The sequence below is a fragment of the Gluconacetobacter johannae genome (assembly GCF_014174305.1).
GTDB classification, from domain to species: Bacteria; Pseudomonadota; Alphaproteobacteria; order Acetobacterales; family Acetobacteraceae; genus Gluconacetobacter; species Gluconacetobacter johannae.
Genome location: NZ_JABEQH010000011.1, coordinates 1 through 56,612 on the forward strand (window position 1 = coordinate 1; position 56,612 = coordinate 56,612).

Genomic DNA, 56,612 nt, shown 5'->3' on the forward strand with positions numbered 1-56,612 from the left:
CCCGCGCGCGCCCGGCCTCGTCGGTCGCGGCGCGCAGCCACGCCAGCCCCAGCCCCAGGTGCCCCTGCGCGCAGCCCGCCGCCGCCGCGCGGGCGAACCAGTCCTCGGCCGCCGCCACATCGCGCAGCTCGTCGGGGCCGTTGGCCAGGATGTAGCCGTACAAGGCCTGGGCGTCGGGCGACCCGGCCTCGGCCGCCAGCCGCGCCCAGTGCGCGGCGGCGGTGGGGTCGGGCGTGCTGTCGCCCGGCGTTTCGGCCGTCAGGCGCAGGCCCTGCGCCGCGCCGGCCTCGTGCGGCAGGCCGAACAGATACAGCGTGCCCAGCACCAGCCGCGCCTCGACCCATCCGGCCTCGGCCGCGCGGCGCATCCAGCGCGCGCCCTCGACCAGGCTGGGGGGCACGCCGGTCCCGTCCAGATAGGCGCGGCCGACGCGAAACTGCGCCTCGGGCATGCCGGCCCCGGCCAGGATGCTGAGATGGCCGAACCCCTCGACCGCCTCGCCCTCGGCCAGCAGGGCCAGCGCATGGGCCAGCCGCGCCCGCTGCGAAAACCGCGCCCCGACACGGGAGAGGACGCGCTTCATGGGCTGGGGGTCCTCAGGGCTCTGCCCTGAACCCGCCAAAGGGCATCGCCCTTTGGAAACCCAGTCGTTTGGAACTCAACCGTCTTGACCGTCGTGAGCCTCGTAAAGGTTGGGCTGACATGTGGCCTGTTGAGCGAGAGTGCCGCGCAGCGGCACGCCCGACGTGATTTTTCGAGCATCGGAGCGGAGCGGCCTTGATGGCCGTGAGCACCGAAGCACAGAAAAAGCGCGTCGGATCGCCAACAGGGCGCATGCCAGCCCAACCTTTCAAGGTTCGCGCATGCCGTCGGTGAGCGTGGGCACGAGGCGGTTGAGCAGGTACTGCATCATGGTCCGCCGCCCGACATGGATGTCGGCCTCGACCGGCATGCCGGGCTGGGGGTGGAAGAAGGGCGGCACGTCGTGCAGCGTGTAGCGATCGACCCGCACCCGCACGCGGTAGAACGCATCCATCCCGCCCGCATTGGCGTGCACCCCCTGCGCCCCGGCCCCGGCGCCGGTCTGCGCGCCGTCGGCGGGGGCGAAGGAATCGGCGCTGATGACGCGTACCGTGCCCTCGGCCCCGCCATACTGGGTGTAGGGGAAGGTCGCGAATTTCAGCAGCACATGGTCGCCGGGGCGGATGAAGCCGACATCGGAACCGCGCACCGCCGTATCGACCTCCAGCCCGCTGTCGGCCGGCACCAGCGTCATCAACTGGTTGCCCGACTGCATCACCGAACCCACCGACAGGCCGGCGATGCTCAGCACCACCGCGTCGCGGTCGGCGCGCATGACCACCAGGCTGCGCCGCAGCCCGGCCTTGCGGGAATCGTCCTGGGCGTCGGCCAGGCGGTGCTGCGCGGTGCTGAGGTCCTGGTAGACCGTGGCCTTCCAGTTCTGGATGAAGCCGTCGCGCTCGGCCGTCGTGGCCTCCAGCCGGGCGCGGGCGCCGCCGGCGGCCTGCTGGGCGGCGATCTGGGCGCGTTCGACCTCCATCAGGTCGTTCTGCGCCGACAGGGTGGACAGGCGGCTGCCCACCTGGTCGCGTTGCAGGCGCAGGCGCATGGCGTGCACGTCGGACGCCACCCGCGCGCGGGCCGCATACATCGCCGCGTCGGCCAGATTGCCCTGCATCTCGGCCCGCGCGCCGGCCATCTGCTTGTCGTAATTCTCGAGCTTGGCGGTGAATTCGGCGCGCCGCCGCAGGAAGGCCGCCGCCTCCTGCACCGAGGCCGGGACCGTGGCGTCGGGGGTGTAGTCGCGGCCGTCGGCCTCGGCGGTCAGGCGATCGACCTGCGCGCCATAGGCCTGCACCTGGACGCGCATGTTTTGCACATCGGCGTCGGTGACGGTGGGGTCCAGATGCGCCAGCACCTGGCCCTTGCGGACGAAGTCGCCTTCATGCACGTCGATCGAGCGGATGATCGAGGTTTCCAGCGGCTGGACCACCAGGGTGGCGTCGGTCGAGGCCATGCGCCCCTGGGACGTCACGACCTGGTCCAGCGGAAAGACCGACATCACCACCAGGCTTGCGATCATCAGGCCGGAAATCAGCCAGGTGATGTACCGGGCCGACGCCGTGGGCGGCAGGGTCGTCAGCGCCGCGCTGGGCGAATGGAATTCCAGCAGGGCGGCCGGCATGTCGGCGGGGGTGGCGGGGTCGTCCGCGTCGGGCAGCACGTAGCCGTCCATCGCGTCGTCACCGGCCGGGACCATCCTGCGCTCGGTCATGGCTCCATCCCCCCTTCGGCCAGCATCGCGGCGGGGCTGGCGCGCCCGGCCGGCGCGGCCTGGTGGCGGTTCTGCTGCAACCACAGGGTGCGATAGATGGCGCAGCGTTCCAGCAGCACCGCATGCGGGGCGATATCCACCACCCTGCCCTGGTCCATCACGCAGATCTGGTCGCAATCGACCAGCGACGACAGCCGGTGCGACACGATGACCATGGTGCGGCCCCGGCCGATCCGTTGCAGGTTGGCGTTCACCAGCGCCTCGCTCTCGGGGTCGAGGGCCGAGGTCGCCTCGTCCAGGATCATCAGCCGGGGGTCGCAGATCAGGGCGCGGGCGATGGCCAGGCGCTGGCGCTGGCCGCCCGAAATGTTGGTCGAGCCTTCCTCGATCCAGGTTTCGTAGCCGGCGGGCATGCGTTCGATGAATTCCTCGGCGCCGGCCAGGCGGGCGGCGCGCACCACGTCGTCCAGCGTCAGGCCGGGGCGGCCGGCGGTGATGTTGTCGCGCACCGTCCCGCGAAAGAGGAAATTGTCCTGCAACACCACGCCCAGCGACCGGCGCAGATGCGTCAGGTTGATCTCGCGCAGGTCCACCCCGTCCAGCTTCAGATACCCGCTGTACGACCGGCTGACGCCCTGCAGCAGGCGGGTGATGGTGGATTTGCCCGACCCGCTGCGCCCGACCAGCCCCAGCATGGTGCCGGCCGGGATGTCGAAATTGACGTCGTCCAGCGCGCGCGTGGCCGCGCCGGGGTAGGTGAAGTTCACGTCGGTGAAGGACAGCGCGCCCCGGATGTCGGGCCGCAGGCCGCTGGTCAGCGCGCGGCTTTCGGTGGGCTGGTTCAGCACCAGCCCGGCTTCGCCCAGGGCGGTCCGGACCTCGTTCAGGTCGTCCAGCAGGCGCGCCAGGCCGATCAGCGGCGCGGCCACGCGGCCGCCCAGCATCATGAACGCCATCAGCGCGCCGCCGCCCATCTGGCCCCCGCCGGTCAGGATCAGGTACGCCCCCACCAGGATGATGCCGCGATTGATGAACAGTTCGAACGGCATCACCACGGTCGAGGCCACGTTGGTCATGCGCCCGACCGCCAGCGACCACAGCGCCGATTCGGCCGACCGTTCGTCCCACAACTGCCGGCGGGGGCGTTCCAGCGCCAGCGTCTTGATGGTGCGGATGCCGGCGACGGTTTCGTACATCACCGACCCGCGCGCCATGTCGGCATGGACCTTCCGGCCGATCAGCGCGCCCACCGGCCCCATGAAGACGACGACCACCAGCCCGATCGCCCCCGCCGCCGCGATGGTCATCCACGCCAGCGTGGCGCTGAGGTAGAACAGGAAGGGCAGGACGACGATCAGGGTGAACAGGTCCAGGAAGGTGTTCAGCAGCTTCCCGGTCATGAAATCCTTGACCTTGTAGATCGCCGACACGCGCCCGATGACGTGCCCCGCCTGCTGGCGTTCGAAGAATTCCAGCGGCAGCGCCAGCAGCCGGTTGAAGACATGCAGCGAAATCCGCGTGTCCAGCCGGGTGGTCAGCACCAGGGTCAGTTCCCGCCGCGCGTAGGTCAGCAGGATTTCATAGAAGCTGAGCACGCAGACGATGGCGGTGATGGACACCAGCGTCGCCATCGACCGGAAATTCACCACCCGGTCGACCACCTGCATGACGATCAGCGGCGGGAAGATCGCCAGCACGCTCAGCACCATCGACGCCAGCACGATGTCGCGCAGGGCGCGGCGTTCGCGCAGGACCGTCCGCGCCAGCCACGCGAAGTCGATCGGCGCGTCGGCCTCGGCCAGGTCGCGGCGGCGCTTCACCAGCAGCACGTCGCCGGTCCAGACCTGCGACAGCCGCAGTTCGTCCACCGCCACGGGCGTCGATCCCGCGTCGCCCAGCGGGTCGCGCAGCCAGACGATGCCGCGTTCGGCGTCGGCGGCGACCATCAGCCCCGCCGACCCGTCGCGGAACATCAGCACGACCGGCGGCGTGTTGTGCATCCGCACCAGGTAGCGCCATTTCAGGCGCATCCCCTTCGCCACCGCCCCCTGGTCGTTCAGCCAGCGCGCCAGGGCGGCCGGCGACGGCGCGACCTCGCCCGGTTCGGCCACGAAATCGCGGATATCCACATCGACGCCGTGATGGCGCGCCGCCGCCGCCGTGGCATGCAGGCGGATCGTCGTCGGGGCCGGCCGCGCGTGCGCGGTGGCCGAATCGGCGGCACCTGGCGGGGGGTCTGACTGCGCCACGGCTCATCCTTCGCTGGGTCCGGGCCAGCCTGGCCCCGAAAGACGAAGGGAGGGTTAATGCGGCGCGTCGGGGGGCCGCCCTTTGGACGCCCCGGACTTCAGGCCCCCAGGCCGGGCCGGTAGCGCGCCGCCACCATGCGGTGGCCCGTCACGTCGCGCCGCACATCGTCAAGCTGCCCGGCGGGCATGACGATCACCACGCGGTCGAACCACGGGCGCTGGCCGGTCACGCGGGCGCGGAACAGGTCCGACAGCGCCGAGGTAAACCCGCCGGACGGCACGCAGCACACGCAGGCCACCCCATGGCCGAACGGCGAGAGCGTGGCGCGCAGCGCGATCACGTCCTGCCACCCCATGCGCGCCGGGTCGGCGACGGCGTCATCCAGCACGCCCTGGCCGGTCAGGACCAGCGCGCCGGCATCGCCCGCCATCCCGGCGAAGGCGGCGGCGTCCACCAGATCCAGCACGATCCGCCCGTCATCGTCCCCGTTGCCTGCCATCGGTCCCCCCTTGCCGCCCCCTGGAAACCCAGGACGTCATAAACGAACGGGATGCAAGGGCCGAGGCCCTTGCCGGGTTCGGGCAGCGCCCGACCGTCCTTCCGCTCTCGCCTCGCGGCGGGATGCACATTATACCCGAATGCGCGCGCGGGCCGCCGCGCTGGACAGCCGCCGCGCCTTGCGGGAATAACGATCGCGCCCCTTCCGTGGAAAACCAGGACCATCATGACCACCCGACCCCATCTTCTCGACGCCCTTCGCGACCAGGTCCTGCTGTGTGACGGCGGCATGGGGTCGCGCGTGCAGGTGCTGGACCTCGATGTCGAGCGGGATTACTGGGGGCAGGAGAACTGCACCGAGATCCTGAACCTGTCGCGCCCCGAGCTGGTGCGCGAGATCCATCGCGGCTATTTCGAGGCCGGGGCGGACATGGTGGAGACCAACAGCTTCGGCGGGTCGCCGATCACCCTGGGCGAATTCGGGCTGGCCGACCGCGCGCGCGAGATCAACCGCACCGCCGCCCATCTGGCGCGCGAGGCCGCCGAGAGCTTTTCCGACGGCCGCCACCGCTATGTCGTGGGCTCGGTCGGGCCGGGAACCAAGCTGCCGTCGCTGGGCAACATCGACTACGACACGCTGGAGGCCGGGCTGGCCGAGCAGTGCCGGGGGCTGATCGAAGGCGGGGTGGACGCCCTGCTGGTCGAAACCTGCCAGGACACGTTGCAGATCAAGGCCGCGGTGAACGGGGCGAAGATCGCCCGGGCCGAACTGGGCGCCGACACGCCGATCTTCGTGCAGGTGACGGTGGAAACCACCGGCACGCTGCTGGTCGGCCCCGACATCGCCGCCGCCGCCACGGCGATCCATGCGCTGGACGTGCCGCTGATGGGGCTGAACTGCGCCACCGGCCCGCAGGAAATGTCCGAACATGTCCGCTGGCTGGCCGAGAACTGGCCGGGGCTGATTTCGATCCAGCCCAATGCCGGCCTGCCGGAACTGGTGGACGGGCAGACCCATTACCCGCTGTCGCCGGCCGACATGGCCACCTGGGTGGACCGCTTCGTGAGTGAGGACGGGCTGAACCTGGTGGGCGGGTGCTGCGGCACCTCTACCCCGCACATCGCAGCCCTGGACGCCATGCTGCGCCGCCGCGCCGAGGGCACCGGCCGCCACCGCCCCGCCCCTGTCGTGCGCCGTCCGGTCTGGGTGCCGTCGGTGTCCAGCCTGTACACGCAGGTGCCGCTGCGTCAGGAGAACAGCTATTTCTCGATCGGCGAGCGCTGCAACGCCAACGGGTCGAAGAAATGGCGCGCCTTGCAGGAAGAAGGCGACTGGGACGGCTGCGTGGCCGTGGGGCGCGAGCAGGTGGGCGAAGGGTCGAACGCGCTGGACATCTGCACCGCCTTCGTCGGGCGGGACGAAATGCGTGAGATGAACGAGGTCGTCACCCGTTTCACCGCCTCGGTCAACGCGCCGCTGGTCATCGATTCGACCGAGACGCCGGTGATCGAGGCCGCGCTGAAGCTGTATGGCGGCAAGGCGATCATCAACTCGATCAATTTCGAGGACGGCGAGGGCCACGCCACCGACCGCATGCTGCTGGCCCGCAAGTTCGGCGCGGCCGTGGTGGCGCTGACGATCGACGAGGTCGGCATGGCCAAGACGGCCGAGGACAAGCTGCGGATCGCGACAAGGCTGGTCGAATTCGCCTGCGACCGCCACGGCCTGCCGCAATCGGACCTGATGATCGACCCGCTGACCTTCACCATCGGCACGGGTGTCGAGGACGACCGCAAGCTGGGGGCGTGGACGCTGGAGGGCATCCGCCTGATCCGCGCGCGCTTCCCCGACATCCAGATCGTGCTGGGGCTGTCGAACATCTCGTTCGGGTTGAACCCGGCGGCGCGTGCGGTGCTGAATTCGGTTTTCCTGGACCATGCGGTGCGCGCGGGCATGACGGCGGCGATCGTCCATGTGTCCAAGATCCGACCGCTGCACCTGATCCCCGAGGAGGAAGTCCGCGTCGCCGAGGACCTGATCTTCGACCGCCGGTCCGAGGGGTATGACCCGCTGCAGCGCCTGCTGGCGCTGTTCGCCGACCGCAAGGCCGCCGACGCGGTGAAGAAGACCCGCGCCGAGACGGTCGAGGGCCGCCTGAAGGACCGCATCGTCGATGGCGACCGCAAGGGGCTGGAAGCCGAGCTGGACGAGGCGATGCGGACCATCCCGCCGCTGGACATCATAAACACCATCCTGCTGGACGGCATGAAGGTGGTGGGCGAGCTGTTCGGCGCGGGCAAGATGCAACTGCCCTTCGTGCTGCAATCGGCCGAGACGATGAAGGCCGCCGTCGCCCATCTGGAACCGCACATGGAACGCGCCGAGGGCCAGGCGCGCGGCACCATCGTGCTGGCGACCGTCAAGGGCGACGTGCACGACATCGGCAAGAACCTGGTCGACATCATCCTGACCAACAACGGCTATCGCGTCGTCAACCTGGGCATCAAGGTGCCGGTGGCCGACATGATCGCCGCCACCCGCGAACATGACGCCGACGCCGTGGGCATGTCCGGCCTGCTGGTGAAATCGACCGTCATCATGCGCGAGAACCTCGAGGAAATGGCGCGCCAGGGGCTGGACGTGCCCGTGCTGCTGGGCGGCGCCGCCCTGACCCGCAATTATGTCGAGGAAGACTGCACCGCCGCCTACGGCGCCGAGGGCCGCGTGGCCTATGCCCGCGACGCGTTCGACGGGCTGTCGCTGATGGACCAGGTGACGCGCGGCGAATTCGACGCATACCTGGCCGCCATCCGCGCGCGCCGCGCGGGCAAGGCCACGCGCGCCCGGCCCCGCGACATGGAACAGGCGGAAAATCGCGGCTTCGGCCCCGTGGATGTCGCCGCCGCCCATGCCCGCCGCCTGCGCCTGACGCGCGACGAGCCGGTGACGCAGCCGCCGTTCTGGGGCGCGCGGGTGCTGGAGGCGACGCCCGACGCGGTGCTGCCGTTCCTGAACGAGCGGTCGCTGTACCAGTTCCAGTGGGGCTTCCGGAAGCAGGGGCGCTCGCTGGACGAATTCATGGGCTGGGCGCGGCAGGAACTGCGCCCCGTGCTGCGCCGGATGCTGGCGCTGACGGCGGCCGAGGACATCCTGCGGCCCCAGGCCGCCTATGGCTACTGGAAGGCCGCCGGCCAGGGCAACGACCTGATCCTGTTCGCCGAGGACGGCACGACCGAGGTCGCGCGCTTCACCCTGCCGCGCCAGCCGCGCGACGATGGCGAATGCATCGCCGATTTCGTGCGCGACGTCGATGACGCCCGGCGCGATGTCGTCGGGTTGCAGGTCGTCACCGTGGGGCAGAAGGCGTCGGACATCGCGCGCGCGTGGTTCGAGGGCAATCGCTACAAGGACTACCTGTATCTGCACGGCCTGTCGGTGGAGATGGCCGAGGCCATGGCCGAATACACCCACAAGCGCATCCGCGCCGAACTGGGCTTCGCCGCCGACGACGACCGCGACATGGCGAAGATGCTGCAGCAGGGCTATCGGGGCTCGCGCTATTCGTTCGGCTACCCGGCCTGCCCGCGCCTGGAGGACCAGGAGCCGATCCTGCGCCTGCTGGACGCCGAACGCATCGGCGTGTCGCTGGCCGAGGGCTACCAGCTCCACCCCGAGCAATCGACCTCGGCGCTGGTGGTGCTGAACCCGCGGGCGAAATATTTCTCGGTGTGAGAGGCGGGCCTGAAGGCCGCCTCGCGCCAACGCCGGAAATGGACGCCCCTGTCAGGCGATGCGTCCTGCCCGGCGCAGACCTTCTGCTTTCACGAGAATTTCGCAAAGGTGCTTTTTATGAATAATGAAAAATATCTTCCATCCGGACACCTGAAAAAGAGATTTTGCATTTTCACAAGCGCGGGCGACAACAATAACATTGCAAAACTCATGGAAGACAAGGAAAGCAGAAACTGGGACCTTGTCGTTGCGTTTTATGGGAACTCCGAGATTGCTTATCGCAATATTGCGGAAAAATCTGATTTTACCTTTATTATCAAGGGCGCAAAATTCCAGAATCTGAAATCCATCGTCGTCTCGCAGCCGGCCATTCTTTCCGGATATGATTACATCTGGGTTGTGGATGACGACATAGAATTCACTCTTGGAAATGCCAGTATTCTTTTTGATGTCGCTTCTTTTTTTGACTTTGATGTATCTCAGCCTGCTTTCAGTTCAAATGGGAAAATTTCTCACGAAATAACGCGAATGGTAGAAAAGGAAAAACTTGTTGCAAGAATAGTAAATTTCATCGAAGTCACATGCCCGCTGTTTAAAGCGGAAGCTCTATTTGATTTTCTTAATATATATGATGGAAAAATGGCCGGTTGGGGGGTAGACTGGTGGTTCTGCAACTATCTGGGATCAAATAAAAAGGCAAAGTTTGCGATTTTTGACAAAATAGTCGTCAAAAATATGCACGATTCGGAAAAAACCCCGGATGGAAAAAGAGAAATTTCCCAATATATGAGCGATAACGATCGGATCATGCAGTGGGAAATACTTAAAAACAACTTTCATTACAAAGAATTCGACCACACAGTTTTCTTCGAACTTTCCTTGCCTTAAAGCGTGAATCCGAACGTATCGGTGACAGCCCCTGCTGGGGCCGTTTTCAAAGACGCTCCGTCCAGCTACCTGTTTCGGGCAGAAAGAACGCGCTCGGCCAGTCCTGTAGAGTCCAGACGATAGGTTCGTCGCAGGTCCTCCTGTCCCCCGTTGCGCGACGGCTGGGCAGGATCCATTCCCGCCCTCAGGACCTGGGCGCGGGGACCGGGCAATTCGGCGACGGCTTCAGCAACGGCTCCGCCCAGGCCGCCTGAAAGGACATGTTCTTCCACAGTGACCAGAAGAGGCAGGTCTTTTGCCAGACGGGTCAGGGTTTCCCTGTCCAGGGGCTGGATAACCGGTACGCTCCATACGCCCATATCAATACCCTGGCCGGCAAGGAGCGAGGCGGCGGCCAGCGCCTCACCCGTTACGGGGCCGGTTGCAAGAAACGCGCCGTCCCGGCCAGGGCGCAGGCAGAGCATGGGGCCGAAGGGAACAGCGTCCAGAGATGTTTCATGCAGGGTCGGTTCGCCACCCTTGTTGAGGCGCAGATATGCGGGCCCCCCTTGCCGTCCCAGGGCGGCCAGAACCCAGGCGGCCTCCGCAGGGTCGGCGGGAACGGCCACCGTGATGCCTGGCAGGACCCGGGTCATGGCCAGATCTTCCACGCCGTGATGCGTGTAGCCATGGCTGCCATAGGCAAAACCACCGCCGATGCCGATAACGGTCACGTCGGCCCCGTGGGCGACGATATCGTTGCGGATCTGCTCGAGGCAGCGGATAACCGCGAAGTTGACAATGGACCAGCAGAAGACCTTGCGCCCGGTCATGGCCAGGCCGGCGGCTATTCCGGCCATGTTCTGCTCGGCAATGCCCACGTTTATGAAACGGTCTGGGAAGCGGGCTGCGAAGGGCTCCATGACTGAAAAACCCAGGTCTCCGGTCAGCAGCCAGACCCGCTCGTCGGCTTCGGCCAGGGCGACCAGCCCTTCGGCGACAACACTTCTCATGCGCCCAGTTCCGCCAGGGCTTTGGCAAATTCGTCGTCCCGTGGCGAGCGATAGTGCCAGAGCAGGTCATTTTCCATGAAACTCACACCTTTGCCCTTCACCGTATGCGCGATGATGACGGTGGGGCGGTCGCCTTCCGGCGGAGCGAGGAGGGACCGGCTGATGGCGTCGTGGTCGTGGCCGTCGATGGCACGCACGGTCCAGCGGCATGCGGCCAGTTTGTCCCGCAGGGGTTCCAGATCCAGAACCTCCGACGTCCGTCCGAAGCTCTGGATCTTGTTGTAGTCGATGATGGCGGTCAGGCCCGAGAGCTTGTGATGCCCTGCAAAGAGAAAGGCTTCCCAGTTGGAGCCTTCGTCCAACTCTCCATCACTGAGCACGGCGATCACCCGCCTGGGATCGGGCCGGCCCTTGTCTTCGGCGCGCAGCCCCAGGGCCATGCCGCAGGCGATGGGAAGACCATGGCCCAGCGAGCCGGTGGACGCCTCCACCCCCGGCACGCCCTTGCTGGTCACATGCCCGGCCAGAACGGCGCCATCGCGGCAATAGCTTTCCAGCCAGTCCAGTGGAAAAAACCCTCTTTCCGCAAGGGCGGCGTAATAAATGGCGGCAGCGTGTCCCTTGCTCAGAAGAAACCGGTCCCGCCCGTTCCAGGCCGGATCGGCGGGATCGACCCGCAGCAGCCCGCCGTAGAGCACAGCCAGCAGATCCGCCATGCTGAGACAGCTTCCGATATGGGAGGCCTTGGCCCTATGGACCATCCGCAAGGCATGAATTCGCAGTTGTCGGGCGAAATTCACGGTATCCAGCGTCATGGACGGTTGTCTTCCGGCAGCGTACGCAACGCGGTGCTGACCGCGGCGGCGACGGCACTGTGGCGGTCGGGCACGAGAAACAGGAAATTGGTCGCTACGGTCTCATCCGTAATTCTGGAAATCTCCTCCAGACCGTTCGCTGTCAGCGCGTGGGCCACATACCCCAGGGGGGCGAGCAGATCGAGAATATCGTTGGGATGATAGTCGTATACTGCCGCCCATTTGCGTAGCAGCTCCATCATCAGCACCGGCCGGTGGCGCTCCAGAGTGGCGCCAGCGCCGCGCAGCACGAAAATTTCCGCTCCCTCCACGTCGATCTTGACCAGGCCGACAGCGCTGCCATTCGTGCTCTCGGTCAGCAGGCTGTCCAGGGTGCGCTGCGGGACTGTGACGCGCCTGTTCGGCTGGTCCGGGAAAAGGGGACGCCGGGAAGCTGCGACGCTGCCCGTAAACTCGGGCACATGAAGGGTAATGGTGTCCGACGCCTCGCCCAGCGCACAACCCGCTACTTTTACCACCGTTTCCAGGCCGTTGCGCGCGAGATTGGCGCAGAGCAGCATACGCGTGTCCGGCACGGGCTCCACGGCCAGAATGCCCGCGGTGCGGGTTTCAGCGTGCAGACTGGCGTGCAGGCTGTACCAGCCCACATTGGCGCCGATGTCTACAAAGCGCCCCCGGGTCGTCGCCAGCGTGGCCTGAAATGCGGCCAGTTCGGTAGGTTCGTAGTGACCGTGGTTCAGCACATGCGCGGCTGCTCCACGGATGTCGCCGGCATTCAACCCCAGCCTGAGGCCGTTGGTGAGGGTGATCGTGGCGCCCTCGCCGGTGACCGTCATCCCGGCCACGGCGTCCCTCACCAGGATATGGGTGTCGTCCAGACCCTGGTGATGGCGGGCCATGCTTTTCCAGAAACTGTCGCGCGGCATACGGCCATGCGCGTAGGCTTCCATCAGGTCGGGAATGGCGGGTACCGCCTGCGGAAGCGGAGGAATGCGTTGCCAGCGCTCCGGTCCATGGCCGACGGCCGGCGCCTCGGCGGCTACGGCCCGGTTCCAGGCGATGGTGCGGGCCAGCCCTTCAGACAGGCCGACTTCCGCGATGCAGCCCAGTTCCGTGCGTATCCGGTCAAGGTTCGGACGCACCCGCGATGGTGATCCCGCCTGCGGGCGTGCGGACGCTGTCCGGACAGGTTCGGTAACGCCGAATAACCGGGCGATCTCGGTCGCGAGGTCCAGAATGGATGTTTCCGGACCGTCAGCACCAATGCCGTAGAGTCCTCCGTCCGCACCCGAGAGCAGAATCTTCAGGAAGGCGGTGGTCGCGTCCGTGACGTAACCGTAGGTGCGTGTGGCCTGGCCGTCGCTTTCCAGAACGAAGGGCCTGCCGTCCAGACCCAGGCGCACCATGGCGCCGACGATGCGTCCGTCGTCGATATCCTGGCCGGGACCGTGAACGTGGAAGGGACGGACGATACGCACGGGCACGTTATGCTGGCGCCACCAGGCCAGGGAGATGGCTTCCCCCGCGCGTTTGGCCTCGGCGTAGGCTGTCCGCGCCTGACGCCAGTCCAGCAGACCTATGGCGTCCTCGGACGTGGGGAACTGCTCTGGTGGAAGGGTTCCGTAAACCTCGCTTGAGGATACGTAGAGCAACGCTGCCGCCCGGTCCTGGCGGGCGCGGGCCAGCAGGTGCATGAGGCCGGTCGTATTGGCGGCCATCAGGCCGGCCGGGTCAGCCATAAAGCTGCGTGGGGCCGCCGGCGACGCGGCGTGGATGATGTAATCCACCGGAGCCAGGGGGGGAAGCGGGAGGCTGACATCCTGGATCAGGGCCGTAACGCCGGGGTCTTCCGCCGCCCAGGGATGACGGCGGCGCAACGCCTCGGCAGAGCGGCCCAGAAGGGTCAGGCGGACAGGCTTCTCCACCAGTCCATGGGTATTCAGATAGGCGATGGTATCGACGATGGCGCCGGGCAGGAAGCCCGCCGCGCCGGTAATCAGCACATGGCGGCCGGACAGACGGGCGAGCTGATCCGCTGTCAGGCGGGCGGCAACCCGGCCCGCGTCCTCATTCAGGATGTCCCGGGCCGAAGACGGAAGAGCGGTCATTGCCGACAGAAATCCGTGATGGTTTCCGCCATGAAATCGATCATGGGATCGGTAAGGGCCGGGTGAACGCCAATCCAGAAGACATTGTTCATGACAAAATCCGACATGTGCAGATCACCGACCTGGCGTCTGGGAACGTCGCGGTAGGCCGGTTGGCGCAGCAGGTTGCCGCCAAACAGAAGGCGGGTGCCGATGCGCCGGTCTTCAAGATGGCGAACCATGGCATTGCGGGTGAAAGGCGCGTCCTCGCGTACGGCAATGGGGAAGCCGAACCAGCTCGGATCCGAACCCGGCGTTGCCTCCGGCAGGATCAGCAGATGCTGGAGAGGAGCGAGCGCCTTCCACAGCCTGTCGAAATTGGCGCGGCGGGCAGCAATGAATCCCGGCAGTTTTGTCAGCTGGGATACGCCTACCGCGGCCTGCATGTCGGTCGCCTTCAGGTTGTAGCCGATGTGGGTATAGATGTATTTGTGATCGAACCCTTCCGGCAGATCGCCCAGTTTCCAGGAAAAGCGGCGGCCGCAGGAATTGTCCTGACCCGGCTCGCAGAAACAGTCCCGGCCCCAGTCACGAAACGACTCGGCCGCCCGCATGACCAGTGGCTTGTCCATGAGGACTGCACCGCCTTCACCCATGGTAATGTGATGGGCGGGATAGAAGCTGACCGTGGCCGCGATCCCGAAGGTTCCGACCCCCTGCCCCCGCCAGCTCGCGCCCAGCGCGTCACAACAATCTTCGATGACCAGCAGATCGTGGGCGCGCGCCAGTTCCATGACCCGGTCAAGGTTGAAGGGATTGCCCAGCGTGTGGGCCAGCATGATGGCCCGGGTACGGGGGCCTATGGCCTCGGCCAGGGCCTCGACATCGACGTTGTAGGTGGGGACCTCCACGTCGACAAAAACGGGGACCAGACCGAGTTGCAGGATTGGATTGACCGTCGTCGGGAAGCCCGAAGCAACTGTAATCACCTCGTCTCCGGGCAGCAGACGCTTCTCTTTCATCAGAGGCGAGGTCAGACTGGCCAGGGCGACCAGATTTGCCGAGGATCCGGAATTGACCAGTCGGGCGTAGCGCCGGCCGAAAACCGTGGCGAATTCGCTCTCGAAACGTCTGGCGTAGCGTCCGGCGGTGAGCCAGAAATCGAGAGAGGCATCAACCAGCGAAGCCACATCCTCGGCGTCCCACACCCGGCGGGTGACGGGTACCGGGGTTTCCCCGGGCACGAATGCAGTCTGAGCGTTGGCCGCAGCGTGATGGGCCCGGGTCAAGGCCAGGATCTGATCGCGCAGATCCCGCTCCGCCGAAGCGGTCATGCATTATACTCCAGATGATTTTTGTACCAGGGAATGGTGAGCCCCAACCCTTCGTCCAACGTATAGAGAGGCTTCCAGTCCAGCTCGTTCCGGGCCCTGGCCGCGGAAAGATACTGCTGGCGGATCTCGCCGAAAGGCTTGTTGAGAATCCGGGGCTCCAGGTCGCTGTCCATGGCCGTGAGAATACGCTGTACCAGGTCGAGAACGGTCACCTGTATCTCGTTGGAGAAATTATAGGCATTTCCGGCGATTTCGGGGTGACGGGCCAGATGCGCGGCCAGGGTCATGTAAGCCGCAGCCCCGTCCTCCACGAAGAAATAGTCGCGGATGAAATGTCCGTCCGAACGGATCAGGGGACGTTCGCCACGAAGGACCGAGCGGATGGTGCCAGGTATGATGCGGTTCCAGTTCAGGTCCCCGGGGCCGTAGAAATTGCCGCAGCGCGTGACGACCACAGGCAGGCCGTAGGTATGGGCATAGGCCTGGGCGATGAGATCCGCGCAGGATTTTGAGACATCGTACGGCTGGCGTCCGATGAGCGGCATCTGCTCGTCATAGGGGAGGATCGCCTGCTCCCCATAAGCCTTGTCGGAGGAGGCCAGAATGATCTGCCGCACGGTCGGCGCGTGGCGGCAGGCTTCCAGCACATTCCATGTGCCCTTGATATTCGCCTCGAAGGTGGAAAGCGGGTTGCGATTGGCAATGCCGACGATCGTCTGCGCCGCGAGGTGAAAAACCACCTGGATCTCGTATTCCCCGAGTATCCGTTCCATCAGGGCATAGTCGCAGATATCCCCGCGCACGACCGTGACCCTGGAGAGCAGACCCTCCGTCATCAGTTCGCAGGACGGCACCCAGTCCCGCACCAAAGCGACCACATCGGCCCCTGCCTCAACCAGACGCCGGGTCAGCGCGCCGCCGACAAGACCACTGGCTCCGGTGACGAGAACCGGCCGGTCGCGCCATTCAAAACTGTCGGCGTTTGTCACCATATCCTCCAGGGAGCCTTGCCCGAGTGCCATAATTCATTCAGTACTAGAAATTCCCGATAGGTGTCCATGGCGAAGAAAAAGCCGTCGTGCCGGTAGGCCATGAGCTCGCCCGCCGCCGAAAGGCGCTCCAGCGGTTCCCGCTCCAGGATGCAGTCCGGCCTGACGGACAGCCAATCCAGAACCCGGCGGTCGAAAACAAAGAAGCCGGCGGAAGACCAGCCGTCCAGACGCGGTTTTTCCACAAAAGCCTGTACCGCATCCCCTTCCAGGTTCAGGACACCGAAGCGGGATACAGGCTGTACTGTGGTGACTGTCGCCAGTCGCCCATGAGATCGGTGGAAGGCAATCAGCTTTGCGATATCCACATCGGCCAGGCCGTCGCCATACGTGACCAGAAACAGATCGTCCGTATCTGGAATATACCGCTCCACCCGCTTGATTCTGGCACCCGTCATGGAGTCATCGCCGGTGTCGGCCAGGGTGACCTCGAAGTCATCTTCATCGTCGGGGGACGTGGGGAAGGAAATACTCTCCCTTGAACCAAGGCGCATGGTAAAGTCATTCATCATGGCGCGGTAGTTCAGGAAATACTCCTTAATCATCGTGCCTTTGTATCCCAGGCACAGGACGAAGGAATTCAGGTCGTAGGCCTGAAAGATCTTCATGATATGCCACAGGATCGGTCTTCCGCCGACTTCCACCAACGGTTTTGGCCGATGTTCCGTCTCTTCCCGCAGTCTGGTGCCCTGACCGCCGCAGAGGATAACAACTTTCATCAGCCGATTCCCCGCGCAGCGTCAATAATGGCCTTCATTTCAAGGCGTGTCGCCATGTCATAGCATTCCAGGGCCATGGCCTGATTGCCCAACGCCTCGGGGAAGCCATTCATTGCTGCAAAGTCGGGAATATCCATCAGGGCTGCGATGTACCGTTTTACCGCGTCCGCGCTGCTGCGCGTGTCGGCCTCGCGCTCCTGAATGAAGTTCACCCGGTTGATCGCGCGCTGGGCCGTCATGACGAGCATGGTCTGGATACTGGCCGGGTCGTCGGCAAGCAATTCCTTCAACATGGCGACAAGGCCACCGTGCATGTGATCGTCAGGGTATTCCCAGTAAATCTTGTTCAAGATCCGGTGGATTGTGATGTACTGGTTGAGGAAAACCGTTTTCGCGGCCAGCATGGCCGTGCCGGTGATCCACATGGGTGAATAAAGATGGCGCCCGATTTCGCGCTTGTAGCCTTCCAGGTCGACAATGTCCCTGCGGATGACCCAGCGCGTCAACACATGGCCATGCCAGAACAGATCAATGAAGGTCTGTTTTCCCGGCGGAAAGACCTTGATACTGGGCAGGTCGCTTCGCCGTTCGATGCCGTCGATCCATAGATGATCGCCCGCCAGGTTGCGTTGGCCGTCGATCTGTCGCATGGGGGTGAAAATGAGGCCGGTATCGGGCTCCTGACGCAGAACCATGCGGATCATGGTAATGGCATAAGGCATCAGCAGGTCATCATCCGTCAGCATGATGATGTATTTGCCCCGCGCCTCCTGCAGGACAAAAGCGACATTCTGTTCCGGTCCGATGTTTTCTTTCTGGTGGAAGACACGCAGTCGGGGGTCGTCGAAGCGATCAAGGACATCACGCGTATGGTCGGGCGAGGCGTTATTGCTGACAATGACCTCATAGTCCTCCCAGTCCTGGGCCAACGCACTATGCAGGCAACGTTGCAAGTCATCCGCCCGGTTGTAGCTTGGAATAACAATGGAAAAGAGGGGCGAGCTACTATCCGGTTGAGCAAGAGTCATGATTCAACGCCTGTCTTCTGCAATGGAAAGCCAATGTTGAGCGACTATATACACCGGTTGGACGGGGCCCGTAAGGCGCTTTGTGCGGCCCCGCAACGTGCTCGCCCTGCGAGATTTTCCAGGCGACAAAGCTTTCCAATCATGGAACAATATCTGGTCGATACGAGTATTTTTTGACCATATATACCCTGAGGAACAGATGAATTTCTGCACCATTTGCGCCACGGCAAATAAATTTCAGGAATTTCGTGGCAGGTCGGCCGAGCAGTGTACCCGCTGCGGCAGTCTTGAACGTCAGCGCGCGATTTTCCTCTTTCTGACCATGAAAAATTGCCTGAAAAATATTGGCACGGATGACTTTGACAAGCGGATTCTTCACTTCGCTCCGGAGCCAATGCTGTTCAACGCCTTTTCAAATAACGGAAAGAACAGGAATTATAGATGCTTCGATTATTCTCCAGGTTCATATGGTTTTACCGGAAATTTTATCGGACGGCATGATCTGGCCGACATGGAAGGCACAAAAAAATTGCCGCCTGCCGATATCATCATTCATAATCATGTGCTTGAGCATATTCCCGCGGATTTTGCCGAAACGATTCAGGCGCTGAACTCCCTTCTCGTGCCCGGCGGCATCCAGGCTTTCACCATCCCGATCAGACCGGGCAAATTTGACGAGGATCTGTCCCCTTCACTGAGTGACGATGAGCGCAGGCAAAGATTTTATCAGGAAGATCATGTACGCATCTTCGGTACGGACGATGCGGTCCCGATGATGCAGTCGATCATGAAAACGGACAAGGTTGTCTTTCGCCTTAATGAGCATATCAGCCCCGAACTTGCGGCCGCATATGGGTTGACCACGACCTACAAGGCGGACCGCATTGATTCGGTTTGCAGCAATACCGTATTTTACTATATCAAGCCCCTTTGACAGGGGCGATGAGCGTTACGGAGCCTGTCATCGCCGCAACCCCATCGGCAAAGTCAGCCTCCGGCGGTCTGCACGGTGCTATTCGGCAGATCGTGCTTTGAAACAACGATCGGCGGCACGCAGACGCAAGCCTTCACGCTGTCGTAGACCGACGCCATCATGTCGTCGATGCCGGTGTTGATCTTGTTGCGGTTCAACCCTGGATAAAACACGTCCATGGGGCGGAGAGGCACGACATGCGACAGGAGGCGCTCCGCCCCTAGCGGTGAAATCGAATAACAGATCGTTCCGTGCGCGCGAACAAGCGGGAACAATTCGGACCTGTATTTCGCTTCCTTGAAAGAAGACAGGTTGCCCATGACGTCCGCATGATACAGATGCCCCGTGAATTTCGAGACTCCGGGCATCAGATCGAAGGTGACGTAGGCATCGGTATTAAAGCCCCACAGAATGATGTCCCAGTCGTGGGGGGCCGCCGAAAGAAGACGCTCCTGCTCCGAGCGGAAATCCGCTCTCATGACCGCATCATCTTCGGCGACGGTCGCCGGCTCCCGACTGTTGATGACCTCGGTCCAGATCGCCATATGCGACAAGGCACACCCGATGGCCCCGTCGGTGTACTCAAGACCGGGGTTCATCAGGTGTTTATCCGCGAGAATTTGCCTCTCGACCCCTTTTCCGTCGATGGCCTGCGTTTTTGTGAAATATGCACACTCCGGATTGTCGTTCCGGAAGGCGGCAAGTCGTTCAGGACAGCGCTCGAGATTCAGGAGATGATATCGCATTTTTATGTGGCCCATGACTTATACGAACGAATCGGCAAATCCAGCTTTTGTGGATTTGATTGGCATCTGAACCCTGCGCCGACATGTCGGATACCAACTGTTATTGCATGCTCGGTACGTAATGCGCGTATCCCGTCCGGATGGCAACACCCCGACCCGGAAGGACGCCCACGCCAGGCCAAGTGCCGCGTTGACCGCGCGGCGGCCCACCCGCATCATGCACAAATGCCCCAGTCCGCGCCCCCTTCGCAGACAGACCCGGACGACGCCGCGCGGGCCGGGGAACGCATGTCCGGCGCGGATGGCGCGGCCGACGTGCTGGGCCGGCTGTGGGCCGGGTTGGCTGTCGGGGCCGACCCCGAGGGCGCGTCCGACCTGCATATCCGCCGCACCGCCCGGGCGTTCGGCGTGCATGCCGAACATTGCCTGGCGGCGCTGATCGTCGACGATCGGGCGACCCTGGTCCGCGAAAGCGCCGACGTCGTGCACATGCTGATGCGCCTGTGGGCGGCCCGGAACGTCGCGCCCGAGGCGGTGTGGACCGAACTGGACCGCCGGACGCAGGTCGGCAACCTGCTGCTGTCGCTGAACGCGCCGGCGCGCGGCACCGGCCGGGCCATCACCCGCCCGTGGCGAATCCGCTCGACCAAGCTGCCCTGACCCATGCGCCCCGGCGGGAGGGGAGGCCCGATCTTTCCCCTGTCGTCGCCGCGCGGACAATGGCATAAGCTGCCCCTCCGGACGGCCGCCGCCGTCCGCGCACCGAAAACGGAAGGAACGCGACGGCCCCATGCACCGGGTCCCTGCCCCCCTTGCGCCTCGTCCCGCGTCTGCCCGGGCGGGCGGGCGATGACGTGGAACTGGGCCGACCTGCTGTGCGGCGGCGTCGTCCTGGTCTCGGCCCTGCTGGGCTGCGGACGCGGGCTGGTGCGTGAAACCCTGGGGCTGGGCGGCTGGGTCGGCGCGGTGGCGCTGGCCGCGCACTGGACCGGATCGCTGCAGCCGGTCGCCGCGCGTTGGGTCGCCAATCCGCTGGCGGCCGACACCGCGGCCTTCGTCGTGCCGTTCGTCGGCCTGCTGGTCGTCTTCACCCTGGTGGCGCAGATCTGCGGCCGGCGCATCCGCGGGTCGGCGCTGGGCGGGCTGGACGGCACGCTGGGCCTGCTGTTCGGCGGGGTGCGCGGCTATGGCGTGCTGGTGGCGCTGTACCTGACCGCCGGGCTGGTCGCCCCGCCCGCATCGTGGCCGGACGAGGTGCGCGACGCCCAGGCCCTGCCGCTGGTGGCGCGAGGGGCCTTCTATCTGGCCCCCTTCCTTCCCATTTCCATGCAGCCACGCCTTGCACAACCGGGGCAGACGCGCCATGACGCCCCGATCTGAACCCTTACGAGGCCGCCCCCCGGGCCTGTCGAGGAAAGACCGCTGATGTCCACCCGTTCCCCCGCCCCCGACGGCCCCGTCTTCCTGCATGACCCTGCCTTTGTGCGGGACGTGGCGCCGCAATGGCAGCACGACGACAAGCCGCATGAGGAATGCGGGGTCTTCGGCGTCTGGAACGTCAAGGACGCATCGGCGCTGACGGCGCTGGGCCTGCACGCCCTGCAGCATCGCGGGCAGGAAGCGACGGGAATCGTTTCGTACGACGGCGCGCGGTTCCACACCCACAAGGGGCTGGGCCTGGTCGGCGACGTGTTCGGCGACGCGCGGGTGATGGCCACCCTGCCGGGCCATCGCGCGGTGGGCCACAACCGCTACGCCACCACCGGGGCGACGCTGATCCGCAACGTCCAGCCCCTGTTCGCCGATTTCGAATTCGGCGGCCTGGCGGTGGCGCACAACGGCAACCTGACCAACGCCGAGACCCTGAAGCGCGCGCTGGTGCGCCGGGGCTGCATCTTCCAGTCCACGACGGACAGCGAGGTGTTCATCCACCTGATCGCCATTTCGCTGTACGCCAATGTGGTGGACCGGCTGATCGACGCGCTGAAGCAGGTGCTGGGCGCCTATTCGCTGGTCGCGCTGTCGCGCGACGCGCTGATCGGCGTGCGCGACCCGCTGGGCGTGCGGCCGCTGATCCTGGGCCGCATCGACGACGAGGACGGCGGCGCGCCGTCCTGGGTGCTGGCCAGCGAGACCTGCGCGCTGGATATCGTCGGCGCCGAATTCGTCCGCGATGTCGAACCGGGCGAAATCGTCATCATCGACAACGACGGCGTGCGCTCGATCAAGCCGTTCGGCGAACAGAAGTCGCGCTTCTGCGTGTTCGAATACATCTATTTCGCCCGCCCCGACTCGGTCCTCGACGGCCAGCCGGTCTATGAGGCGCGCAAGCGCATCGGCGTGGAGCTGGCGCGCGAAAGCGCGGTCGAGGCCGACGTCATCGTCCCGGTGCCCGATTCCGGCGTGCCCTCGGCCATGGGCTATGCGGCGGCCAGCGGCATTCCCTTCGAACTGGGGATCATCCGCAACCATTACGTCGGCCGGACCTTCATCGAGCCCACCGACCAGATCCGCCATCTGGGCGTGAAGCTGAAACATTCGACCAACCGGCCGGTGCTGGACGGCAAGCGGGTGATCCTGGTCGATGATTCGATCGTGCGCGGCACCACGTCGCGCAAGATCGTGGACATGGTCCGCGCCGCCGGCGCGCGCGAGGTGCATATGCGTATCTCCTCGCCGCCGACGACGCATTCGTGCTTCTACGGCATCGACACGCCCGAACGCGGCAAGCTGCTGGCGGCCCAGCACGACCTGAAGGAAATGGCCGAGCTGATCGGCGTCGACAGCCTGGCCTTCATCTCGTTCGACGGGCTGTACCGCGCGCTGGGCCATGCCGACCGGGCGGCGGCGCAGGGCCGGTATTGCGACGCCTGCTTCACCGGCGACTATCCGATCCCGCTGGTCGATCACGAAGCCGAAGGCGGTGACACCGCATTCATCCCCGCCGCATGACCGCGGGACCCGACGGGGGGACGGACGGGCAGCAGCCGCTGGCCGGCCAGGTCGCGCTGGTCACCGGGGCCAGCCGGGGCATCGGCCGGGCCAGCGCGCGCGCCCTGGCGGCCGCCGGCGCGCATTGCATCCTGACCGCCCGCAGCCAGGGCGGGCTGGAGGAAACCGACGACCTGATCCGCCGCGCGACCGGGCGGGCCTCCACCCTGCTGCCGCTGGACCTGCTGGATGGCGCCGCGATCGACGCGCTCGGCCCCTCGATCGCCGGCCGGTTCGGGGGGCTGGACGTGATGGTGCATTGCGCCGCCACGCTGGGGGTGCTGACCCCCGTCACCCACATGCGCGACACCGACTGGACGGCCGCGCTGGCCGTCAACGCCACCGCCGCCTGGCGCCTGATCCGCACCGCCGCCCCGCTGCTGGACCGCGCGCCGGCCGGCCGGGTGGTGGTGCTGACCGACGGCCACGCCGCCCGCCCGGCCAGTTTCTGGGGCATGATGGCGGCGTCCAAGGCGGCGATGGAGGCCATGGTCCTGACCTGGGCCGAGGAAATCGCGCCCGGATCGGGCCTGCGGATCAATCTGTACGATCCCGGCCCCGTCGCCACGCGCCTGCGGGTGCAGGCCATGCCCGCCGCCGACCTGTCGTCCCTGCCCGACCCCGAGGTGGCCGGGGCGGCCGTGGCGGCGCTGTGCCTGCCCACCGAAACCCGGCACGGGCAGCGGATCGCCGCCGCCGGCTGAACCCGGCCTTGCCGGGGATGCGCCCGCTGCTATAACGGCGCGATGGGCAAGAATACTCCGGCAACGGTGGCGCTGGGCCGGGCGGGAATCGCGTTTTCCCCGGTGGAATACAGCTACGACCCGTCGGCCGACCGGCTGGGCGTGCAGGCCGCCGAGGCGATCGGCGAGCCGCCGTCGCGCGTCTACAAGACCCTGATGGCCGACATCGACGGCCGTCCGGTCTGCGTCGTCGTCCCGTCGGACCACGAGGTCAGCATGAAGAAGCTGGCCGCCGCCTTCGACGGCAAGTCGGCGAAGATGATGAAACCCGCCGATGCCGAGCGGATCACCGGTTTCAGGGTCGGCGGCATCAGCCCCTTCGGGCAGAAGCGCAAGGTGCCCACGGCCTTCGCCCGGCAGGCGGCCGACCTGCCCTACCTTTATACCAACGGAGGGCAGCGGGGATTGCAGGTGCGCCTGACCCCCGACGACGCGTTGCGCGCCTGCGACGGCCGCCTGGCGGACCTGACCGCCTAGGGGCTGGCCCCACCAGAGGGCCTAGCCCCTTGGAAACCCAGGACTTCATAAAACGAATGGGATGCAAGGGCCGAGGCCCTTGCCGGGTTCGGGCAGAGCCCGACCTTCCTGGCGATCAGCCCTGCTGGTCCTGCGGGCCGGGCTCGGGCATCTGCACCGGGGCCGTGGGGAAGCGGCCCGATTTCGCGATCACTTCCGGGTCCTCGTTCTCGGCCGGCAGGTAGACGTGCGGCAGCAGGGCGTTGAGGCGGGTGACGACCTGCTGGCTGATATCGACCTCCGGCCCATGCAGCACGGCCAGGCCCGACTGCACGACCATCGTCAGGCCACGCGACTTGCCGATGGAATTGACGACCTGGGCCACCTCGCGCTGGACCTGGTTCATCGCGACCTGGATATCTTCCTGCAGGATGCGGTTGCGTTCGCCGAATTTCTGCTGGTCGGACGCCACCCGCTGCTGCAGGGCCCGCTGCTGGATTTCGGCCTGGTCGCGCGGGGCGTTCAGCATCCGCTGGCGCAGGGCCTGGATCTGGGCTTCCTCGGCACGGACCTCGCGGATCAGCTTCTCGCGCCGGGCCCCCATTTCCTGCTCCACCTGCTGGACGGCGACGGACTGGCGCATGATCTCGCCGGTATCGAACACGCCGATCACCGGCTGGGGCGGACGCACGCCGGCCGGCAGGGCGCCGAAGGTCGGCACGGCGGGTTCGGGCAGCACCGGCTGCGGGGGGGCGCCGTCCGGCCCGGCCGCCTCGGCCGCGGGGGCAGGCGCCGGGGCCGCGGCCCGCGGCGCGGCCATGGCGGGCGCGATGCCCGACATCGCGATCAGGCCGGCCAGGATCCACCGTCGCGCCGGGGGCGTCCCGGTCCGGCCGTGTCCGGCACTGAAGGCTTCCGTCATGATCCTGATCCGTGGCTGTTGCAGGCGATGCATGTTTCGTTGCCTAGCGGATCGGCGGGGACGTGACCAGTCCCGCGACCGCAAACAGGCAAGATCGCCGATGAACGGCGCGCCCGCCTGTGCCATACTCGCCCGCGCCCCGGCGGAGATGGAATCGGCCGGGTGACCCGGGACGCCCATCCGGAAAGGCAGAACCATGACACCAGAACACAGGATGACGGGGCGCGGGACGATGGTCCTGGCCCTTCTGGCCGCCCTGCCCCTGCTGGCCCACATTCCGCCGGCCTGCGCGCAGGCGCCGGCTCCGCCGCACTCGGCCTATCCCGACGGCACCGGCGATTCGCTGATCGACCGGCTGAACGCGGCGCAATTGTCGCCGAACTATCGGGGGCAGGTCTATTATCCCGGCCAGCCGATCCCGCCGGCGCAGCCGCTGGACCTCGGGCACCTGCCGCCCGACGTGCCGCAGATCGTGCCGCCGCCCCCGGTGGGCGAACGCGCGCCCCAGCCGTCGATGCGCCCGCCCGGCGTTCCGTCCGCCCTGCCGCCGCCGGCGCCGGCCTGCGCCGCCACGTCCTCCTGCTGAAAATCTGTCCGGGCACGCGGTTTTCCGGCGGTTCGTCATAGTTTGGTTACATTTCAAACCTATGGTCGCGATGTGGCGTCGGTGCGTGATGCAAACTGTTCCCGGCGTCACGCCTCCTTGCCTGTCGCCCCTACAGCCGCCACAGCAGCGGCGTGTGCGACAGGAAGATCAGCCCCAGCCCTGACACAAACAGCATTTTCAGCGCCAGCGGCCCCCCGGCCGACACCAGCGCGTCCAGCGTCAGCATCTGCATGCACGGATCGACCGGCCCCTGTCGTCCGCCCGTGGCGGCCGCCCCCGGTGCTGCGATGCGCGTGCGCCAGTCCTGGCGTTGCCGCGTCTGTTCGCCCAGTGAAATCCTGGCCCGGCTGTAGAGAAGGCCGACAAAGCGATCCAGGTCCTCGACCCGGTACATCAGGTCGCGCCCATGCCGCACCGCCGGGCGAGGGCCGGCGCCCAGCAGGCCCAGCACCCGCAGCCGCCTGGCCGGCACACCCAGATAAGCCGCGGCCTCGCGCAGAGGCAGCATGCGCCGCAAGGGGAAAGCATGGACAGTCGCCGCACTGTCGCTGGCGCCGTCCAGGGGCGACCGGCCGTTCATTTCCCGAATGGTGTTGTGGATGGGCTTTTGCTGTCAATCACAACCTGCACCCCTCGCCCCGAGGATTTTCCATACCCCCTATGTGGGCGTCCGGGGGGCGGCAGGTTCAGCGGCAGACGTGGCGATGGCCGTCGGCGCCGATATAGGTGCCGGTCAACGGATCGAAGCACGCACCGGCGACGCAGCTGTTCCCCGACGTCAGCGGGGCGGGGTTCAGCCTGGCCCCGGCGGCGACGGCCTCGCGCGCCGCGGCGCCGCAGAGCGGGGTGTTCAGCGGGGCGGACGGATCGTTGACCAGTTGCGCCTCGTTCGCCGGGGGCGGCGCCTCGACCACCGTTCCGGGCGCGAATTGCAGCGGCGGGCGACGGGCGGCGGGGGCCTGGGCCACCGGCCGCGTCGCCGGTTGCGGCGCGCAGGCCGCCAGCCCCGAAAGCATCATCGCCGCGACCGCGAGGCGCGCGACGGAGGGCCGGGGACGATCGTTCATGACATCTTCCTGTCAAAGCTGTGCACAAGACATGTCCGCCGGCACCCCGACGCGACGATGCCGCATCCCTGCACTGTCGCCCGACATTCCGCATTTGCAAACAGCCCTTTCGCGTCGCCCCGCACACGGCCCCGGCATGGGGGGTATCAGATGGGCTTCGGATAATAGTTTCTGTAGGTGCGTCCTATGCTGGGAATAGCCTCCTTGACGATGCTCCCGATCCCCAGGGCCTTGCCGTTCCGGCGGAAGTTGAAATTCTCGATCAGGCGCCGCATGACATCGTCCGGATAGGTCGCCGCGAAATACCCCAGCGCATCGCACGCGGCGATGCGTTCGTGAAGGAACGACCCCTTCGGGGGCGCCACGTTCTTCCAGTACCCCATCCGGACCAGGATATTATTGATGAGATGAAGCGTGATGGCGTTCGTGCATGTTTCCGCACATTCATCCCGGAATTCGGGCAGCAGCAGCTTATGGATATCGCCATGCGAAATCGGGCAGAACATCCCCCGCGGTGAAAGGCGCGACCGGTTTTTTCCGTCACCCAGCAACCGCGTCAGCAGCAATGGGCCGGTTTCCCCCCATTTCAGATTCTTCCCGATGCGCCGCACCGCTTCGTCCGTCAGGCATTTCAGCAATGCTGCGTCGTCGGTGTAGAAAACGGCGCCGTTGACGCCGGATTCGTCGAGGGGAAAAATCTCATGCTTCCGCAATGGCGTGCTGTCCGACAGCAGCAGAACATCCAGATCGATCCAGACCAGATCGCGCATCGCAACCATGCGATAGCGAAAGAGATCCGAAAAGCGGCCGAGATCGGGCTTGCCGTTGTACAGAAAGCGGGATTCCAGGTCGCGCGAAACGATGGCGTGCGCGTCGTCCACCCGCACGCCGTTGGGAACCTTTGAAATCTTTTCAAAGGAGAAAAGTGTTATGTCATATCCCCTGGAAGAAAACGACGCGAGGCAGGCCTGTTCCATGGCCGAAAGCGTCGCACCATGCCAGAACGCTCCAAAGCCGCGCCCTGGAAAGCGAGTTCGATCCATTCCAGAGCCTCTTTGCGTTTCCCCGCGATAGAACGTTCTCCCGTCAAGGCGGTTCCCCGGAGGTGGCATGACGGACGGGCACTGCCCGAACCCGCCCGTTATCCAGGCTCGGGGGCCTGAGGCCCTGGACCCCGATCGGGGATGAAGCGACTGGGTTTTCAAAGGGCGATGCCCTTTGGTTTCAGGGCAGCGCCCTGAAGTCAGATATCCAGCAGCCCCTGGGCGGCCTCGGCCGGCTTTTCGATCTTCGCCATCGCCTCGCCGTCGGCGAAGGTCAGCACGACGCGGTTGCCGGGCCGCAGATCGGCCGCCCGCGTCACCGGCACGCCCGCCGGATTGCGTACCAGGACGTAGCCGCGTTCCAGCACCGCCATCGGCGACAGCGAGTCCATATGGCCCGACAGCCCGGCCAGGCGGGTGGCGCGTTCGCGCAGCAGGGCGGCCAGCGGCGCGGGGGACAGGCGGGCGCGATCGGCCCGCGCGCGCCCGTCGCGCAGCACATGCCGCAACCCGGACTGCAGATGGCTGGCGGCCAGCATCAGCCGCGTCCGCCGCCCGCCGATCAACTCCGCCGGGGGGGGCATGCGGCGTTCCACCGCCACCAGCGCCGCCCGCCGGCGATCGACCAGCGCCGGCAGCGCCAGGTCCAGCCGGTAGCCCCGGTCGTCCAGCCGCATCCGTGCGGTGCCCAGCAGCGACGGCAGGTCCGGCAGCCGGCCCGCCGCGCGGTCCAGCCGCAGGCGCAGCATCTGCGTGCAGCGCGCCAGCCCGCTGGTCAGCCGCGCGGCGCGATGCGCCAGGTCGGCCACCAGTTCGGTCCGGGCCGGCGCGGCCAGTTCCGCCGCCGCCGTGGGCGTGGGGGCGCGCCGGTCGGACACGAAGTCGATCAGCGTGGTGTCGGTCTCGTGCCCCACGGCGGAAATCAGCGGGATGGTGCAGGCCGCTGCCGCGCGCAGCACGGCCTCGTCGTTGAAGGCCATCAGGTCTTCCAGCGACCCGCCGCCGCGCGCCACGATCAGCACGTCGGGGCGGGGGATGCCGCCACGCCCGTCGATGGCGTCGAACCCCGCGATCGCCGCCGCGACCTGCGCCGCCGCCGCCTCGCCCTGCACTGCCACCGGCCAGACCAGCAGCCGGCGCGGAAAGCGCCGCGCGATGGTGGTGCGGATGTCGTGCAGCACCGCCCCCTGGGCCGAGGTCACGACACCGATGACATCGGGCAGGAACGGCAGCGGCCGCTTGCGCGCGGCGTCGAACAGCCCTTCCTCGGCCAGCTTCAGGCGCAGCCGTTCGATCCGCGCCAGCAGCGCGCCCTCGCCCGCGTACTCCAGCCGGTCGATGATGAGCTGGTAGGACGAGCGCTCGCCGTACGATGAGATCTTGCCGGTGGCGATGACCTCGACCCCGTTTTCCGGCTTCAGCCCCAGGCGCGACACCGACCCGCGCCAGACGACGGACGAGATCTTCCCGCCCTCGTCCTTCAGCGAGAAATAGAGATGCCCGGACGGGTAGCGCTTGAATTCCGTGATTTCGCCCCGCACGCGGATGCGGCCGAACGCGCCTTCCAGCGTGCGGCGGATGGCCCCCGAAATCTCGGAGACCGAATATTCGGGCACGTTGCCCGCCCCGGCGCTGCCGGAATCGCGAAGTGGTTCGTCCATCGCCGCAGGGTATGATAGAGACGGCCCGCCCGGAAGGCCGGGCGTGCAGATGGAACAGGGAAACGGATTGATGCGGGTGCTGCTGGTCGGATCGGGTGGACGGGAACATGCGATGGCGGCCGCGATCGCGCGCTCACCGCTGCTGGAGGCCCTGTTCATCGCCCCCGGCAACCCCGGCACGGCGGCCCTGGGCACCAACGTCGCCATTGCCGCCGACGACGTCGCCGGGCTGGTCGCCCTGGCGCAGGCCGAGCGCATCGACCTGGTGGTGCCCGGCCCCGAGGCCCCGCTGGTCGCCGGCCTGGCCGACGCCTGCGACGCAGCCGGTATCGCCTGCGCCGGCCCGACCCGCGCCGCGGCCGAGCTGGAAGGCAGCAAGAGCTTCACCAAGGAAGTCTGCGACGCCGCGCGCATCCCCACCGCGCGGTGGGAGCGGTTCGACAGCGTGGCCCCGGCGCTGGAGTTCGTGCGCCGGCGCGGCGCGCCGATCGTCATCAAGGCCGATGGGCTGGCCGCCGGCAAGGGCGTGGTCGTCGCCATGACCGAGGCCGAGGCCGAGGACGCGATCCGCGCGATGATGGACGACGCCAGCCTGGGCGACGCCGGCCGGTCGGTGGTGATCGAGGAACGCCTGGTGGGCGACGAGGTGTCGCTGTTCGCGTTCTGCGCCGGGGAAACCGCCGTGCTGATCGGCGCGGCACAGGACCACAAGCGCATCGGCGAGGGCGACACCGGCCCCAACACCGGCGGCATGGGCGCGGTCTCGCCCCCCACCGGCTTCGACCGCGCGCGGCAGGAAGCGGCGCTGGATGTGCTGGTCCGCCCCATGCTGGACGAGATGGTCCGGCGCGGCACCCCCTTTCGCGGCGTGATCTTCGCCGGCCTGATGCTGACCGACGAGGGGCCGAAGCTGATCGAATATAACGTGCGTTTCGGCGACCCCGAGGCCCAGGCCCTGCTGATCCGCCTGCAATCCGACCTGCTGCCCGCCCTGGCCTCGGTCGCCGATGGCACGCTGGATACGACGGACATCCGCTTTTCCGACGACCATTCCATCAGCATCGTGCTGGCCGCGCGCGGCTACCCCGGCAAGCCCGTCGCCGGCGGCGTCATCGACGGCATCGCCGAGGCCGGCCACCTGCCCGGCGTTCACGTCTTCCACGCCGGCACCCGGCAGGACGCCGAAGGCCGCATCGTCGCCGCCGGCGGCCGGGTGCTGACGGTCTGCGCCACCGGCGCCACGCTGGCCGAGGCCCGCAGCCGGGCCTACCACGGCGTGGCCGCCATCCGCTGGGACGACGCGACCTGGCGCCGCGACATCGGCGAGCGGGCGCTGCGGGCTGAAGGCCAGGCCGGTTGATGCGACGGCAAGGGCGTTGCCCTTGACCCACCAAAGGTCCTAGCCCTTTGGAAACCCAGGACTTTATGAAACGAATGGAATGCAAGGGCCTCGGCCCTTGCCGGGTTCGGGCGGTGGCTGGTTTACCGGTGTCCATATATCGACTAACGTCGATATATGGACACCGAATCGGCCTTGCTTGCTCTCAGCGCCCTGTCCCAGTCCACGCGGCTGGACATCTTCCGTCTGCTGGTACGCCATGAACCGGAAGGGCTTGCGGCTGGGGATGTCGCGCGCAGGCTCGACGTTCCACAGAATACGATCTCGGTTCATCTCGCGACGCTGACGCGGGCAGGCCTGCTGACTTCGAAACGTCACAGCCGTCTCATCATCTATCGTGCCAACCTGTCGCGGCTGCGGGATCTGATGCTGTTTCTCGTCAGGGACTGCTGTGCGGGCAGCCCTGACCTCTGCGCCCCGCTGGTCGCGGCACTGTCTTCCTGCTGCCCTGCATCGGAATGCTGCTCATGACCGTCACGATCTATCATAATCCCGCGTGCGGAACCTCGCGCAACACGCTGGGCCTGATCCGAAATGCCGGGATCGAACCCACGATCATCGCGTATCTCGAAACGCCGCCGGACCGGAAGACGCTGGTCGAACTGATCGCGCGCATGGGCATTCCCGTGCGTGACCTGCTGCGGCGCAAGGGCACGCCCTATGATGAACTCGGCCTCGATAATCCGGCGCTGAGCGACGACGAGCTGATCGACGCCATGCTGGCGCATCCGATCCTGATGAACCGGCCGATCGTCGTGACGCCGCTGGGCGTGAAACTCTGCCGCCCGTCCGAACAAGTGCTGGATCTTCTTCCCGCGCCGCAGAAGGGGGCTTTCACAAAGGAAGACGGGGAGAAGATTGTCGATGAGACCGGGAAACCGATCGTCTGATGCTGGCGCTTGTCATCTTCGTCGCCACGCTGGTCTTCGTCATCTGGCAGCCCAGGGGGCTGGGTATCGGCTGGAGCGCACTGGCGGGGGCCGCCGCGGCAGGCATGACGGGCGTCATCCACTGGCATGACATTCCCGTGGTCTGGCATATCGTCTGGGACGCCACCTTTACCTTTATCGCCCTGATCGTCATCTCGCTTCTGCTTGACGAGGCCGGGTTCTTCCTGTGGGCGGCGCTGCATGTCGCGCGATGGGGCAAGGGCAAGGGGCGGACACTGTTTCCGCTGATCGTGGTGCTGGGCGCCGCGATCGCGGCCATCTTCGCCAATGATGGCGCAGCCCTGCTGCTGACCCCCATCGTCATCGCCATCCTGGCGCAGCTTCGCCTGAACAATGCCCCGGCGCTGGCATTCATCATCGCGACCGGTTTCGTCGCGGACACCACCAGCCTGCCACTGGTGATTTCCAATCTGGTGAATATCGTCAGCGCCAATTTCTTCGGTATCCCGTTCGACCGCTATGCCGCCGTCATGATCCCGGTCGATCTCGTGGCGCTGGGGGCGACGCTTGCTGTCCTGTGGGCCTGTTTCCGACGGCAGTTACCCGAGACCTATCCGGTCGCAACCCTGCCGCAGCCCGTCACCGCCATTCGCGACAGGCACGTCTTCCGGGCCGCGTTTCCTCTGCTGGCGGCCATTCTGGCGGCCTATTTCCTGACGGCGCCGTTCCATATCCCGGTCTGTGTCGTGGCCTGCCTGGCGGCGTGTGCGCTTCTGAGCGTTGCCACGCGCGGCCGTGTGATCCCCATTCGCAAGGTGCTTCGCGGCGCACCGTGGCAGATCGTGATCTTCTCGCTCGGCATGTATCTGGTGGTCTACGGGCTGCGGAACGCCGGACTGACCGACCACCTCGCCGCGGCGCTGGTCTGGCTGGGGCATCAGGGACCGTTTACGGCCACCATCGGCGCCGGCTTTCTGGCCGCCCTGCTGTCGTCGGTCATGAACAACATGCCCAGCGTGCTGGTTGGTGCGCTGGCTATCCAGCAGGCCCATGACATCACGCCGATGACGCGTGACCTCATGGTCTATGCCAATGTGATCGGCTGCGACCTCGGGCCGAAATTCACCCCCATCGGCAGCCTCGCCACCCTGCTCTGGCTGCATGTGCTGGCCTCGAAAAATCACCGGATCACATGGGGCCAATACATGAAGGTCGGGCTGGTCCTCACCCCGCCCGTCCTGCTGGTCACGCTCGCGGCGCTGGCCGTCTGGCTCCCCCGGATCAGCACCCCCTGAGTCCTCCGAAAGGAACCATCGCCGCAATGCCCGATCCGCAGATGCCCGCTTTGCACACCGAATATCTGGAACGGGTCGATCCTGCCCGGCTGGAACCCCATCCGCGTGTCGGGCACCCGCCGCGTATCCTCCTGCTCTACGGCTCGCTGCGACCGCGCTCTTTCAGTCGCCTTCTGGTCCTGGAGGCCGAACGTATTCTGAAAGCACTTGGGGCGGAAACACGGGTATTCGATCCGGTTGGCCTGCCGGTCGCGGATTCCGTGCCGGTCACGCACCCGAACGTGCGGGAATTGCGCGAATTGTCGATCTGGTCCGAAGGGCAGGTCTGGTGCAGCCCCGAACGACACGGCAACATCACGGCCGTATTCAAGAACCAGATCGATTGGCTGCCGCTCTCGGAAGGGTCGATCCGTCCGACACAGGGCCGCACGCTGGCCGTGATGCAGGTCTCGGGCGGGTCGCAGAGCTTCAACTCGGTCAATGCATTGCGGGTTCTGGGGCGATGGATGCGGATGTTCACCATCCCCAACCAGTCCAGCGTGCCGATGGCCTACACGCAGTTCGGGGATGACGACCGGATGAAGCCGTCGCCGCTCTATGACCGGGTCGTGGACGTCATGGAGGAGTTGATGAAATTCACCTGGCTGCTGCGGGATCGGGCCGATTACCTCGTGGATCGCTACAGCGAACGCAAGGCCGAGCTGCGACTTCCCGAAAACATGTGAGGCGGCGGAGCGCCCCGTCAGGGCGCGGCGGACAGGCTGGGGTTGAACGAACGCCCCGGGCCGGTCAGGCGCTGGACTCCAGCGGGAAATGGCATGCCACCTGCCGCCCGTCGCCCGGATCGCGCAGCACCGGCGGGTCGGTGCGGCAGCGGTCCTGTGCGATGGGGCAACGGGTGTGGAAGCGGCATCCCGGCGGGGGGGCGATGGGGCTGGGCACGTCGCCGCGCAGCGGGGGGGCGCGGTCGCCGTCGGGCGACACCACCGGTTCGGGCACGGCGGCGATCAGGGCCGCCGTATAGGGGTGGGCCGGGCTGTGCAGCACGGTATCGGCGTCGCCCAGTTCGACGATGGCCCCCAGATACATCACCGCGACGCGGGTCGAGATCTGGCGCACCACCGCCAGGTCGTGGGCGACGAACACATAGGTCAGGCCCAGCCGGTCGCGCAGGTCCATGAACAGGTTGACGATCTGCGCCTGGATCGACACGTCCAGCGCCGAGACCGGTTCGTCCGCCACCACCAGCCGGGGCGACAGCGCCAGGGCGCGGGCGATGTTGATCCGCTGCCGCTGGCCGCCGGAAAATTCGTGGGGGTAGCGCGCCAGCGCCGCCTGCGGCAGGCCGACCAGATCCAGCAGTTCGGCCAGCCGCGCCGCGATATCGCCCGCCGTCCGCCGCCGCCCCTGCCCGTCGCGATGCACGCGCAGCGGCTCGGCGATCAGCTCGCCGATGCGCCGGCGCGGGTTCAGCGAGGCGTAGGAATCCTGGAACACCATCTGCATCCCCTGCCGCAGCGGGCGCAGGGTGCGCTCCGGCAGGGCGGTGATGTCGGTGCCGTCGAAGATCACGCGGCCCGCCGTGGGCCGGGCCAGGCGCAGCAGGCAGCGCCCCAGCGTCGATTTGCCGCAGCCGGATTCGCCCACCAGACCCAGCACCTCGCCCGGCCGGACGGCCAGCGACACCCCGTCCAGCGCGCGCAGCACCTGCCCCCGGCCGACGCGATATTCCATGCGCAGGGACTGGGCCTCGATCAGCGGCGCGGTCATCGCGTTCTCCTTGGGGCGCTGCCCCAAACCCCGCCAAAGGCAGTCGCCTTTGGAAACCAGTTGTTTAGCGAATCGGGGTCAAGGGGCCTGGGCAGAGCCCGCGTTCTTCTTCCACTCATGCGCTCACGCACCGCGCCGGCAGGTCGCGCCCTTCGGCCGGCAGCACGCAGGCGATGTCCTGCACCCCGCGCGGCAGCAGCGGCGGGCGCACGGCGCAGGCGTCGTGCGCGTAGCCGCAGCGCGGGGCGAAGGGGCAGCCCGCCGGGCGGTCGGCGGGGGCCGGGGGGCTGCCGGGGATGGAGGGCAGGCGCGCCGGCCGCGCGCCATGCAGCGGCGGGATCGAATCCAGCAGGGCGGCGGTGTAGGGATGGCCCGGCCGGGCGAACACCGCCCCGGTCGGCCCGCGTTCGGCGATGGTGCCGGAATACAGCACCATGGTGCGGTCGCAGGTTTCGGCCACCACCCCCATGTCGTGGGTAATCAGCAGCACGGACGAGCCGTATTCCCGCCGCAGGCGGCGCAGCAGGTCGAGGATCTGCGCCTGCACGGTCACGTCCAGCGCCGTCGTCGGTTCGTCGGCGATCAGCAGCGACGGGTTGCACGACAGCGCCATGGCGATCATCGCGCGCTGGCGCAGGCCGCCGGAGAGCTGGTGCGGGTAGCGGTCGGCGACGCGCGCGGGGTCCGGCACGCCCATGTCGCCCAGCAGGCGGATGGTGCGGACGCGGGCGTCCTTGCGGGTGACCCGGCCGTGGGCGCGGATCTGTTCGTCGATCTGCCAGCCCACCGTGTAGACCGGGGTGAAGGCGGTCATCGGGTCCTGGAAAATCATCGCGATCTCGCGCCCGCGCAGGGTGCGGAAGGCGCGCTGCGGCAGGCCGACCAGCTCGCGGCCCTTGAAGCGCGCCGAGCCGGTGATGCGCGCGCCCGGCGCGTCGATCAGGCCCATCAGCGCCAGCGCCGTCATGCTCTTGCCCGACCCGGACTCGCCGACGATGCCCAGGATTTCCCGCGCGCCCAGCGTGAACGAGACGGAATCGACGATGGTCACCATCCGCCCGCCGACCGGCAGCGCGATCGTCAGGTCCCGGACCGCCAGCAGCGGGGGTGCGTCAGCGTCCATCACGCACGTCCATCCCGCACCCTGGGGTCGAGCAGCAGGTAGAGCATGTCGACCACGGCGTTGGCGATGACGACGAACACCGCCGAATACATCACCGTCGCCATAATCAGCGGCAGGTCCAGGTTGCCCAGCGCCTGGTAGGTCAGGCGCCCCACGCCCTGCAGGCCGAACACGACCTCGGTCAGCAGCGCGCCGCCACCGACAAGCTGCGCGAAATCCAGCCCGAACAGGGACACGAAGGTCATCATCGAGGTCCGCAGCCCATGGAACAGCAGCACCCGCGCCGGCGACAGGCCCTTGGCGCGGGCGGTCCGCATGAAATCCTCGCCCCGGACGGCCACCAGGTCGGCGCGCAGCACGCGGCTGTAGATGCCCACGAACAGCACCGCCAGCGTGACCCACGGGATGACCAGTGCGCGGAACCAGCCCAGCGGGTCCTGCGTGAAGGGCACATAGCCCAGCCCCGGCACCCAACTGAACAGCCAGCTGTCGTGATAGCGGCTCTGCGTCAGCAGGTTGGCGACCTGGCCCAGCCAGAAGACGGGGATGGAAATGCCCACCAGCCCCAGCATCATCAGCCCCCGGTCCACCCACGTGCCGCGCAGCGCCGCCGCCAGCGTGCCCATCGCGACCGAGGCCAGCACCCAGATCAAGGCCGCCCCGGTGACCAGCGACACCGTGACCGGGGCCGCCTGGAAGACCTCGGGCACCACCAGTTCCCCGCGATTGACGTAGGACGTCAGGTCCCGCGTCACGAACAGCTTTTCCATCATCCGGACGTACTGCACCGGCAGCGGCCGGTCGAAGCCGTATTCGACCCGCACCCGCGCGATGGTCTGGGGCGAGGCGTTGCGCCCGGCGATGCGCGCCGTGGGGTCGGCGCCCGGTGTGGCGAAGAACACCAGGAACACCAGCACCGAAATGCCGAAAAGCACGAACAGCGTCTGCCCCAGCCGCCGCAGGACCGCCATCGCCATCAGCCGCGCCCCCGGTCGCCGTCGCGCACGTCCAGCGCGTCGCGCAGGCCGTCGCCCAGGATGTTCAGCGCCAGCACCACGACGATGATGGCAAGACCCGGCGCCACCGCCACCATCGGGCGGGTGTAGATCAGCCCCTCGCCGTCCTGGATGATGGTGCCCCACGACGCCGCGGGGGCCTGCACGCCGATCGACAGGAACGACAGCGCCGATTCCGCCATCAGCGCCAGCGCCGTCATCAGCGGCGCCAGCACCACCAGCGTGCCGGTGACGTTGGGCAGGATGTCGCGCAGCACGATGCGATGGCCCGGCACCCCCAGCCCGCGCGCGGCGGTGACGAATTCCGACCGGCGCAGCGCCATCACCCGCCCGCGCACCGGCCGCGCCGCATAGGGGACATAGACCAGCGCGATGATGCAGATGGGAATCAGCAGATTGTCGCTGGCCACCGTGAACGGCCCGATCCGCAGCCCCTGGGTGACGGTGACGATCGAGAGCGAGATGGCGAACAGATAGACCGGCACCGCCCACATGATGTCCATCATCCGCGACAGCACGGCGTCCACCACGCCCCCGGCATAGCCGGCCACGATGCCCACGCCCGCCGCCAGCAGGATGCACAGCGCCGCCGCGCTGAAGGCGATCAGCAGCGAATTGCGCCCGCCATACAGCAGCCGCGCCGCCACGTCGCGCCCCTGGCTGTCGGCCCCCAGCGGATAGGCCGCCATGCGCCAGGTCGGCCCGATGGGCGACAGGCCCAGGTGCAGCGGGTTGTCGTTGGGCTGCATGATGTCGAGCTGCCGCCCGTCCAGCATCACCGTCCCCGCGACGTTCGAGGTGAAGGGGTCGGTCTGCGCCACATCGCGGGCATAGACCGGCGCCAGCAGGCACGCCACGCCGACCAGCACCAGGACCGCCAGCGACGCCATCGCGCCACGGTTGCGCCCCAGCACGCGGGCCGCCGTCCGCCACGGGCCGGCGGAAGCGCGCCCGGCGGCGGGCGCGGAAGGGAACGCCGTCGTCATCGCGCCTCCTTGGCGAGCCGCCATGCGGCCCCGTATCCCGCCCCGGTCACTGCACCCATACGCGCGAAAAAGTCATGTGATAGAGGTTGGTATAGAAATAATGCCCCAGCCGGCGCGACACCAGGTCGATGTAATTCATGCGGATCATCGGCACGGCGGGGCTGTCGCGGTCGATCGCGCGGTTGGCCTGCGCCCACAGGTCGGCCGCCTGCGCGGGGTCGGTCGCGGCCTTCGCGCGGTCCATCAGCGCCTGCGTCGCGCGGTCGCAATAGCCGGCGATATTGATGGAACTGTCCGAACCGGGATGGAAATTCTCGCACCCCAGCAGGTCGTCGAGGAAATTCGACGCCGAGGGATAGTCCGCGTACCAGTTCGTGATGCTGATCTGGACCCTGTTGGCGGTGTTCTGGATGTAGCCAAGCTGCACCGAATGGGCCAGCGGCTTGACGCTGGCGTCATAGCCGATGGCCTGCAGCATGTTGCGGAGATACACACCCATGCTCATGTCCACGGCGGTGTTCTGCACCAGCAGGGTCACATGCTGCCCGCGCGTGCCGCTCTGCGCCACCAGGGCGCGGGCGCGGTCCAGGTCCGGCGCCTGCCAGGACGCGGCCCGGTGGTCGGGGTCGGCCCCGCGCGTGTAGGAACAGCCGTCGATCGCCCCCGCGATGCCGTCCGGCACCATGGTGCACAGGGGGGCCGCCACGCCCGCGCCGCCGTACAGGATGACCATCGCCCGCCGGTCCATCGCGTAGTTCACCGCCTGCCGCGCCAGCCGGTTGTCGAAGGGCGGGATGTTGACGTTCATCGGGACATAATACATGCCGAACAGCGGGCGGAGATGGACCTGCGCGGTGTAATGCGACCCCAGTTCGCCCAGCCGGTCCAGCGGCTTGTTGTCGAACATCCAGTCGTACTGGCCGTTTTCGACCGCCGTCACCTCGGCCTCGTCCGGCAGGCCGAAATCGTAGACGATATGGTCCACGTAGCCGTCGGGCTGGGCGTCGGCGTTCCAGACCCGGAAATACGGATTGCGCTCCAGCTTCGCACCCTGGTCGGGGTCGTAGGAGACGAAGCGGTACGGCCCGGTCGTGGGGGCGGGCGCGTTGCCCAGATCGTGGTCCGGCAGGTCGGCCGGCAGGATCGACGCATGCGGGAAGGCCAGCTTGGGCAGGAATTCGGCGTCCGGGTCGTGCAGGTGGAATACGATGGCGCGGGTCGCCGGATCGACCTCCAGCCCGCCTTGCAGGGTGCAGTGCGCCGGGTCGCGCAGGCAGGCGTCCGCGCCGACGATATTGCCGTAGAACGACCCCGCCGTGGGACTGCCGACGCGGAAGATGCGGCGTATCGACGCCGCCACGTCCGCCACCGTGACCTCCCGCCCATCGGAAAAGCGCAGGCCGCGCCGCAGGACGAAGCGCCAGGTCCGCCCCCCGTCCACGGGCTGCGGCACCGCTTCCGCCAGGTCGGCGACGATGTCGTTGCTGGCCGGCCCGTCCGCCTTGCGGAACGTCACCAGCCCGTCGTACAGCACCGCGAACAACTGCGCGTATTGCGAGGTGTAATTCAGGTTTGGGTCGAGCGTCCCGCCCGACGAGGACGCCGTCAGCCGCAGGGTGCCGCCTCGGTGCGGGCTGCCCAGAGTTTGCCCGTCACTGGTTTGCGCGTCACCGGTCTGCCCGGCATCGGTAGTCGCGCCGCCGCGATCCTGCGCCCCGGCCGGCCCCGCGCATCCGGCCGCCGCCGCCAGAAGCAGCCCGGCGGCCAGCAGGGTGTGCGACGGCCGGGCCACCATTCAGTGCGCCGCCATCAGGCCGTTCAGGCGGGCCGCGATGTCGTCGGCCGACGCGGTGGAGTCGATGGTGCCGGCATAGCGGCCTTCGGGCGACATGATGACGATGCGGGGCGACGGTTCCATGCTGTAGTCGCCGTCCTTGCCCTCATGCCGGACATAGGGCGCATGATATTCGCGCGTCACCGCCTGGATCATGTTGGGCGCGCCGGTCAGCGCGAAGATGCGCGGGCCGAAGCGCAGGGTATAGGCCCGCAGAAGCTCGGCCGTGTCGCGCATCGGGTCCAGCGTGATGAACAGCGGCGCCACCATGCGCGCGCGCGGGCCCAGCCGGTCCATCGCCCCGGCCATCGCCGTCAGCGTGGCGCCGCATTGCGTGTCGGGGCAGCGGGTGTAGCCGAAATAGACCAGCATCCACCGGCCCTGGAAATCGGTGTCCGACACCGCGCCGTCGGCGGCGCTGACCAGGCGGAACGACCCGCCGACCTCGTTGCCGTTGCTGGACAGGACCGGGCCGATCCGGTCCGCGACCCGGTAGGCGCCATACGTCGCGGCCATGATCGCCGCCACGATGACCAGAATGGCCGTCAGCCTGCGTTTGTCCTGTTGCTGCATCAATGCGCGTCCGCCCAGTTCGATCCGGTCCCGGTTTCCACCACCAGCGGCACCGAAAGGGACGCGGCGGATTCCATGACCTGTTTCACGAGGGCCGACAGCGCGCCTGCGTCGCGCGCCTGCACCTCGAACAGAAGTTCGTCATGGACCTGAAGCAATAGCGATCCGTCAAGCCCGGCATCGGCCAGCGCGGCGGGCAGGCGCACCATCGCGCGCTTGATGATGTCCGCCGCCCCGCCCTGCAGCGGCGCGTTGATGGCCTGCCGTTCGGCATAGGCGCGGCGCGCGGCGTTGCGGTCGTCGATCCCCGGCACCCAGCAGCGCCGGCCGAACGGGGTGGTGACGTAGCCCTGCGCCTTCGCCTCGGCGCGCATGCGGTCCATGTAGTCGCGGATGCCGGGATAGCGGGCGAAATAGGCGTCGATGTACGACCGCGCCTCGCCCGGCGAAATGCCGAGCTGCCGCCCCAGCCCGAAGGCGCTGATGCCGTAGATGATGCCGAAATTGATCGCCTTCGCCCGGCGGCGGGTCAGCGGGTCCATGCCTTCGATGGGAATGCCGAAGACCTCGGACGCGGTGCGGGCGTGGATGTCCTGGCCCAGCGCGAAGGCCTCGCGCAACGGCGCGATGTCCGCGACATGCGCCAGCAGCCGCAGTTCGATCTGCGAATAATCGGCCGACAGCAGCACATGGCCGGGCGCCGCGACGAAGGCCCGGCGGATGCGCCCGCCTTCCTCGGTGCGGATGGGGATGTTCTGCAGGTTCGGCTCGTTGGACGACAGGCGGCCGGTCGAGGTGATGGCCATCTGGAACGAGGTATGCACCCGCCCGCTGCGCGGGTCCGCCTGGCCGACCAGCGCGTCGGCATAGGTCGATTTCAGCTTGGCCAGCTGCCGCCACGCCAGGATGCGGCCCGGCAGGTCGTGCCCCTTGTCCGACAGGTCCTGCAACACCGACGAATCGGTGCCCCATGCGCCGGATTTCATCCGCTTGCCGCCGGGCAGGCCCATCTCGTCGAACAGGATCTCGCCAAGCTGCTTGGGCGAGCCGACGTTGAACGTGCGGCCCGCCAGCCCATGGATCTCGGCCTCCATGCCCGCCATGCGGTCGGCGAAATCGGCCGACATGCGGCGCAGTTCGGCGACGTCCACGGCGATTCCCGCCCGTTCCATGTCCGCCAGCACCGGCACCAGCGGCCGTTCCAGCTCCTCATACAGCGCCAGCGCGCGATGGATACGCAGCAGGGGCCGCAGGGTCAGCCACAGCCGCAGGGTCACGTCCGCGTCCTCGGCGGCGTATTCGGTGGCGCGCCGGACATCGACCCGCGCGAAGGGGATGCGGTTGCGGCCGGTGCCCGTCACCTCGTCATAGGAAATCGGGGTGTGGCCCAGGTACAGGCGCGACAGCTCGTCCATCCCCTGGCCGTGGCGGCCGGCGAACTGCGCGTAGGAAATCAGCATCGTGTCGTCGATCGGCGCGGGCTGCGGCGCGCCCGCCCGCGTCAGCACCAGCAGGTCGAACTTCGCGTTCTGGAAGATTTTCAGCACCGCCGGGTCGGCCAGCAGCGGCCCCATGACCGCCAGCACCAGCCCGATGTCCAGTTGCGGGCCGACCGGGTCGGCCTGCGGACCGGGCTCCGCCTCGCCCTCCAGGGGCAGAAGCTGCGGTTCGGCCACGGGCTCGGCCTCGTGGCGCAGGGGGATGTAGCATGCCCGGCCCGGCCCGACGGCCAGCGACAGGCCGACCAGCCCCGCATGCAGCGGGTCCAGCCCGTCGGTTTCGGTATCCACGGCGCAGACCCCGGCGCGCCGTGCCTCGGCCACCCAGGCTTCCAGCGCCTCGGCGGTGGTCACCGTCGCATAGGGGCCGTAGGGCACCTGGTCGGGCGCCACCGGCGCGACGTCCGGCGCAGCACCCGGGGCCGGCGGCGTGACCGACGGGGCGACGCCGATGGCGGCGGCCGAGCCCTTGAGGCCCATCCGGTGCAGCAGCGAGCGGAAGCCCATCACGGCCAGCCATTCGCCCAGCTTTTCCTCGTCGGGCTCGCGGCAGATCAGCTCGTCCAGCGGCATGGGGCACGGCGCGTCCTCGCGCAGCGTCACCAGCGTGCGCGACAGGCGGGCCTTGTCGGCGTATTCGATCAGATTGTCGCGCCGCTTGGACGCCTTCATGGCCGGCGCGGCCGCCAGGATGTCGTCCAGCGAGCCGTATTCGGCGATCAGCGCCGAGGCCGTCTTCGGCCCGATGCCCGGCACGCCGGGCACGTTGTCCACCGAATCGCCGATCAGCGCCTGCACGTCGATCACCTTGTCGGGGGTGACGCCGAACTTGGCCTCGACCTCGCGCGGGCCGATGGGCTTCTGGCGAATCGGGTCCATCATGTCCACGCCGGGGCGGATGAGCTGCATCAGGTCCTTGTCGGACGACACGATGGTGCAGGTGCCCCCGGCCTCGGTCACGCGGCGGGCGTAGGCAGCGATCAGGTCGTCGGCCTCCCATCCCGCCTGTTCGATCCCTGGCACGCCGAAGGCCGCCGTGGCGTCGCGCACCAGGGCGAACTGCGGCCGCAGCTCCTCGGGCGGTTCGGGCCGGTGGGCCTTGTACTGGTCGTAGATCTCGTTGCGGAAGGTCAGCCGCCCAGCGTCGAAGATCACCGCCAGATGGGTGCCCACATGGTCGCGCAGCAGGCGCGCCAGCATGTTGGTGAAGCCGAACACCGCATTGACCGGCGTGCCGTCGGGGGCGGACATCGGCGGCAGGGCATGGAAGGCGCGAAAGATGAACCCCGATCCATCGACCAGGATCAGGTGAATCGGGGCGTCGCTGGACATGGTATCGCGATCAGTGCGCGCTCTCGCCCCCCGCGTCGGGGTTCAGCACGAACAGGCGCGAGCAGTAGGGGCAGAACGTCTGGTGGTCGGCGATACGCAGCCATACGCGCGGATGGCCCAGCGCGCCCATCCCGCCGTCGCAGGACAGGGTGCGGGACTGGACGATGATCGTCTCGACATGCCCCAGGCGGGGTCGCGGCGTCGGATAGAGCGTCTGGGCCTGCATGATGTTCGTTCCGCCTTGGTCTGTGGTCATGGGGTCTGTGGTCAGGGGTGACGGGGGATGATACGCAGGATTGCCGTGCTTTCAAACCTCCGCCTCTCACGCCTGCTTTATCTGGCCCTGCTGGCCCCGCTGGCCGGCGGGTGCGCCCTGCGCGACCTGCCGGTCCCACGCCCGCCGCCGGCCCATGCGGCGGACGGGGCGCTGGTGCCGCCCGACGGGAGCATGACCCTGTCCGACGGCGTGCGGGTGCCCTATCGCGTCTGGCCGGCCCGTGGGACGGAGCGCGCGGTGATCCTGGCCCTGCACGGTTTCGACGACAGCCGCGACGCCTGGGAATTTCCCGCCCCCGTGCTGGCGGGGCGCGGGATGACGCTGTACGCGCCCGACCTGCGGGGGTTCGGCGGCATGCCCGACCGGGGTGGCTGGGCCGGCGCCGACCGGCTGGTGCGCGACGTGGCGGACGAGGCCAGGGCCATCGCCCGCCGCCATCCCGGCGTGCCGCTGTACCTGATGGGCGAGAGCATGGGCGGCGCGGTGCTGACCTGCCTGATGGCCGGGCCGGACGCGCCGCCGGTCGCCGGCACCATCCTGCTGGCCCCGGCGGTCTGGAAACTGGGTCCGGGGGCCGAGGTGCTGCTGCGCCTGATGGCGGCGGGCGCGCCGGGCTGGCGGCTGACGGGGCACGAACTGCCGGTGCATGTGGTGGCCGGCGACGATCTGGCGGCGATGCGGCGGCTGTATTACGACCCGCTGACCCTGCGCGCGACGCGCATGCAGGCCCTGTCCGGCCTGGCGGCGCTGATGCACCGGGCGGCGGACGATGCGCCGCACATGCGCGGGCCGGTGCTGGTGGTCTATGGCGGGCGGGACCAGTTGATCCCGCCGTCGGCCATGGCCGACCTGTGGCGACGCCTGCCCGCATCCGCCCGCCGGGACTATATCCCCGGCGGCTACCACCTGCTGATGCGCGGCCGCACGCGGCAGGCGGTGATGAACGATGTGACGCAGTGGATCGCCGCCCCCGACCGCTTCCTGCCCTCGGGCGGCGACGCCGCCGCCGCCGCCTGGTCCGCGCTGCCGCATGACGGCAGCGACACCCCCCCGCCGCTGCCCGCGGCGCTGGACGGGCTGGCGGCCAAATAAATGCATGATCGGGACTGGCGCGCCCGGCAGGTTCGGGCTATGGAGGCGTCACTGGACTCGTAGCTCAGCTGGATAGAGCGTCGCCCTCCGAAGGCGAAGGTCGAAGGTTCGAATCCTTTCGAGTCCGCCATTTCAAAAATATTCTGCATTAATATCAGGCACTTACCTGATTATTTGCCAATTCCTACAAACGATCCATCGTATCGCCCGCGACTCTTGCCTGCGCGACAGCGCGCGTATAGCGTTCCGCCTCGGAGCGCAGCCCGTGAGGGCCCAGGCCGTCAGGAAGCTGGGCCTCCTTCACCCAATCGACGAAATTATTATAGAAGCCGTTGACAGAAAACGGGCGGCCGCGATCGGTCGATAGGAATGTCCCTGCCCCATTGTCCGTCCATTGCGCCAGAGATGCCCCTCAAGGTTTCCAATGGTAGATCACGTGAGAATGTGTCACCAGTTAGGCTGACGCAAAATCGGCGCGGAGCCGGCAGGGGTCGGCAGATGGATTTTGTCGGTCGTCTGCGGAGACCGGACCGGTATCAAAGTGCCCCAATTGGTACGTCTCGCCATCTCTTCTTGCATGGCCGCCGGTATGATAGGTTTACCCTCGCGCACCTCCCAGCCTCCACCCAGAGCCTTATAAAGAGCGACCAGGTAAGTAGCGACAGAGGCCCTCGCATCCGCCAGCTTGTTTTGCGCTTGCAACAAGACGCGTTGAGAATCAATGACGCGCTGAAAACTATCAGAACCTTCCCGATAACGAATCAATGCCAGGTCCACCGAGCCTTGAGCGGCGTCGACGGACCTCTGCGAACTTCTTGTACTGTCCTGTGCCTTAAGAAAACCGACAAGTGCGTCTTCTGCCTCCCGCGCTGCTCTGATTACGGTGTCCTGGTAGGTGACAATGGCGCGCTGAAGACGTGCATCCTGTGCACGAACGTCATTTGCGATACGGCCGTAGTTCAGAATCGACCATCTGAATCCTGGCCCTGCAGTAAAGAACAGGCTGTGAGGGGCGAAGAAGTTGGCCATATCGCTGCTTTGCACCCCAACTTCCCCGAAGAGAAAGAATCTGGGATAGAGATCCGCCTTGGACACTCCGATACGCGCGCTCTCCGCGGCAGCGTTCAGTTCAGCCGCGCGGATATCCGGACGTCGTCGTAGCAGTTCCGCCGGTATGCCGATCGCCACTTGCGTGGACGCGACCGGGATTTGTTGGGGGCCGTAAAGTAGGGAGTCAACGCCGCCCGGCGGCTTCCCGAGCAAGGCGCTCAGAGCATTTTTGGTCTGCTGGAGACTGGACTGGAACCGAGGAATGTCAGCAAGGGTGCTTTCCAGCAGGGTTCGTGCCTGATCGACGTCGAGTTCCGAGGTGGCGCCGTTACGGAAACGAGACCGCGCGATCTCCAGTCCCTCCCCTTGGACCCTGGCGTTTTCGCGAGCTATACGAATGTACACCTCAAAGGTCCGCATGGCAGTGTAGGTGCGGGCCACTTCAGCAGTAAGTGAAACAAGAGCGTCATCATAGTCGGCTTCCGTTGCGAGCATGTGCGCGCTGGCGGCCTCGACGTTGCGTCGGAAGCGACCCCAGAAATCCAGTTCCCAAGCGGCATCAAAGCCCAGATTGAAATTTGCATAGGAATGTCTGAGATTTTCCTGGTTGGCGAACTGAGAGCTGAGTAGGTTCTGCTGTGCAGTGCCGAAGCCCTCTTGCGTCTGCGGATATTGATATCCTATCGCGACGCCCAATTGCGCCCGGGCCTCCATAATTCTCAGACCGGCAATTTGTACCGGGAGGTTCTGTTCCGACGCGATCTGAACCAGCCGATCGAGCACCGGATCGTCGAACGCCCTCCACCAGTGACTCATGACCTCATTCGTGGCCATGACCCGTGGATCGTTGCCCTCGATCCATTGATCCTGAACTTTTGCCTTTGGCTGAACGAAGTCGGGGCCGACCGCACATCCGCTCAATATCAGCACCATGGATATGGTTGGAGACCAACCCATGATCGCTAAAGATCTGTAGCGGAAAAAGCGCTGTGCGTTTCGATGATTGCCCATTGCCGCGCCTCGTTGTCCGTTGTTTGGCACTGACCTGCTCATCGGCTGCGCGGCCCTACTTCGTGACCGCAATTGATTTGCGGAAAAGCGCCAAGCTGTAAATGAAAAAAGCCAGACCGACTACACTCACCATTGCAAATTGGGGCCAAACGGCGTCGAGCCCGCCACCGCGATAGATGATCTTCTGGGAAAAGCTGACGAAATGGCGCGAGGGCAGGAAGAAGGTCATGTACTGGAGCCAGACCGGCTGACTCTCAACGGGAGTCGATCCGCCCGAGAGGAGTTGCAGCATGACGTTCACAAAAATGATCAAGAGTGCAAACTGCGCCATCGAACGCGAGATAGTGCCGAGGAATATGCCCAGCGCAGTGGCGAAAAAGAGGTAGAGCAAGACGCCGAAAAACCACAGCGACACCGACCCGGAAAATGGTACGTGCAGCACTTTCATGACGATAAAATAGAGAGAGAGAGCGGTCGCGACGAGAATGACGCAACTGTTGGCCCATACCTTTGCCATTGCGATTTCGAAAGCGGTCAGCGGCATTACGAGCAAGTGCTCCAGAGTTCCATGTTCACGTTCGCGGATCACTGCGGCCCCCGTCAAAACGACCGTGAGCAGAGTGACTTGATTGATAATTCCGACGACGCTCGCAAACCACGAGGTCTCTCCGTTTGGGTTGAACAGCCTACGAATAATCAGATTTATGGATGGTTGCGCCGAGGCATCGGTGCGTCTGAAAAAACTCGAAATGCGCTCGCTAATGATATTCTTGATGTAGCCGCCGCCGATAGCGGCCTGCTGCATGGCGGTTGCGTCGATGTTGAGCTGGATGTCGGGATGGCGACCCGCGCGCAGATCGGCTTCGAACTGCGGCGGGATCACGACCACGAACATGAAACGGCCTTCATCCATTGCGGTTTCGACATCCGTCACGGCGATTGGCTCCGGCGTCTGGAAGCGGGGCAGATAGAAGGCTTCCTCCAGTTGCCTGGACAAAGCGGAATTATCTTCGTCAGCGAAGGCGATCGACGCGTTATTGACCTCGCTGGACGAGCCAGTGGCCTGAGCGTAGATCGCGCCGGTAAACGAATAGACGACGAAAATGAGCATGACCAGGTCACTGCTGACGCTGCGCAGTTCTTTAAGGCCGAGCCAGAAAATATTGAGGAGCGAGGTCACCTCTATCTCTCCTGCTTGCTTAGAGCGAGGGCGCTCACGGTCCAAAGAATGGGAATGCTGCAAGCGAGGAACGTCAGGTCCGGCGCCAGGAGATTCGCGTGAAGTCCCTTGGTGAAGACGCCTTTGCTCGCGTGCATGTAATAGGTGGTGGGCCAGATCGAACCCACGAATCTTGCCCGACCTGCAAGCGTTGAGACCGGCTGCAGAAAGCCGGAGAACTGGATGGTCGGTAAAAGCGTAATAATTGTCGTTACGAAGACGGCGGCAACCTGACTGCTCGTGAAGGTCGAAATTACCATGCCGATGCCCGTTGTCACGGTGACGTAAAGGAGCGTGCAGAGCGTCAGCATCAGGAAGCTGCCCTTTAGCGGGACGTCAAAAACCAAGATCGCCATCGTCACGAGAACGAAATAGTTCATCATGCCGATCGCGATATAAGGCAGCTGCTTGCCTATCAGATATTCCAGCCGGCCTGTCGGCGTGACGTAGAAGTTGATGATGGAACCAAGCTCCTTCTCGCGCACGATACTGACCGCCATGAGAATTGCCGGAAGGAGGATCAGCAGGATGGGGGGGATGCTCGGAACCATCGCGTAGACACTTTCGAACGTCGGATTATACATGTAGCGATCTTGAAAATTGGCGGTGTATTTCGGTGGTTTGATCCCAATCCCGTTGTTGGGATCAAGAAGCATCGCGTCCTGGACACTTTGAACATATTGCGCGACCGTCTCGCCACGGAACGTATCGGCGCCGTCCACCTCTGCCAGAATTTCCGGCTTCGATCCCTTCCTGATATCGCGACCGAAATTCGGAGGCACCTCCAGGACCAGAGAGATCTTGTCCGACTGCATTCTCGAAAGTGCATCTTCGACGGAGCGAACGTGTGCCTGCTGCGCGAAGTACCGCGGTGCGCCCGCGAATTGTTCCAGATAGGAGCGGCTCTCCATCGTCTGGTCGAGGTCGAAGGTCGCGTAGCGCACATGTTCCACGTCAGTCGTGATGCCGAATCCGAAGACAAGCATCAGCAAGGCTGAACCGACGAAGGCGAAGGCAAGCCGAACCGGATCGCGCAGGATCTGCATGGTTTCATTGATGGTGTAAGCCAGAAGTCGGCTAAGACGCAGTGAAAGACCGGAACGCACTGCGTGTTGCGGGGCGTCCGTGCCTGCGTGCAGGTCCGCGTGCTCTTTTGTCTGGCCCTCGGTCGTGGCCTCTCCGATCGCGTCTTCCATGTAGCCGATGAAGGCTTCCTCCAGCGTGGCGGCGCCGCGTGCTTCGATCAACTTCTTCGGAACATCGGCGGCGAGCACCTTGCCGGCATGCATCAGCGAGATTCTGTCGCAGCGCATAGCTTCATTCATAAAATGAGTCGTTACGAAGATCGTAACGCCTTGGTTGCGCGAAAGGTCAATCAGCAACTCCCAGAAGTTGTCGCGCGCAACTGGATCGACCCCTGAGGTCGGTTCGTCCAGGATCAGCAACTCTGGACCGTGCAACACCGCGACGGCCAGAGACAGGCGCTGACGCAGGCCCATCGGCAGGTCGCTGGCCAACGCGTCGAGATAGGGGCCAAGCCCGAATTTTTCGACAAGCTCCTTGATGCGTGTCTCCGCCTTGTTCGGCGGAATATGATAGAGGCGCGCATCAAGAACGAGGTTTTGCCGGACAGTGAGCTCACCATAGAGTGAGAAGGCCTGCGTCATGTAGCCGATGTTCTTGCGTACCTCGATGCTGCCGGCGTCGACAGGCTGACCGAATAGCTTCGCGCTTCCTTCGGTTGGCGGCAGCAGTCCCGTCAGCATTTTCATGGTGGTGGACTTGCCACACCCGTTGGAGCCAAGAAAACCGAAGATTTCTCCCCGCTCGATCGTCAGGGAGACGTGGTCGACGGCAACGAAGTTACCGAAGCGGCACGTGAGCCCCTTTGCATCGATGGCGACCTCGGATTTGCCGGTCGGGCGCGGTGGAATGGTCAGGTCGACGTGACCCGTGCGCTTTTCCTCCGGGAGTAGGGCGATGAAACACCTCTCGAGATCAGAGGTTCCGGTCCGTTCCATTAGCGCTGCGGGTGTTCCCGTCGCAAGAACCCGCCCGGCATCCATGGCGACGATCCAATCCCATTGTTGGGCCTCATCCATATAGGCGGTGGAGATAATGACGCTCATGCTGGGCCGTCCGGAACGAATTTCCTCAATAAGCGCCCAGAATTGTCGACGCGAGAGTGGATCGACGCCGGTGGTCGGTTCATCAAGAATGAGGAGGTCGGGCTCGTGAACCAGGGCGCCGCAGAGGCCGACTTTCTGTTTCATGCCCCCCGACAATTTGCCTGCTGGACGGTCGGGAAAGGGCGAGAGCCCCGTTGCACGCAGCAGCTCCCCGATACGGGAAAGGCGCTCCCCGGCGGTCAGGCCGAAGAGCCGCGCCATGAAGTCGACGTTCTCCTGCACGCTCAATTCAAAGTAGAGATTTTTTCCCAAGCCCTGAGGCATATAGGCGATCCGGGGACAGGTCTCGCGACGATGCCTCGCGTCGGCGATGTCGCCACCCAGGACGATCACTTTCCCCTGCTGGATCTTTTTGGCGCCTGCGATCAGACCCAAAAGCGTCGATTTTCCGACGCCGTCCGGACCGATGACGCCGACCATGCGCCCGCTTGGAATGTCGAGGGAGAGTCCGTCGAGGCCTATTGTCGTGCCGTAGCGGTGAGTCACGCCATGTATCGACGCCACCGCAGCACGACCGTCTATGTCCATAGACACATGAGACTCGGGAATTGGCATGGGTACGTTCTCTGGCGTGTTGGGACAGGCGTTTCGCTGGCGCGCCGGCTCATTGATATTCTTCCTCCAGGCTGTGCAGGCCATGGAGTCATTTTGCGGCATGCTCCGCATCCGGCGGTTCGGGGTTCGCCCTATTCTGCGCTTCGTCCTGGTTACAGGGCGTTTTGCATTGAAGCCGGCCAGGACGCGGCGTCCTCCGCCTTCACGTAACCAACGCCTCGAACGCCGGTTTTAATGATATCTATGTAGGTCTCGACTGTCTTTTCAGGGACGCGAAGCTTCACGCGAAACATGAGTTTTTCTCGCTCACTTCGTGTCTCGACCTGTTTGGGCGTAAACTCCGCCTCCGGCGACACGAAACTGACATACCCTTTTATTGGGCGGTCGGGTCGAGCGTCGAGGAGAATACGTGCCTCCGCTCCGATTTTTAGCCGTGCAGCCTGCTCGGCAGGAAGAAATATCTCCATGTAGACGTCATTCAGGTTCACCAACGTCAGTGCCTTTCCGCCCGGCCCCAAAACCTCGCCGACTTCGACCAGTCGATAGAGCACCCGTCCCAGAATAGGAGACTTCAGGGTCGCATCGTCGATTCGGGTCTGGACCGTCGCCACTTTTGCCTCGGCGACCCTTACCTCCTGCTCAAGCGTGCGGAGCGTGGCCTGGTTTTCCTGAAGGCCGGCTGAGGTTGTTTGTAGCGCCGCGTTACGGACATCGAGTTCGCGCTGCGAGCCAGCGCGTTCGGCGACGAGGGCGCTGCTGCGTCTGACCTCGATCTTGGCGAGCCTGATTTCACTTTGCGTTTTAACGATAGAAGCCTGTGCGACGGCCACTTTTTCCTGCGTAGCAGCGACGTTTAGTTTCGCCTCTTCCAGTTCTGCCTGCAACGTGGCGGTATCCAGCAGAACCAGTACCTCTCCAGGTTTGACAAGATCCCCCTCATCAACACGGAGTTCCTGCACCCGGAGCGGTTCCTTGGCGACGACATCGACGAGCTTCGCCTCGATGCGCCCGTTACCTGATGCGATCCCCTTCGGCAGGGCGGATTGCAACTGCTGCCAATATTGGTAGCCGAAGTAGCTTGCGCCCAAAACGACGGCCACCAGGATCCACGCGATTGTTTTCTTTGACATCAGCGCCGTTCTCCCAGGAACGATCTTCTCGGCATGAGAGGCTGGATGCCGTAAGCCGTGTCGCCACATGTACGACCGCACCAGGCTCCGGCTTCGCGGTGTAAAGCTCATATCCGCCGGCAAGTTTCCAATGACCGGTCACAATCTTGCGTACATCATATCTGTGCGAGTCATGACGGCTTCGTGTTCCTGCCATGAGGTGTCCCGGTCGGGATTGCGTTTGGTCTCGGCTCTACCGCCACGGTAAACTGCCCCGTCACCATCAGATTGAAATCCTCTCAGGAGGAGGAGAAAATGGGAAAATCCAGTTCGAGGAAGGAGTCGGCATCGAAAAACGCAAATGAGCCGATCGCCTCTCCTGGCACCGAGAAGCTGCCGCGGAAGGAATACGAACGGGAGTTGGAGCGGCTCCAAGTCGAACTCGTGCAGCTTCAGGATTGGGTCCGTCGTGAAAAGAAAAAGATTTGCATCGTCTTCGAAGGTCGCGACGGAGCTGGCAAAGGTGGCGTAATCAAAGCAATCACGGAGCGGGTGAGTCCGCGCACGTTCCGCGTTGTCGCGCTACCCGCGCCAACTGAACGAGAAAAATCCCAGATGTATGTGCAAAGGTATTTGCCCCATTTTCCCGCCGCATCGGAGATCGTTATTTTTGACCGCAGCTGGTATAATAGAGCGGGTGTCGAGCGCGTCATGGGTTTTTGCACCGAGAGGGAACTGGAGGTCTTTTTTTCCGGCGCGCCGTGGGTCGAGAAGGCGATGGTCGATTCCGGGATTATTGTTCTGAAATACTGGCTTGAGGTCAGTCCGGAAGAACAGACCAGGCGTCTCGAGTCCCGAATTACCGATGGTCGCAAGCTCTGGAAGCTATCTGAAATGGACCTCAAATCCTATGCGCGTTGGGACGAGTATTCGCGAGCCCGAGATGACATGTTTCTAAAGACAGATACGTCCTGGGCACCTTGGTACGTCGCAAGATCCGACGACAAGAAGCGTGCGCGCCTCAATATAATCACCCACATGTTGGGAAAGATACCCTACGAAAAAATGCCTGCCCGGAAGATAGAACTCCCAAAGCGTCGCGAGACGAACGATTATGTGGCGGCTGATTACACATCCAAGTTGATTCCTCAACTGTTTTAGCCCCTCGGGGCCGGACGAAAACGTGCCATGGTCCTATGGCCGGTTTGACGCCAGCGGGATCGGGACAGATGACATGCCGAGCGTAAACCGGAGCCTTGTCGCGCTGCTCGGCGGATTGACGATCGGCCTGTGCGGCTGCGCCGGCCCCGCGGGGCCGGTGTTCGGCGACTGGTACGGCTACCTGCCGCTGCCCGCGCCACAGGCCCGGGTGGCCGTCGAACTGGTGCTGGACGGGCCGCCCACTGCCCGTCAGGGTGGGTTCCGCCTGCACATGCAGACGATGTGGATGGTCGGCGCGGCGGACAATGTGTCGGACTATCTGACCGGCACCTGGTCGGCGCACCCCGTGACGATCGACGGCGTGGCCTGCCGGCGCATCGACCTGTCGGGTCTGGACAGCAGCCCGCATCATGCGATGCTGGTGTCCCACTACATCGAACTTCCCAACGGCGTGCTTGTCCCCGCCACGGCCGACGGCCGGCCGGACCTTACCCCCGGCGGCCTCGACTATCGCCTGGCGCCGCGCCCGCGCGGCAGCTTCGGCTACGGCCGCGCCTGATCCGGCCCGGGGTCAATGCCGGTGGTCGTGCCAGTGCCGATCATGCCAGCCGCGCCCGCCCTCGTCATGCCAGCCGGCGTGATTATGCCACCCTCGCCACATCCCGCGATCATCATACCAGCCGCGATGACCGCCGTAGCTGCCGGAGTACCAGCCCGCGTTCCAGCCGACGGGCCGGTAGTCGTAGTCGCCGTCGTATCCCTCGGCGCATCCGCTCGCCCCCAGCAGGGCCGTGACGACCAGGGCGTGTCGTAGACGCAGCATGGCACTATCCCCCCCTGAAGGGTGAACGCCGGCCGGTGCATGGGGTTCGCCTTCCGGCGGCCGTTTGGCGCCATTCCGTGATTTTAAAAAGCATTCTCAACAAAAGAACCTGTACAGATGGTTCATCCGGTCAGGAACCATGACCATGATCGTTCGTTAAGGCGATGTCCATCTGTTATGACATCACAATCATAATCATTCATCTCATAACACCGATGCCAGACCCGCTCGTTTCGCCCCCGTGACCTGATGATGTGCCCATATGGAAGGATACGGTCCACACGCGATGGACCGTCGATGATTATATACTGATTGCCATTCCCTTTTTATACGCGGTTGTCTGTGCGGCCCTAAGAATATGGAGCGCGGAAGTCAGATGCCAGTTATCGAATTGAAAAACAGCAGCAATGATGAGTCCGTTGCCCTTATGGGGTGCGACCTGTGCATCATTGGTTCGGGGCCCGCGGGAAGCACGATTGCCCGCGAACTGTCCAATACCGGTCTGAGCATTACTTTACTTGAGAGCGGCAATTTTGTGCGGAGTCCCGAGGCTGACATCCTGAACGAGGTCGAGAATGTCGGGCGCCCGCGTATCGTGGACCAGTGGGGCGTGCGTAACCGGATCGTTGGCGGGACCTCGCACACATGGACGGGCCGCTGCGGCCCCTTCGATGCCATTGACCTTGAAAAGCGTTCCTGGGTGCCTGCCTCCGGCTGGCCGTTCGACATCGGGCAACTCTCGCCCTACTTCGATCGAAGCGCGCCTTATCTCGGCCTCGCGACCGGCAGTGGATTCAGCGACGATCGCTTCTGGCATCTTGCGGGGCGCAAACGGCCCAGATCGCGACCCGACCCCGCCATGCTGCTGCCGTTCTTCTGGCAATATAGCCGTGACGATACGAACCCTTTTGAATACATGCGGGTCGGCCGCCGCCTCGCCAGCCGGATTGGCCCGAACGTCACACTTGTCACCGGCGCGACCGTGCTGCGTATCGACCCGGTCGAATCCGGCCGGGCGGTGCGGTCTGTCGCGTTCGCGTCTCCGGACGGGCGTGAGCGAACCCTGTTCACCCGGAACGTGGTCCTGTGCTGCGGCGGGATCGAGAGCGCCCGCCTGCTGCTGTCGTCCAATACGGTGACGCCCAACGGCCTTGGCAACGATCACGATCTCGTTGGTCGCTACCTCATGGACCACCCGCGTGGGCCCATAGGCGCGTTCGACGTGTCGGATTCGGAAACGCTGCGGAAGTGGATCGGGATTTACAAATTTCGCGGCAACCTGTTCCGCTCGGGCCTGCGGCTGAGCCCGGAGGTCCAGAAAGCCGAAGGCCTGCTCAACTGTTCAGCGTGGCTTGGCGAGTCCGTCAAGCCGGATGATCCGTGGAATGCCCTCAAGCGCATTCTTCGTGGCAAGCCGCAGTTTCCGGGGGATGCGTTGGCCATTGCGGCGAACGCGGGGCTGTTTGTCCGTGGCCTCAAGGATTATTTCATCGACCGCAATGGCCTGCCGCGCAAGCTGGACAGCCTGAACCTCGACTGCATGTGCGAGCAGCGGCCGGATCCCGACAGTCGCGTGACGCTGTCCGAGCGGCTGGACCGCTTTGGCCGCCGGCTGCCGCGCATCGACTGGCGGATTCATGAGGACGAACCGCGCACCATGCGGACGATGGCGGAAATCGTGGCGCGGCAGTTCGTCCAGATGGGGCTGCCCGCGTTGAAACTCGCCCCCTGGGTTCGCGATGGGGCAGGCTTCCCCCCGGCCTTTGTGGACGTCGCGCACCCCACGGGCACAACCCGGATGTCGGATGACCGGACGAAAGGCGTCGTCGATGCACAGTGCCGTGTTCATGGCGTCGAGGGGCTGTACGTCGCCGGCAGTTCGGTCTTCCCGACAGCGGGTCATTGCAACCCGACGCAGATGATCGTGGCGCTGGCGCTTCGTCTTGCGGATCACCTGAAGGCCGGAGCGGAGAAAACCCTGACGCCAGGCGTGCAGGCGGGTTCGGCGATAGAGGCGGCGTGACGACAGTCCTGGTGACGGGTGCGACGGGCGACATGGGCCGCAGGATGAAAAATGATGCGCTATCCTTTATTGGCAATATTTCCCGCAATGGCCCTGGCAATGACCCTCATGGCGGCGTCGGTCATGGCACGGGACAGAGCCTCGCCGGCCCTGCTTTCGGCGCAGGCCGCGATCGACGGCGCCCCCGATGCGCGGCTGGCCGGCTATCTTAATTTCTGCATCACCAACGCGCTTGCCGCACATGAGACCGCGACGCCGTTGCTGGACGGCCTGATCCGGAAGACGGGCGCGGTGCGTAGGGACCATTCGGGGAATGTGGACTATGCGTACGGAACGGCGGGGGTTCTCCATTCGGAAACCGCGAGCGTCATGAGGCTCACGGATTTCGACATCCCGGAGCGGCGCGCCCTCTGCGACCGGGCCACGAAGAAAGCCGGCGCGCCCTCCTGACGGAACATCGCCCCGCGCGGCGCGTTTGACTGCCGGCAACCTGTTCGGTGGAACGCAGATGCGTGGCAAATTGTGGCTGCTGGCGGCGGCGCTGCCCCTTGTGGGATGCATGAACCACCCACGGCCGGTTTTCGGGGATTGGTACGGCTACCAGAACGGAAATTCCGATGGCTGGGACAGATCCGTGGCGCTGGTCCTGGACGGACCGCCCGATGCCCGTCAGGGCATCTACCATCTTCGCGTCCTGCGGCGTCCATCCACCCAGTCCTCGCCCAGTGTCGGCGCATCCCACGATGTCCGCTGGCGGGACATCTGGGTTGAACGCACCGTCACGACCGGCGGCAAGAGCTGGACGATCATCGAGCTGCAATCGGCGCCGACCTCGGAACGCTCCAGCTATGTCCTGACGCCGGAGCGCACGCTCGTGCCGCTGGCCCCTGACGGCCGGACGCCGGACCTGTCGGACGCCGGGCAGAAGGCGCGCCTGACGCCGCGCCCGGTCACGGCCCACGGCTATGGCCGGATCTGACGCGCGGCCGGTCAGGCCCCCAGGGCCAGGATACGGACCCTGCCGGCCGGATCCTCGCCCGCCCGCGCGCCCGGCGACAGCAGGACCGTGGCCCGGCGTGACACATGCCCCCCCTGGCCGTCATCCATCGCGACGGTGACAAGGATGGTCACGGGCCTTCCGCTGTCGGGCGACGTGCGCGCATGGGGCGCCCCGGCCATCTCCAGCGCCCGGCGGACGGCCGGGTCGGCCAGCGCGATGTCCGGATCGTTCTGCTGCGTCACCGACAGGTACGGCCGCACCGCGCGCAGAAGCGCCGGCGTCATGCCCAGCACAAGGCCGATTTCATCGACGCTGCGGAACATGTCGCCCGGCGGGGCATAAGGGCGTCCGGCGGCAAGATAGAGCGCCTTCGTCCGGGCGGCGTTCCCCTGCCCGGCGGTGCTGCGCCATTCGGCCATGTTGGCGGCGATGGCGTCCGCCTGAATTTTCTGCGCCCCGCATACCTGCAACAGCGCGGCCAGAAGCGC

At 65.6% G+C, this 56,612-nt stretch carries 50 protein-coding genes, 1 tRNA gene and 1 pseudogene (1 of these 52 running past the window's edge); 21 read left to right on the top strand and 31 right to left on the bottom strand.

Annotated elements, in window-relative coordinates; genetic code table 11:
* The 4 genes and pseudogenes from HLH21_RS09195 to HLH21_RS09210 all read right to left on the bottom strand — a co-directional run.
* A pseudogene (locus HLH21_RS09195) lies at positions 1 to 583 on the bottom strand (SEL1-like repeat protein); the annotation flags it as partial.
* A 267-nt stretch (positions 584 to 850) separates the two neighbouring features.
* On the bottom strand, positions 851 to 2,296 hold the full coding sequence (locus HLH21_RS09200) for an HlyD family type I secretion periplasmic adaptor subunit (RefSeq protein WP_182943468.1): 1,446 nt from the start codon (positions 2,294 to 2,296) through the stop codon (positions 851 to 853).
* Positions 2,293 to 4,545: a peptidase domain-containing ABC transporter gene (locus HLH21_RS09205; protein ID WP_182943469.1), complete on the bottom strand. Its 2,253-nt coding sequence runs from the start codon at positions 4,543 to 4,545 to the stop codon at positions 2,293 to 2,295. Before HLH21_RS09205 ends, HLH21_RS09200 begins: the two co-directional genes overlap by 4 nt.
* A gap of 98 nt (positions 4,546 to 4,643) precedes the next feature.
* Positions 4,644 to 5,045, bottom strand: a complete 402-nt coding sequence (locus HLH21_RS09210) for a hypothetical protein (protein WP_182943470.1) — start codon at positions 5,043 to 5,045, stop codon at positions 4,644 to 4,646.
* Positions 5,046 to 5,270: 225 nt separating this feature from the next.
* Here HLH21_RS09210 and metH point away from each other — a divergent pair, with 225 nt between their 5' ends.
* Entirely contained in the window at positions 5,271 to 8,777 is a 3,507-nt protein-coding gene (gene metH / locus HLH21_RS09215) for a methionine synthase (RefSeq protein WP_182943471.1), read from the top strand.
* Between the two features lie 117 nt (positions 8,778 to 8,894).
* Positions 8,895 to 9,665 carry a DUF707 domain-containing protein gene (locus tag HLH21_RS09220; RefSeq protein WP_246379527.1) on the top strand — a complete coding sequence of 257 codons (771 nt, stop codon included), beginning with the start codon at positions 8,895 to 8,897 and terminating at the stop codon, positions 9,663 to 9,665.
* Positions 9,666 to 9,730: 65 nt separating this feature from the next.
* Here the strand turns inward: HLH21_RS09220 and HLH21_RS09225 are convergent, their stop codons facing one another.
* From HLH21_RS09225 to HLH21_RS09255, 7 genes are read right to left on the bottom strand one after another with little or no spacing between them, the layout of a single operon-like run.
* The gene (locus HLH21_RS09225; protein WP_182943473.1) at positions 9,731 to 10,657 is read right to left on the bottom strand and encodes a transketolase family protein; all 927 of its coding nucleotides are present in this window, start codon (positions 10,655 to 10,657) and stop codon (positions 9,731 to 9,733) included.
* Entirely contained in the window at positions 10,654 to 11,472 is an 819-nt protein-coding gene (locus HLH21_RS09230) for a transketolase (RefSeq protein WP_182943474.1), read from the bottom strand. The genes HLH21_RS09225 and HLH21_RS09230 overlap by 4 nt, the downstream gene beginning before the upstream one ends.
* On the bottom strand, positions 11,469 to 13,580 hold the full coding sequence (locus HLH21_RS09235; protein ID WP_182943475.1) for an FkbM family methyltransferase: 2,112 nt from the start codon (positions 13,578 to 13,580) through the stop codon (positions 11,469 to 11,471). The genes HLH21_RS09230 and HLH21_RS09235 overlap by 4 nt, the downstream gene beginning before the upstream one ends.
* Positions 13,577 to 14,893: a lipopolysaccharide biosynthesis protein RfbH gene (gene rfbH, locus HLH21_RS09240; protein WP_182943476.1), complete on the bottom strand. Its 1,317-nt coding sequence runs from the start codon at positions 14,891 to 14,893 to the stop codon at positions 13,577 to 13,579. Before rfbH ends, HLH21_RS09235 begins: the two co-directional genes overlap by 4 nt.
* Positions 14,890 to 15,882 (bottom strand): NAD-dependent epimerase/dehydratase family protein, encoded by a 993-nt coding sequence (locus tag HLH21_RS09245; RefSeq protein WP_220789751.1) that lies wholly within the window; start codon positions 15,880 to 15,882, stop codon positions 14,890 to 14,892. Before HLH21_RS09245 ends, rfbH begins: the two co-directional genes overlap by 4 nt.
* Positions 15,879 to 16,661: a glucose-1-phosphate cytidylyltransferase gene (gene rfbF / locus HLH21_RS09250; protein WP_182943477.1), complete on the bottom strand. Its 783-nt coding sequence runs from the start codon at positions 16,659 to 16,661 to the stop codon at positions 15,879 to 15,881. The genes HLH21_RS09245 and rfbF overlap by 4 nt, the downstream gene beginning before the upstream one ends.
* Positions 16,661 to 17,689 (bottom strand): glycosyltransferase family 2 protein, encoded by a 1,029-nt coding sequence (locus HLH21_RS09255; protein ID WP_182943478.1) that lies wholly within the window; start codon positions 17,687 to 17,689, stop codon positions 16,661 to 16,663. Before HLH21_RS09255 ends, rfbF begins: the two co-directional genes overlap by 1 nt.
* Before the next feature lie 199 nt (positions 17,690 to 17,888).
* On the opposite strand from HLH21_RS09255, the gene HLH21_RS09260 reads away from it, so the two are divergent.
* On the top strand, positions 17,889 to 18,623 hold the full coding sequence (locus HLH21_RS09260) for a class I SAM-dependent methyltransferase (protein ID WP_182943479.1): 735 nt from the start codon (positions 17,889 to 17,891) through the stop codon (positions 18,621 to 18,623).
* A gap of 53 nt (positions 18,624 to 18,676) precedes the next feature.
* Here the strand turns inward: HLH21_RS09260 and HLH21_RS09265 are convergent, their stop codons facing one another.
* Positions 18,677 to 19,408: a glycosyltransferase family 25 protein gene (locus HLH21_RS09265; protein ID WP_182943480.1), complete on the bottom strand. Its 732-nt coding sequence runs from the start codon at positions 19,406 to 19,408 to the stop codon at positions 18,677 to 18,679.
* Positions 19,409 to 19,696: 288 nt separating this feature from the next.
* Between HLH21_RS09265 and HLH21_RS09270 the strand changes: the two genes are divergently transcribed.
* The 5 genes from HLH21_RS09270 (at position 19,697) to ybaK (ending at position 23,619) form a co-directional block, all read left to right on the top strand.
* A complete protein-coding gene (locus tag HLH21_RS09270; protein ID WP_246379492.1) occupies positions 19,697 to 20,068 on the top strand; it encodes a phosphoribosyl-ATP pyrophosphatase in 372 nt (123 codons plus the stop codon).
* Between the two features lie 189 nt (positions 20,069 to 20,257).
* Positions 20,258 to 20,788, top strand: a complete 531-nt coding sequence (locus tag HLH21_RS09275; protein ID WP_182943482.1) for a CvpA family protein — start codon at positions 20,258 to 20,260, stop codon at positions 20,786 to 20,788.
* Between the two features lie 45 nt (positions 20,789 to 20,833).
* On the top strand, positions 20,834 to 22,360 hold the full coding sequence (purF, locus tag HLH21_RS09280) for an amidophosphoribosyltransferase (protein ID WP_246379494.1): 1,527 nt from the start codon (positions 20,834 to 20,836) through the stop codon (positions 22,358 to 22,360).
* A complete protein-coding gene (locus HLH21_RS09285) occupies positions 22,357 to 23,103 on the top strand; it encodes an SDR family NAD(P)-dependent oxidoreductase (RefSeq protein WP_182943483.1) in 747 nt (248 codons plus the stop codon). The genes purF and HLH21_RS09285 overlap by 4 nt, the downstream gene beginning before the upstream one ends.
* Before the next feature lie 42 nt (positions 23,104 to 23,145).
* A complete protein-coding gene (gene ybaK, locus HLH21_RS09290) occupies positions 23,146 to 23,619 on the top strand; it encodes a Cys-tRNA(Pro) deacylase (RefSeq protein WP_182943484.1) in 474 nt (157 codons plus the stop codon).
* Between the two features lie 115 nt (positions 23,620 to 23,734).
* Here the strand turns inward: ybaK and HLH21_RS09295 are convergent, their stop codons facing one another.
* Positions 23,735 to 24,520, bottom strand: a complete 786-nt coding sequence (locus HLH21_RS09295) for an OmpH family outer membrane protein (protein ID WP_182943485.1) — start codon at positions 24,518 to 24,520, stop codon at positions 23,735 to 23,737.
* Positions 24,521 to 24,716: 196 nt separating this feature from the next.
* On the opposite strand from HLH21_RS09295, the gene HLH21_RS09300 reads away from it, so the two are divergent.
* Positions 24,717 to 25,106 (top strand): hypothetical protein, encoded by a 390-nt coding sequence (locus HLH21_RS09300; protein WP_182943576.1) that lies wholly within the window; start codon positions 24,717 to 24,719, stop codon positions 25,104 to 25,106.
* A 130-nt stretch (positions 25,107 to 25,236) separates the two neighbouring features.
* On the opposite strand, the gene HLH21_RS09305 is transcribed toward HLH21_RS09300, so the two are convergent.
* The 4 genes from HLH21_RS09305 to xseA all read right to left on the bottom strand — a co-directional run bounded on the left by HLH21_RS09305 (position 25,237) and on the right by xseA (position 28,898).
* Positions 25,237 to 25,635 carry a helix-turn-helix domain-containing protein gene (locus tag HLH21_RS09305; RefSeq protein ID WP_246379497.1) on the bottom strand — a complete coding sequence of 133 codons (399 nt, stop codon included), beginning with the start codon at positions 25,633 to 25,635 and terminating at the stop codon, positions 25,237 to 25,239.
* A 178-nt stretch (positions 25,636 to 25,813) separates the two neighbouring features.
* Complete coding sequence (locus HLH21_RS09310) at positions 25,814 to 26,194, bottom strand: BA14K family protein (protein WP_182943487.1); 381 nt, start codon at positions 26,192 to 26,194, stop codon at positions 25,814 to 25,816.
* Positions 26,195 to 26,340: 146 nt separating this feature from the next.
* Positions 26,341 to 27,081 (bottom strand): hypothetical protein, encoded by a 741-nt coding sequence (locus HLH21_RS09315; protein WP_264811945.1) that lies wholly within the window; start codon positions 27,079 to 27,081, stop codon positions 26,341 to 26,343.
* Between the two features lie 356 nt (positions 27,082 to 27,437).
* Positions 27,438 to 28,898, bottom strand: coding sequence for an exodeoxyribonuclease VII large subunit (xseA, locus tag HLH21_RS09320; RefSeq protein ID WP_182943488.1), 1,461 nt, complete (start codon positions 28,896 to 28,898; stop codon positions 27,438 to 27,440).
* 70 nt (positions 28,899 to 28,968) lie between these two features.
* Here xseA and purD point away from each other — a divergent pair, with 70 nt between their 5' ends.
* The 5 genes from purD (at position 28,969) to arsH (ending at position 33,207) form a co-directional block, all read left to right on the top strand.
* A complete protein-coding gene (gene purD / locus HLH21_RS09325; RefSeq protein ID WP_182943563.1) occupies positions 28,969 to 30,258 on the top strand; it encodes a phosphoribosylamine--glycine ligase in 1,290 nt (429 codons plus the stop codon).
* Between the two features lie 156 nt (positions 30,259 to 30,414).
* Positions 30,415 to 30,768 carry an ArsR/SmtB family transcription factor gene (locus tag HLH21_RS09330; protein WP_182943489.1) on the top strand — a complete coding sequence of 118 codons (354 nt, stop codon included), beginning with the start codon at positions 30,415 to 30,417 and terminating at the stop codon, positions 30,766 to 30,768.
* The gene (gene arsC / locus HLH21_RS09335; protein ID WP_182943490.1) at positions 30,765 to 31,187 is read left to right on the top strand and encodes an arsenate reductase (glutaredoxin); all 423 of its coding nucleotides are present in this window, start codon (positions 30,765 to 30,767) and stop codon (positions 31,185 to 31,187) included. The genes HLH21_RS09330 and arsC overlap by 4 nt, the downstream gene beginning before the upstream one ends.
* A complete protein-coding gene (locus HLH21_RS09340; protein WP_281375032.1) occupies positions 31,187 to 32,482 on the top strand; it encodes an arsenic transporter in 1,296 nt (431 codons plus the stop codon). The genes arsC and HLH21_RS09340 overlap by 1 nt, the downstream gene beginning before the upstream one ends.
* A 26-nt stretch (positions 32,483 to 32,508) precedes the next feature.
* Positions 32,509 to 33,207, top strand: a complete 699-nt coding sequence (gene arsH / locus HLH21_RS09345; protein ID WP_182943491.1) for an arsenical resistance protein ArsH — start codon at positions 32,509 to 32,511, stop codon at positions 33,205 to 33,207.
* A 64-nt stretch (positions 33,208 to 33,271) separates the two neighbouring features.
* On the opposite strand, the gene HLH21_RS09350 is transcribed toward arsH, so the two are convergent.
* The 8 genes from HLH21_RS09350 to HLH21_RS09385 all read right to left on the bottom strand — a co-directional run bounded on the left by HLH21_RS09350 (position 33,272) and on the right by HLH21_RS09385 (position 42,841).
* Positions 33,272 to 34,252, bottom strand: a complete 981-nt coding sequence (locus tag HLH21_RS09350; RefSeq protein ID WP_182943492.1) for an ABC transporter ATP-binding protein — start codon at positions 34,250 to 34,252, stop codon at positions 33,272 to 33,274.
* Positions 34,253 to 34,367: 115 nt separating this feature from the next.
* Positions 34,368 to 35,375: an ABC transporter ATP-binding protein gene (locus tag HLH21_RS09355; protein ID WP_182943493.1), complete on the bottom strand. Its 1,008-nt coding sequence runs from the start codon at positions 35,373 to 35,375 to the stop codon at positions 34,368 to 34,370.
* Positions 35,375 to 36,352, bottom strand: coding sequence for an ABC transporter permease (locus HLH21_RS09360; RefSeq protein ID WP_182943494.1), 978 nt, complete (start codon positions 36,350 to 36,352; stop codon positions 35,375 to 35,377). Before HLH21_RS09360 ends, HLH21_RS09355 begins: the two co-directional genes overlap by 1 nt.
* Positions 36,352 to 37,377: an ABC transporter permease gene (locus HLH21_RS09365; RefSeq protein ID WP_182943495.1), complete on the bottom strand. Its 1,026-nt coding sequence runs from the start codon at positions 37,375 to 37,377 to the stop codon at positions 36,352 to 36,354. The genes HLH21_RS09360 and HLH21_RS09365 overlap by 1 nt, the downstream gene beginning before the upstream one ends.
* A gap of 46 nt (positions 37,378 to 37,423) precedes the next feature.
* Entirely contained in the window at positions 37,424 to 39,172 is a 1,749-nt protein-coding gene (locus HLH21_RS09370) for an ABC transporter substrate-binding protein (protein WP_182943496.1), read from the bottom strand.
* Complete coding sequence (locus HLH21_RS09375) at positions 39,173 to 39,784, bottom strand: SCO family protein (protein ID WP_182943497.1); 612 nt, start codon at positions 39,782 to 39,784, stop codon at positions 39,173 to 39,175.
* Positions 39,784 to 42,615 carry a DNA polymerase I gene (gene polA, locus HLH21_RS09380; protein ID WP_182943498.1) on the bottom strand — a complete coding sequence of 944 codons (2,832 nt, stop codon included), beginning with the start codon at positions 42,613 to 42,615 and terminating at the stop codon, positions 39,784 to 39,786. The genes HLH21_RS09375 and polA overlap by 1 nt, the downstream gene beginning before the upstream one ends.
* 10 nt (positions 42,616 to 42,625) lie before the next feature.
* Complete coding sequence (locus tag HLH21_RS09385) at positions 42,626 to 42,841, bottom strand: zinc-finger domain-containing protein (protein WP_182943565.1); 216 nt, start codon at positions 42,839 to 42,841, stop codon at positions 42,626 to 42,628.
* Positions 42,842 to 42,898: 57 nt separating this feature from the next.
* Between HLH21_RS09385 and HLH21_RS09390 the strand changes: the two genes are divergently transcribed.
* Together HLH21_RS09390 and HLH21_RS09395 are read left to right on the top strand one after the other, a co-directional pair.
* Positions 42,899 to 43,984, top strand: a complete 1,086-nt coding sequence (locus tag HLH21_RS09390; RefSeq protein ID WP_182943499.1) for an alpha/beta fold hydrolase — start codon at positions 42,899 to 42,901, stop codon at positions 43,982 to 43,984.
* A gap of 53 nt (positions 43,985 to 44,037) precedes the next feature.
* Positions 44,038 to 44,114: transfer RNA gene (locus tag HLH21_RS09395), tRNA-Arg, on the top strand.
* A gap of 317 nt (positions 44,115 to 44,431) precedes the next feature.
* Here HLH21_RS09395 and HLH21_RS09400 read toward each other — a convergent pair.
* The 4 genes from HLH21_RS09400 to HLH21_RS09415 all read right to left on the bottom strand — a co-directional run bounded on the left by HLH21_RS09400 (position 44,432) and on the right by HLH21_RS09415 (position 51,138).
* Entirely contained in the window at positions 44,432 to 46,087 is a 1,656-nt protein-coding gene (locus tag HLH21_RS09400) for an efflux transporter outer membrane subunit (protein ID WP_220789752.1), read from the bottom strand.
* A gap of 13 nt (positions 46,088 to 46,100) precedes the next feature.
* Positions 46,101 to 47,225: an ABC transporter permease gene (locus HLH21_RS09405; RefSeq protein WP_182943500.1), complete on the bottom strand. Its 1,125-nt coding sequence runs from the start codon at positions 47,223 to 47,225 to the stop codon at positions 46,101 to 46,103.
* 2 nt (positions 47,226 to 47,227) lie between these two features.
* Positions 47,228 to 50,008: a ribosome-associated ATPase/putative transporter RbbA gene (rbbA, locus tag HLH21_RS09410; RefSeq protein WP_456305460.1), complete on the bottom strand. Its 2,781-nt coding sequence runs from the start codon at positions 50,006 to 50,008 to the stop codon at positions 47,228 to 47,230.
* A 152-nt stretch (positions 50,009 to 50,160) separates the two neighbouring features.
* Positions 50,161 to 51,138: an HlyD family secretion protein gene (locus HLH21_RS09415; RefSeq protein WP_182943501.1), complete on the bottom strand. Its 978-nt coding sequence runs from the start codon at positions 51,136 to 51,138 to the stop codon at positions 50,161 to 50,163.
* Between the two features lie 294 nt (positions 51,139 to 51,432).
* On the opposite strand from HLH21_RS09415, the gene ppk2 reads away from it, so the two are divergent.
* Entirely contained in the window at positions 51,433 to 52,278 is an 846-nt protein-coding gene (gene ppk2, locus HLH21_RS09420) for a polyphosphate kinase 2 (RefSeq protein ID WP_182943502.1), read from the top strand.
* Between the two features lie 73 nt (positions 52,279 to 52,351).
* Positions 52,352 to 52,837 (top strand): hypothetical protein, encoded by a 486-nt coding sequence (locus HLH21_RS09425; protein ID WP_182943503.1) that lies wholly within the window; start codon positions 52,352 to 52,354, stop codon positions 52,835 to 52,837.
* 12 nt (positions 52,838 to 52,849) lie between these two features.
* On the opposite strand, the gene HLH21_RS09430 is transcribed toward HLH21_RS09425, so the two are convergent.
* Positions 52,850 to 53,101, bottom strand: a complete 252-nt coding sequence (locus HLH21_RS09430) for a hypothetical protein (protein WP_182943504.1) — start codon at positions 53,099 to 53,101, stop codon at positions 52,850 to 52,852.
* A 376-nt stretch (positions 53,102 to 53,477) separates the two neighbouring features.
* Here HLH21_RS09430 and HLH21_RS09435 point away from each other — a divergent pair, with 376 nt between their 5' ends.
* The 3 genes from HLH21_RS09435 to HLH21_RS09445 all read left to right on the top strand — a co-directional run bounded on the left by HLH21_RS09435 (position 53,478) and on the right by HLH21_RS09445 (position 56,103).
* On the top strand, positions 53,478 to 55,124 hold the full coding sequence (locus HLH21_RS09435; protein WP_182943505.1) for a GMC oxidoreductase: 1,647 nt from the start codon (positions 53,478 to 53,480) through the stop codon (positions 55,122 to 55,124).
* 123 nt (positions 55,125 to 55,247) lie between these two features.
* A complete protein-coding gene (locus HLH21_RS09440) occupies positions 55,248 to 55,574 on the top strand; it encodes a hypothetical protein (protein WP_182943506.1) in 327 nt (108 codons plus the stop codon).
* A gap of 58 nt (positions 55,575 to 55,632) precedes the next feature.
* The gene (locus HLH21_RS09445) at positions 55,633 to 56,103 is read left to right on the top strand and encodes a hypothetical protein (protein ID WP_182943507.1); all 471 of its coding nucleotides are present in this window, start codon (positions 55,633 to 55,635) and stop codon (positions 56,101 to 56,103) included.
* An 11-nt stretch (positions 56,104 to 56,114) separates the two neighbouring features.
* Here HLH21_RS09445 and HLH21_RS09450 read toward each other — a convergent pair whose 3' ends face one another.
* On the bottom strand, positions 56,115 to 56,612 hold the 3' portion of the coding sequence (locus HLH21_RS09450; RefSeq protein WP_182943508.1) for a type II secretion system minor pseudopilin. The gene runs 339 nt beyond the window's last position; the window shows 498 of its 837 coding nt (coding positions 340-837); its start codon lies beyond the right edge, outside the window; the stop codon is at positions 56,115 to 56,117.

Excerpts from the sequence above, each read along its gene's own strand:
- HLH21_RS09210 (WP_182943470.1), bottom strand. The coding sequence starts at position 5,045 with ATGGCAGGCAACGGGGACGATGACGGGCGGATCGTGCTGGATCTGGTG.
- HLH21_RS09390 (WP_182943499.1), top strand. The coding sequence starts at position 42,899 with ATGATACGCAGGATTGCCGTGCTTTCAAACCTCCGCCTCTCACGCCTG.
- ppk2 (WP_182943502.1), top strand. The coding sequence starts at position 51,433 with ATGGGAAAATCCAGTTCGAGGAAGGAGTCGGCATCGAAAAACGCAAAT.
- xseA (WP_182943488.1), bottom strand. The coding sequence starts at position 28,898 with ATGGACGAACCACTTCGCGATTCCGGCAGCGCCGGGGCGGGCAACGTG.
- HLH21_RS09385 (WP_182943565.1), bottom strand. The coding sequence starts at position 42,841 with ATGCAGGCCCAGACGCTCTATCCGACGCCGCGACCCCGCCTGGGGCAT.
- HLH21_RS09360 (WP_182943494.1), bottom strand. The coding sequence starts at position 36,352 with ATGGCGATGGCGGTCCTGCGGCGGCTGGGGCAGACGCTGTTCGTGCTT.
- HLH21_RS09200 (WP_182943468.1), bottom strand. The coding sequence starts at position 2,296 with ATGACCGAGCGCAGGATGGTCCCGGCCGGTGACGACGCGATGGACGGC.
- HLH21_RS09365 (WP_182943495.1), bottom strand. The coding sequence starts at position 37,377 with ATGACGACGGCGTTCCCTTCCGCGCCCGCCGCCGGGCGCGCTTCCGCC.
- HLH21_RS09445 (WP_182943507.1), top strand. The coding sequence starts at position 55,633 with ATGCGTGGCAAATTGTGGCTGCTGGCGGCGGCGCTGCCCCTTGTGGGA.
- HLH21_RS09400 (WP_220789752.1), bottom strand. The coding sequence starts at position 46,087 with ATGAGCAGGTCAGTGCCAAACAACGGACAACGAGGCGCGGCAATGGGC.
- polA (WP_182943498.1), bottom strand. The coding sequence starts at position 42,615 with ATGTCCAGCGACGCCCCGATTCACCTGATCCTGGTCGATGGATCGGGG.
- HLH21_RS09295 (WP_182943485.1), bottom strand. The coding sequence starts at position 24,520 with ATGACGGAAGCCTTCAGTGCCGGACACGGCCGGACCGGGACGCCCCCG.
- HLH21_RS09300 (WP_182943576.1), top strand. The coding sequence starts at position 24,717 with ATGACACCAGAACACAGGATGACGGGGCGCGGGACGATGGTCCTGGCC.
- HLH21_RS09435 (WP_182943505.1), top strand. The coding sequence starts at position 53,478 with ATGCCAGTTATCGAATTGAAAAACAGCAGCAATGATGAGTCCGTTGCC.
- arsC (WP_182943490.1), top strand. The coding sequence starts at position 30,765 with ATGACCGTCACGATCTATCATAATCCCGCGTGCGGAACCTCGCGCAAC.
- HLH21_RS09235 (WP_182943475.1), bottom strand. The coding sequence starts at position 13,580 with ATGACCGCTCTTCCGTCTTCGGCCCGGGACATCCTGAATGAGGACGCG.
- HLH21_RS09220 (WP_246379527.1), top strand. The coding sequence starts at position 8,895 with ATGAATAATGAAAAATATCTTCCATCCGGACACCTGAAAAAGAGATTT.
- HLH21_RS09375 (WP_182943497.1), bottom strand. The coding sequence starts at position 39,784 with ATGCAGCAACAGGACAAACGCAGGCTGACGGCCATTCTGGTCATCGTG.
- HLH21_RS09330 (WP_182943489.1), top strand. The coding sequence starts at position 30,415 with ATGGACACCGAATCGGCCTTGCTTGCTCTCAGCGCCCTGTCCCAGTCC.
- purF (WP_246379494.1), top strand. The coding sequence starts at position 20,834 with ATGTCCACCCGTTCCCCCGCCCCCGACGGCCCCGTCTTCCTGCATGAC.
- HLH21_RS09415 (WP_182943501.1), bottom strand. The coding sequence starts at position 51,138 with ATGTCAAAGAAAACAATCGCGTGGATCCTGGTGGCCGTCGTTTTGGGC.
- HLH21_RS09370 (WP_182943496.1), bottom strand. The coding sequence starts at position 39,172 with ATGGTGGCCCGGCCGTCGCACACCCTGCTGGCCGCCGGGCTGCTTCTG.
- HLH21_RS09275 (WP_182943482.1), top strand. The coding sequence starts at position 20,258 with ATGACGTGGAACTGGGCCGACCTGCTGTGCGGCGGCGTCGTCCTGGTC.
- HLH21_RS09350 (WP_182943492.1), bottom strand. The coding sequence starts at position 34,252 with ATGACCGCGCCGCTGATCGAGGCCCAGTCCCTGCGCATGGAATATCGC.
- HLH21_RS09285 (WP_182943483.1), top strand. The coding sequence starts at position 22,357 with ATGACCGCGGGACCCGACGGGGGGACGGACGGGCAGCAGCCGCTGGCC.
- rfbH (WP_182943476.1), bottom strand. The coding sequence starts at position 14,893 with ATGACCGCTTCGGCGGAGCGGGATCTGCGCGATCAGATCCTGGCCTTG.
- HLH21_RS09265 (WP_182943480.1), bottom strand. The coding sequence starts at position 19,408 with ATGCGATATCATCTCCTGAATCTCGAGCGCTGTCCTGAACGACTTGCC.
- HLH21_RS09270 (WP_246379492.1), top strand. The coding sequence starts at position 19,697 with ATGTCCGGCGCGGATGGCGCGGCCGACGTGCTGGGCCGGCTGTGGGCC.
- HLH21_RS09305 (WP_246379497.1), bottom strand. The coding sequence starts at position 25,635 with ATGCTGCCTCTGCGCGAGGCCGCGGCTTATCTGGGTGTGCCGGCCAGG.
- HLH21_RS09340 (WP_281375032.1), top strand. The coding sequence starts at position 31,187 with ATGCTGGCGCTTGTCATCTTCGTCGCCACGCTGGTCTTCGTCATCTGG.
- ybaK (WP_182943484.1), top strand. The coding sequence starts at position 23,146 with ATGGGCAAGAATACTCCGGCAACGGTGGCGCTGGGCCGGGCGGGAATC.
- HLH21_RS09255 (WP_182943478.1), bottom strand. The coding sequence starts at position 17,689 with ATGACTCTTGCTCAACCGGATAGTAGCTCGCCCCTCTTTTCCATTGTT.
- HLH21_RS09230 (WP_182943474.1), bottom strand. The coding sequence starts at position 11,472 with ATGACGCTGGATACCGTGAATTTCGCCCGACAACTGCGAATTCATGCC.
- arsH (WP_182943491.1), top strand. The coding sequence starts at position 32,509 with ATGCCCGATCCGCAGATGCCCGCTTTGCACACCGAATATCTGGAACGG.
- rbbA (WP_456305460.1), bottom strand. The coding sequence starts at position 50,008 with ATGCCAATTCCCGAGTCTCATGTGTCTATGGACATAGACGGTCGTGCT.
- purD (WP_182943563.1), top strand. The coding sequence starts at position 28,969 with ATGCGGGTGCTGCTGGTCGGATCGGGTGGACGGGAACATGCGATGGCG.
- HLH21_RS09260 (WP_182943479.1), top strand. The coding sequence starts at position 17,889 with ATGAATTTCTGCACCATTTGCGCCACGGCAAATAAATTTCAGGAATTT.
- HLH21_RS09225 (WP_182943473.1), bottom strand. The coding sequence starts at position 10,657 with ATGAGAAGTGTTGTCGCCGAAGGGCTGGTCGCCCTGGCCGAAGCCGAC.
- HLH21_RS09310 (WP_182943487.1), bottom strand. The coding sequence starts at position 26,194 with ATGAACGATCGTCCCCGGCCCTCCGTCGCGCGCCTCGCGGTCGCGGCG.
- HLH21_RS09425 (WP_182943503.1), top strand. The coding sequence starts at position 52,352 with ATGCCGAGCGTAAACCGGAGCCTTGTCGCGCTGCTCGGCGGATTGACG.
- HLH21_RS09440 (WP_182943506.1), top strand. The coding sequence starts at position 55,248 with ATGGCACGGGACAGAGCCTCGCCGGCCCTGCTTTCGGCGCAGGCCGCG.
- HLH21_RS09355 (WP_182943493.1), bottom strand. The coding sequence starts at position 35,375 with ATGGACGCTGACGCACCCCCGCTGCTGGCGGTCCGGGACCTGACGATC.
- metH (WP_182943471.1), top strand. The coding sequence starts at position 5,271 with ATGACCACCCGACCCCATCTTCTCGACGCCCTTCGCGACCAGGTCCTG.
- rfbF (WP_182943477.1), bottom strand. The coding sequence starts at position 16,661 with ATGAAAGTTGTTATCCTCTGCGGCGGTCAGGGCACCAGACTGCGGGAA.
- HLH21_RS09430 (WP_182943504.1), bottom strand. The coding sequence starts at position 53,101 with ATGCTGCGTCTACGACACGCCCTGGTCGTCACGGCCCTGCTGGGGGCG.